Here is a 54,904-nt window from a genome sequence, read left to right as displayed (position 1 = left end):
GCAGCAGTTGGTACAAGGGCCGCCTCGATGGGCGCAACATTGCCGACGTGCTCAAGGGCTGGGGTTTTGCGCCTACGGTGACCAGCGAAGACTTTCATCTGGACGTGGATGGCCGCTGGCCGGGGTCGCCGGCCTGGGTCGGGCCCAAGCGGTTTTCCGGCAGTCTGGATGCCGCGTTCCGTAAAGGTCAGTTCGTCGAAGTGGAGGGCGGTGCCCAGGCATTGCGAGTGTTTGGCCTGCTTAACTTCAACTCCATTGGCCGGCGTTTGCGTTTGGACTTTTCCGACTTGTTCGGCAAGGGCTTGAGCTACGACCGGGTCAAAGGCTTGTTGGCCGCCAGTAATGGCGTGTTCGTGACCCGCGAGCCCATCACCATGACCGGGCCTTCCACCAACCTGGAGCTTAACGGCGCCCTGGATCTGGTGGCCGATCGCGTCGACGCCAAATTGCTGGTCACCTTGCCTGTGACCAACAACCTGCCGATTGCGGCGCTGATTGTCGGTGCGCCGGCCATTGGTGGTGCGCTGTTTTTGATCGACAAGCTGATCGGTGACCGGGTTTCGCGCTTCGCCAGTGTGCAATACAAGGTGCAAGGCCCCTGGAAGGATCCAAAAATCACCTTCGACAAGCCATTTGAAAAGCCAAACTGAGAGCCTGTGGAGTAGCATGGCCCCATGCCCTGTCTGGAGTGTCGGCCCATGTCCTTTGCGGTAATTCAAATGGTCAGCCAGAGTGACGTGCTGGCCAACCTCGCCCAGGCGCGTCGCCTGCTGGAGCAGGCGGCGGCCGATGGTGCGAAACTCGCGGTGCTGCCAGAGAATTTCGCCGCCATGGGCCGCCGCGACTTGGCCGACATTGGCCGCGCCGAGGCGTTGGGCCAAGGGCCTGTGCTGCCCTGGTTGAAACAGGCCGCCCGCGACCTCACCTTATGGATAGTGGCCGGCACATTGCCGCTGCCGCCCAAGGACCAGCCCCACGCCAAACCCAATGCTTGCTCGCTGCTGATCAATGATCAGGGTGAAATCGTCGCTCGCTACGACAAACTCCATCTGTTTGATGTGGACGTGGCGGATGCTCGCGGTCGTTATCGCGAATCTGACGACTATGCTTTCGGTAACCATGTGGTGGTGGCGGATACGCCGGTGGGCCGTGTGGGGTTGACGGTGTGTTACGACCTGCGTTTCCCCGAGCTGTACAGCGAGTTACGTGCGGCGGGGGCTGAACTGATTACCGCGCCCTCGGCCTTCACGGCGGTGACCGGGGCTGCACACTGGGATGTGCTGATTCGCGCACGTGCCATCGAAACCCAGTGCTACCTGCTGGCAGCCGCCCAGGGCGGTGTGCACCCAGGCCCACGGGAAACGTTTGGCCATGCGGCGATTGTCGACCCTTGGGGCCGAGTGCTGGCGCAACAGGATCAAGGCGAAGCGGTGTTACTGGCCGAACGCGATAGCAGTGAACAGGCGTCGATACGGACGCGCATGCCGGTGGCCAATCACCGGCGCTTTTTCTCGCAGGGCGCGCAGCGGCCTGCTTCAGAACGATGAATTTAAGGCCAAACCTATGAGCGAGTTGTTGTCCTCAGTCAGTGATCACCTCCTGGCACCCGGTGGCGTGACCATCGAAAGCCTGCAAGCCGTGCTCGGCGATCTGGCCGGGCCGGGTATCGATGCGGCTGACCTGTATTTCCAGGGGCAGATTTCCGAGTCCTGGGCGTTGGAAGATGGGATCGTCAAGGAAGGCAGTTTCAACCTTGACCAGGGCGTAGGCGTCCGCGCGCAATCGGGTGAGAAGACCGGCTTTGCCTACAGTAATGCGATCACCCTGGAGGCCCTGGGCCTGGCGGCGCGTGCCGCCCGTTCGATCTCCCGTGCCGGGCAGAATGGCACGGTGCAGGCGTTCAGTACCCAGGACGTGGCGCAGTTGTATGCGCCGGATAACCCCTTGGAAGTGATCAGTCGTGCGGAAAAGGTAGAGCTGCTCAAGCGTATCGACGCTGCTACCCGTGCCTTGGACCCGCGTATCCAGCAAGTGACCGTGAGCATGGCTGGCGTGTGGGAGCGCATCCTCGTGGCGTCCACCGACGGTGGGCTGGCGGCGGATGTACGGCCGCTGGTGCGTTTCAATGTGAGTGTGATCGTCGAACAGAACGGGCGCCGCGAGCGCGGTGGTCATGGCGGCGGCGGACGCACCGACTACCGTTATTTCCTTGCTGACGACCGTGCCATGGGCTATGCCCGTGAGGCGCTGCGCCAGGCATTGGTCAACCTGGAAGCGATTCCCGCGCCGGCCGGCACCTTGCCGGTGGTGCTGGGTTCGGGTTGGTCTGGCGTGTTGCTCCACGAAGCCGTGGGCCATGGCCTGGAAGGCGATTTCAACCGCAAGGGCAGTTCCGCCTACAGCGGGCGCATGGGCGAAATGGTTGCGTCCAAGCTGTGCACCATTGTCGATGACGGCACCCTGGCCGGCCGCCGTGGTTCGCTGAGCGTCGATGACGAAGGCACGCCGACCGAATGCACCACCCTGATCGAGAACGGCGTGCTCAAGGGCTACATGCAAGACAAGCTCAACGCCCGCCTGATGGGCGTGGCGCGCACCGGTAACGGCCGTCGTGAGTCCTATGCGCATCTACCGATGCCGCGCATGACCAACACCTACATGCTCGGTGGTCAAAGCGATCCGGCAGAAATCATTGCCTCGGTAAAACGCGGTATCTACTGCGCCAACCTCGGCGGCGGCCAGGTGGATATCACCAGCGGCAAGTTCGTGTTCTCCACCAGCGAGGCGTACCTGATCGAAGACGGCAAGATTACCGCGCCGGTCAAAGGGGCGACGCTGATTGGTAACGGGCCGGAAGCCATGAGCAAGGTGTCGATGGTCGGTAACGACCTGTCGCTGGACAGCGGCGTGGGCACGTGCGGCAAGGATGGGCAGTCGGTGCCGGTAGGTGTCGGCCAGCCAACTTTGAAAATTGATGCGATTACCGTGGGTGGCACGGGATCGTAGGAGCCGGAGCTTCGGGTGGCGAAGACCGCCACCCGGGGAAGAGGATCAGCGCAGACCGCGTTGAGTCTCGTCCAGCTCACGGATGTACTTGAAGATTTTACGGCTGGTGGCCGGCGCCTTGTTATGCGCCAGCTCGTGCTGGGCCTGACGGATCAGGGAGCGCAATTGCTGGCGGTCCGCGTCCGGATAGTCCAGTACGAATTTCTCCAGCACCGCGTCATCGCCCGAGATCAGGCGGTCACGCCAACGTTCCAGGTTGTGGAAGCGTTCGTTGTACTGGCGAGTGGAGGCATCGGTTTGATCGAGCAAAGTCAGAATGGCGTCAATGTCTTGGTCGCGCATCAGTTTGCCGATAAACGAGATGTGCCGTTTACGCGCGATATTCGCGGTGTGCTTGGGCGCATCGGCCAGGGCCCGACGCATTTCGTCGGTCAGTGGCAGTTTGGCAACCAAATCCTTTTTGAGCGTTGTAAGGCGCTCGCCAAGGTCAACCAGAGCATGCAGCTCACGTTTGACCTGGGTTTTGCTTTTCTCCCCATCGAGGGAGTCGTCGTAAGAATCAACCATGGTGGCAGTCCGCAAAGAAACGCCGCCATGATAACCAGTCGGGGGCCGCTTGTCCGGCCCGGTCGCTCGATGGCCATTACCGAAAGCAGAATTTGAGTGGAGAAAACCATGAGTGCAGCCCAAAGCGTCGGTCCACAAGCGTTACCGGCACTGCAGGAACAAGTCGAGCAGATCCTTGCCGAAGCCAAGCGCCAGGGGGCCAGCGCCTGTGAAGTGGCGGTGTCGCTGGAGCAAGGGTTGTCGACTTCGGTGCGCCAGCGTGAAGTGGAAACGGTTGAATTCAATCGCGACCAAGGGTTTGGCATCACCTTGTATGCGGGCCAGCGCAAAGGCTCGGCCAGCACCTCGGCCAGTGGTCCGGAGGCGATTCGCGAGACCGTCGCCGCAGCACTGGCGATTGCCAAGCACACGTCCGAGGATGAAAGCTCGGGCCTGGCCGACAAGGCGCTGATGGCCAAGGATGTGCAGGATTTCGACCTGTTCCATGCCTGGGATATCACCCCTGAGCAAGCCATCGAGCTGGCGCTGACCTGCGAAGCGGCAGCCTTCGATGCCGATGCCCGCATCAAGAATGCGGATGGCACCACCTTGAGCACCCATCAGGGTTGCCGCGTCTACGGCAACAGCCATGGCTTTATCGGTGGTTATGCCTCCACGCGCCACAGCCTCAGTTGCGTGATGATTGCCGAAGCCAACGGGCAGATGCAGCGTGATTACTGGTACGACGTAAACCGCCAAGGCGATTTACTGGCCGACCCTGCAAGCATTGGCCAGCGTGCGGCGCAACGGGCTGCGAGCCGCCTGGGCGCGCGCCCGGTGCCGACTTGCGAAGTGCCTGTGCTGTTTTCCGCAGAACTGGCCGGTGGTTTATTCGGTAGCTTTCTGGGCGCGATTTCCGGTGGCAACCTGTATCGCAAGTCTTCGTTCCTTGAAGGCGCCATCGGCCAGAAGCTGTTCCCTGAGTGGCTGACCATCGACGAGCGCCCGCATCTGATGCGCGCGATGGGCAGTTCGTCGTTCGACGGCGATGGCCTGGCGACCTATGCCAAGCCGTTTGTCGAGAAGGGTGAGCTGGTGTCCTATGTGCTGGGTACTTATGCCGGCCGCAAGCTGGGCCTGCCAAGCACCGCTAACGCAGGCGGTGTGCATAACCTGTTCGTGACCCACGGTGATGAAGACCAGGCGGCGTTGTTGCGGCGGATGGGGCGCGGGTTGCTGGTGACTGAATTGATGGGCCATGGCCTGAACATGGTCACCGGTGACTACTCGCGGGGTGCGGCGGGCTTCTGGGTGGAGAATAGCGAGATTCAGTTCGCCGTCCAGGAAGTGACCATCGCCGGCAATATGCGCGATATGTTCAAGCAGATCGTTGCCGTGGGTAACGACCTGGAACTGCGCAGCAATATTCGCACGGGTTCGGTGCTTATCGAACGCATGACGGTCGCTGGCAGCTAATTCCTCCCGCACGTCCTGAAAGGCGCGCCATCGCGAAGATGGCGCGCCTTTTTTATTGCCTTGTCACGGCAGGATTAATAGGCTTCTCTTGTTTTGATTCTCAATATCATTTAATAATAAATATCATTACCGAATGAGTGTGTCTCATGAGTTCTGTCTTGCATGAGGATCCCTATCTGGAAAGCTGGCGTTGGATGAGCCGCCAGATTCGCTGTGGCCTGGATCCCAATGAACCCCGCCTGATTGAGCATTACCTGAACGAAGGTCGATACCTGGCGTGTTGCACCGCAACCCATCCGTGGACCATCGCTGAAACCTCATTTCGTTTGTTGATCGACACCGCCGCTGATGTCGCCTTGCCCTGGCATTGGCGCTCCCTGTGCCTGGACCAGGCCTGGCGACCACTGCGCGACCTGGAAAAACTCTCCCACTGTGCCTGCCGCCTCAAGCGCTGGCAGACCTTTGCCTGGCAATTGGCGAGCTGCGAATTACTGCCTTCGATTTCCGTTTCTGATTTGGTGCAAGGATCTAATGATGAGTAACACCCGTATCGAACGCGACAGCATGGGCGAACTGCATGTGCCGCAAGAAGCTTTGTATGGCGCACAAACACAGCGTGCGGTGAACAACTTTCCGATCAGTCATCAACCCATGCCGGCGCAATTCATCCGCGCGCTGATCCTGGCCAAGACAGCCGCGGCCAAGGTCAACGTCGACCTCAAGCAAATCAGCGAAGGGCAGGGCAAGGCTATTGTCGATGCTGCCCAAGGCTTGCTGGAAGGCGACTACATGCAGCACTTCCCCGTGGATATCTTCCAGACCGGCTCCGGCACCAGCTCCAACATGAACGCCAATGAAGTGATCGCGACCCTTGCCAGCCGTTTGCTGGGCGAGGCGGTCAACCCCAACGATCATGTGAATTGCGGCCAGAGCAGCAACGACATCATCCCCACCACCATTCACGTCAGTGCTGCGTTGGTGCTGCACGAGCAAACGTTGCCGGCCCTGCTGCATCTGGTGCAGGTCATCGAGCAAAAAGCCGAGGCGGTTCACCCGTTCATCAAGACCGGCCGCACGCATTTGATGGACGCCATGCCGGTGCGCATGAGTCAGGTGCTGAACGGCTGGGCGCAGCAGCTCAAGGCCAATATCGGCCACTTGCAGGACCTGCTTCCGGCGCTGCAAGCATTGGCTCAGGGCGGCACGGCGGTCGGTACCGGGATTAACGCACACCCCGAGTTTGCCGGGCGTTTCAGCCAGCAACTGAGCCTGTTGACCGGAGTGAAGTTCACACCCGGCAAGAACCTGTTTGCGCTGATTGGCTCCCAGGACACCGCCGTTGCAGTCTCTGGCCAGTTGAAAGCCTCGGCGGTGTCGCTGATGAAGATCGCCAATGACCTGCGCTGGATGAACTCCGGGCCATTGGCCGGCCTGGGTGAAATCGAACTGGAGGCGCTGCAGCCAGGCTCTTCGATCATGCCGGGCAAGGTCAACCCGGTCATTCCGGAAGCGACCGCCATGGTGGCCGCCCAGGTCATTGGCAATGACACAGTGATCACGGTGGCCGGCCAATCGGGCAACTTCGAGCTGAATGTGATGCTCCCGATCATTGCCCAAAACCTGCTCAGCAGCCTGGAGCTGCTGGCCAATGCCAGCCGGTTGCTGGCGGACAAGGCCATTGCCAGCTTCAAGGTCAACGAACCCAAGCTCAAGGAAGCGCTGTCGCGCAATCCGATCCTGGTCACCGCACTTAACCCGATCATCGGCTACCAGAAAGCCGCTGAAATCGCCAAGAAGGCGTATCAGCAAGGCCGCCCGGTGATCGATGTCGCCCTCGAACACACCGACCTGCCTCGCAGCCAACTGGAAGTCCTGCTGGACCCGGAAAAGCTCACCGCCGGCGGCGTGTAATCAACGACCCTGCTTTGGAGGCTCACCATGGAGCACTGGAAACGCACGATCGAACGGGCCAATCGCTGCTTTATGGCAGGCGAGTTGGTTGACGCTCGCGAGGCCTATCTGCAAGCCCTGGCCCTGGCCCAAGTGTTGTTCGAACGCTGGGCGGATGCTGACGAAGCAGTGGCGGCCTGTGTCATTTCCCATCACAACCTGGCGGACCTGCACTTGCGCCTGAACCAGCCTGAGGAAAGCGCCGAATATCTCTGCGCTATCCATCAGCGCCTCTTGCAGACCATGCAGGACCCACGCCTCAGCCCGTCACTGCGCGAGGCCGCGTTGCGCCAGAGCAGCAAGACCTACGTCGAGCTGCTGAATTTCATCAGCGATCACGGCGAATACCCACGCACTCATCGGCTGCTGGGAAGTGCTGCGACGCCACCGTCCACGTCCCATTATGGAGCACATTGATATGACCTATACCTTGCCGGCCTTGCCTTACGCCTACGATGCCCTCGAGCCGCATATCGACGCGCAAACCATGGAAATTCACTACACCAAACACCACCAGACCTACATCAATAACCTCAATGCCGCGGTCGAGGGCACTGAGTTCGCCGGCTGGCCCGTGGAGAAGCTGGTGTCCAGCGTCGAAACATTGCCGGAGAAATTACGCGCTGCCGTGGTCAACCAAGGAGGCGGGCATGCGAACCACTCGTTGTTCTGGGCGGTCATGTCACCGACAGGGGGCGGCAAACCCGAGGGCGCGCTGGGCAAGGCTATCGACGAGCAATTGGGTGGTTTCGACAGCTTCAAGGAGGCCTTCACCAAGGCGGCGTTGACGCGTTTCGGTAGCGGCTGGGCCTGGTTGAGTGTCACGCCACAGAAAACGCTGGTGGTGGAAAGCAGCGGCAACCAGGACAGCCCGCTGATGAGCGGCAATACACCGGTCCTGGGCCTGGACGTTTGGGAGCACGCCTACTACTTGCAATATCAAAACCGACGACCTGAGTACATCAATGCATTTTACAGCGTCATCAACTGGCCCAGAGTGTGTAAAAACGCCCCGGTAAACCTTTGCTATGATTTCGGAGAATCTCACCGCAAGGGGCGCCCATGAAACGGTTTATCCAAGGTGAACATCGAGGCCAAAGCACCTTACTTCCCGAAAGCCTCGACGATTACGTCAGCGATACCAATCCGGTTCGGGTGGTTGACGTTTTCGTCGATGAACTCGATTTGGCCAAGCTAGGTTTTGATGGCGTCATTCCAGCCGAAACCGGCAGACCTGCCTACCACCCGGCGATCCTGCTGAAGATCTACATCTACGGTTACCTAAACCGCATTCAATCGAGCCGACGTCTTGAGCGAGAAGCCCAGCGCAACGTCGAACTCATGTGGCTAACCGGGCGTTTGATGCCCGACTTCAAGACCATCGCCAACTTCCGAAAAGACAACAGCAAGGCCATTCGCGGCGCCTGCCGACAGTTCGTTTTGCTCTGCCAGCAGTTGGGGTTGTTTGGCGAAAACTTGGTTGCCATCGACGGCAGCAAATTCAAGGCAGTGAACAACCGTGACCGCAATTTCACTAGCGCCAAACTGAAGCGGCGCATGGAAGAAATCGAGGCGAGCATCAGCCGTTATTTGGCTGCGCTCGATGCGGCTGATCGACAGATTCCTAGCGCCTCCGCGCCAGACACGGCCAGCCTGGAAGATAAAATCGCCAAGCTCAAAGCGCAGATGAAAGAGCTTCAGGGGATCGAAACTCAGCTCAACAATTCCCCTGACAAACAGGTTTCGCTGACCGACCCGGATGCCCGTTCGATGATGACGCGCGGCAGCGGTATCGTCGGCTACAACGTGCAGACGGCTGTCGATACGCAGCACCATTTAATAGTTGCTCACGAGGTCACCAACAGCGGTTCCGACCGTGACCAACTCAGTTCAATGGCGAAGCAGGCTCGTGAAGCCATCGGCGAAGAAACGCTGTCCGTGGTGGCTGACCGAGGCTACTTCAAGGGTGAAGAAATCCTTGCCTGTCACGACGCAAACATCATGGCCTACGTGCCTAAGCCAATGACTTCAAGCGCCAAGGCTGATGGCCGATTCAACAAAGATGCCTTCGTGTATGACCCGACGAAAAACGAATACACCTGTCCGGCGGGAGAGGCACTGATCTGGCGATTCTCCAGCGTTGAGAAAGGCATGAATATGCACTGCTACTGGAGTTCAAAGTGCCAGAGCTGCACGCTGAAAACCCAGTGCACGCCAAGCACAAATCGTCGAGTACGGCGCTGGGAACATGAAGCTGTGCTGGAGGAAATGCAACGCCGGCTGAACCAAGCACCGGAGATGATGCGGGTTCGAAAGCGGACTGTTGAGCATCCCTTCGGGACGCTCAAACAATGGATGGGGGCAATGCACTTCCTGACTCGAAAACTGAACGGGGTGAGTGCAGAAATGAGCTTGAATGTGCTCGCCTATAACTTGAAGCGGGTGATGAAAATCATCGGCACCGAAGGCTTGTTGAAGGCGATGACGGCGTAAAAGCCCCTTTTTTTGCTGCTCCAGGAGGTGCCGCAGCGCTTCATACGCGCTCTGAGGCGTTACCAGCGCTGATCGTGGTAAGTAATCGGGAAATCACCACGCCCAAGAGCAATGGGCTGAGGCACACACGATAAGAAAGTGTTTTTACACACTCTGGGCCGGAAGTTGCCGCGCGGTATCAGGCGGCCTTGGCCTGACACTCACTCCATAACAAGATCTAAGGCCGACTATGGGCACTCAAACACTGGCGATCGGTAGCGTACGAATGTTTCGTTATGCGTTTGGCACGCTGCTGCTATTGGCAGGTACTGCGTTATTGGTGGCCCATGGGCTGGACTGGTTGAACCTGGAGGCGCGCATCCTGCGCGCTTTGCAGGGTGGAGCGATCTGCGCGCTGGGCACGGCGCTGGGCGCGGTGCCGGTGTTGGTGATTCGGCGCATGCCGATGGCGCTGAGCGATACCCTGCTGGGCTTTGGTGCCGGTGTGATGCTGGCGGCGACCGCTTTTTCCCTGGTCGTGCCGGGTATCGCCGCCGCTGAAAGCCTGGGGCTTTCACCTTGGGGTGCCGGTGGCTTGATCAGCTTCGGCATCATGCTCGGGGCGTTCGGCCTGTACCTCGTAGACCGCAAGGTTTCTGGCGCCAGCCCGGAAATGCTGGTGGGTACACCGGATAAACCGGTTATCCCGCCGCGTATTTGGTTATTCGTGTTTGCCATCATTGCGCACAACATCCCGGAAGGCATGGCTGTAGGTGTTTCTGCGGGCGGAGGCATGGCGGATGCCGACAGCCTCGCCATGGGCATTGCCTTGCAGGATGTACCTGAAGGGCTAGTGATTGCGTTGGTATTGGCTGGGGCGGGAATGTCGCGGATCAAAGCCTTCCTGATTGGCGCTGCATCGGGCTTGGTTGAACCGGTATTTGCGGTGCTCTGCGCATGGCTGGTGAGCCTTGCCGAAGTGTTGTTGCCGCTGGGTTTGGCGCTGGCCGCCGGGGCAATGTTGCTGGTAGTGACTCATGAAGTCATCCCCGAGTCGCGCCGCAATGGCCATGAAAAGCTCGCCAGCCTTGGGCTGTGCATCGGGTTTTGCCTAATGATGGTGATGGATACGGCGTTGGGTTGAGGGGGGCTGTAGGAGCGAGCTTGCTCGCGAAAAACCTGAGAACACTGCGTTAAACCAGGATGCCCGCGTTATCGTTGACGTTTCGCCAGCAAGCTCGCTCCTACATAAGGGGGTTATTCGCCTTCGTCGAAGTAGTTGTTGATCAACTCGACCAGTGCGGCCATTGCTTCGTCTTCTTGCTCGCCCTCGGTGCTCAGATGAATTTTTGTGCCTTTGCCGGCCGCCAACATCATCATCGCCATGATGCTTTTGCCATCGACCATGGACTCTGGCGTACGCCCAGCCCGGATCTGGCAGGGGAACTGCCCGGCCACGCCGACGAATTTAGCCGACGCCCGTGCGTGCAGGCCCAGCTTGTTGATGATTTCAATTTCCAGAGCAGGCATCGCGCAGGTGTTCCTATCAACTCAGGTCGCGGTGGCGAACCTGGACGTTCTTGAGGGTTTGTTGCAGCACCTGGCCCAGCCGTTCAGTCAAATAGACCGAGCGGTGGTGGCCGCCGGTGCAGCCAATGGCAATGGTGACATAGGCTCGATTGCTGGCGGCAAAGCGCGGCAACCATTTGAGCAGGTAGCTGGAGATATCCAGGAACATCTCTTCCACATCCGGTTGTGCGGCCAGGTAGTCGATCACAGGCTGATCCAGCCCGGACTGATCGCGCAACTCCGGTTTCCAGTAAGGGTTGGGCAGGCAGCGCACATCGAACACAAGGTCGGCATCTACCGGCATGCCGCGCTTGAAGCCAAATGACTCGACCAGAAACGCCGTCCCCGGCTCAGGCTGGTTCAGCAGGCGCAGCTTGATCGCGTCGCGCAACTGATACAGGTTCAGATTGGTGGTGTTGATCTTCAGGTCGGCCAGGTCAATGATCGGCCCGAGCAGCTTGGTCTCGTCCTCGATGGCTTCGGCCAGGGAGCGGTTGGCGCTGCTGAGGGGGTGGCGTCGACGGGTTTCGGAGAACCGCTTGAGCAAGGTCTCTTCGTCGGCATCCAGGTACAGCACATCGCAATGAATGTGCTTGGCACGCACTTCTTCCAACAGTTCCGGGAACCGCGAGAGGTGGCTAGGCAGGTTGCGCGCATCAATCGAGACCGCTACCAGCGGCTGCGCCAATTCGGTATGGATCAGTGCGCGTTCCGCCAGCTCTGGCAGCAGGCCGGCGGGCAGGTTGTCGATGCAATAGAAGCCGTTGTCCTCAAGCACATTGAGGGCGGTGCTCTTACCCGAGCCGGAGCGACCGCTGACGATGATCAAACGCATGATTACTGCCCGTTTTGTTCATCCAGGACAACTTGGTACAACGCTTCATTGCTGGAGGCGCTGCGCAGTTTGTCGCGTACATCCTTGCGGTCCAGCATGCTGGCGATCTGCCGTAGCAGTTCCAGGTGCGCATCGGTGGCGGCTTCCGGGACCAGCAGCACAAACAGCAGGTCGACCGGGGCGCCGTCGATGGCGTCGAAATCAATCGGAGCGTCCAGGTGCATCAGCGCGCTCACAGGTTTATCACAACCTTTGAGGCGGCAGTGAGGGATCGCGATGCCGTTGCCAAAACCGGTGGAGCCGAGTTTTTCACGGGCAATCAGAGCTTCGAAGACATCTTGCATCTCCAGATCCGGAATTTCCCGGGCGATCAGGTTGGCAATTTGTTCGAGGGCGCGCTTTTTACTGCCGCCCGGCACGTTCACGAGGGAACGGCCGGGGGTCAGGATGTTTTCAAGTCGGATCATGGGGGGAGAGTTAACGACCTGTACCTTGCATCAGGTGCAGATTCTTTTCCTTATGCTTTATGAGTTGGCGGTCGAGCTTGTCGTAGAGCGAGTCAATTGCCGCATACATGTCTTCATGTTCTGCATTGGCAACGAGCTTGGCATTCGGTACGTGCAGGGTGGCCTCGATTTTCTGCTTGAGCTTATCGACCTCCATGATGACCTGCACGTTTGTGATCTTGTCAAAATGCCCCGCAAGCTTGTTCAGTTTGCTCTCGGTGTATTCACGCAGGGGCTTGGTGACTTCCAGCTGGTGTCCACTGATGTTGACTTGCATACAGCTTCTCCTTCGTTGCCAGTGCATAAAGCGGTGGGCAGGAATACCCACCACTGGAACGCTGTGGCCCGCCCGTCACATCAAACGCTTACGCTCGCTGGAAGGCGCGATCCCTAGGGACTCGCGGTACTTGGCGACGGTTCGACGGGCGACCTGAATGCCTTGTGCCTCCAGTAAACCAGCGATCTTGCTGTCACTCAACGGCTTTTTCTGATTTTCAGCGGCAACCAGTTTTTTGATGATCGCGCGGATCGCCGTGGACGAGCATTCACCGCCTTCAGAGGTGCTGACGTGGCTGGAGAAAAAGTATTTCAGCTCATAAATACCCCGTGGGGTATGCATGAATTTCTGCGTGGTAACTCGGGAAATCGTCGATTCATGCATGCCGACGGCTTCGGCGATGTCGTGCAGCACCAGAGGCTTCATGGCCTCGTCGCCGTACTCCAGGAAACCGCGCTGGTGTTCGACGATCTGGGTTGCGACTTTCATCAGGGTTTCGTTGCGGCTTTGCAGGCTCTTGATGAACCACCGCGCTTCCTGCAACTGGTTGCGCATGAAGGTGTTATCGGCGCTGGTGTCGGCGCGGCGCACAAAACCTGCGTATTGCGGGTTGACCCGCAGGCGCGGTACTGACTCCTGGTTCAGCTCCACCAGCCAGCGTTCGTTGTCCTTGCGCACAATGACGTCGGGCACCACATATTCGGCTTCGCTGGATTCGATCTGCGAGCCTGGACGCGGGTTGAGGCTTTGCACCAGCTCGATGACCTGGCGCAAGTCATCTTCCTTGAGCTTCATACGGCGCATCAGTTGGCTGTAGTCGCGACTGCCCAACAGGTCGATGTAGTCACTGACCAAGCGTTGCGCTTCGGTGAGCCATGGCGTCTTGGCCGGTAATTGGCGCAGTTGCAGTAACAGGCACTCGCTGAGTGTGCGTGCGCCGATGCCTGCGGGCTCGAATTGCTGGATGCGGTGCAGGACGGCTTCGATTTCGTCCAGTTCGATATCCAGTTCCGGGTCGAAGGCCTCGAGGATCTCGTCGAGGGTTTCGTCCAGGTAACCCTGGTTATTGATGCAATCGATCAGGGTGACCGCGATCAGGCGATCGGTATCGGACATCGGCGCCAGGTTCAGTTGCCACAGCAAGTGGCTCTGAAGGCTCTCGCCCGCCGACGTGCGGGTAGTGAAGTCCCACTCGTCATCATCGCTGCTTGGCAGGCTGCTGGCGCTGGTCTGGTACACGTCTTCCCAGGCGGTGTCCACGGGAAGCTCGTTGGGAATGCGTTCGTTCCAGTCGCCTTCCTCCAGGTTGTCCACCGTCGGGGCGGTTTCCTGATAGGAGGGTTCCTGCACGTCGGAATTGGGTTTTTGCTCGATGTTATCGGCCAGAGGATCTGCGTTATCGAAGTCGTCGCCTTCTTCCTGGCGTTCGAGCATCGGATTGGACTCCAGGGCCTCCTGGATCTCCTGTTGCAGGTCCAGGGTCGACAATTGGAGCAGGCGGATGGCCTGTTGCAGCTGCGGTGTCATCGTCAGCTGCTGGCCCATTCTCAGGACTAGCGATGGTTTCATGGCAGGGGCTTAACACCTTATTCGCCGGCGCAATGCGCCATCCACGACAGGGCGCGTGAGCGCCAAACATAAGCAAATTATATGCCTGATCTCGGGGCCTTTGCCTAGAGCGCGGTAACAATAAAAAAACCGAGGTTTCCATTGACTCCCGCACGCTCCAGGTAAGAGCGCGATACCCCTGTGTTTACAGGCGGAACTCGTGACCCAGGTACACTTCCTTCACCAGCTCGTTGGCCAGGATGGTTTCGGCATCGCCTTCGGCAATCAGCTGACCATCGTTGACGATATACGCGGTTTCGCAGATATCGAGGGTTTCGCGCACGTTGTGATCGGTGATCAGCACGCCAATGCCCTTGGCCTTGAGGTGATGGATGATCTGCTTGATGTCGCCCACCGAAATCGGGTCGACACCTGCGAAGGGCTCATCCAGCAGGATGAATTTCGGCGCGGTCGCCAGGGCGCGGGCGATTTCCACGCGACGACGTTCACCACCGGACAAGCTCATGCCGAGGTTGTCGCGAATATGGTTGATGTGGAATTCCTGCAGCAGGCTTTCCAGCTCCTGGCGGCGGCCATCGCGATCGAGTTCCTTGCGGGTCTCGAGGATCGCCATGATGTTGTCGGCTACCGACAGTTTACGGAAGATCGACGCCTCCTGCGGAAGATAGCCGATACCTGCCCGTGCACGACCGTGCATGGGTTGGTGGCTGACGTCCAGGTCATCGATCAATACGCGACCCTGGTCCGCCTGGACCAGCCCGACGATCATATAGAAGCAAGTGGTTTTGCCGGCACCGTTAGGGCCGAGCAGGCCGACGATCTGGCCGCTGTCGATCGACAGGCTGACGTCGCGTACCACCTGGCGGCTTTTATAGGCCTTGGCCAGATGCTGGGCTTTCAGGGTTGCCATTACTCGGCCTTCTTCTTCGGCTGGATAACCATGTCGATGCGTGGGCGGGGTGCGGTGACCTTGTTGCCGTTGGCGCGACCGGCGTTAGCGATCTGCTTCACGGTGTCATAGGTGATTTTTTCACCTTCCGTGGAGTTGCCGTCCGGGCTCAGCACCTTGGCCTGGTCAATCAGTACGATGCGGTTCTGCTGGGCGTGATACTGGATAGTCTTGCCGTAGCCTTTCATGGGGCCTGTATCGGTAGCGGACTGCTTCTGCTCGAAATAAGCCAGGTTGCCGACCGAAGTCACCACATCGATATCGCCGGTCTTGGTACGAGTCAGGGTCACCGTGTTGCCGGTGATCTTCATCGAGCCTTGGGTGATGATCACGCCGCCGGTGTAGGTGGCGACACCTTGCTTGTCATCGAGCTGCGCATCGTCAGCCGAGATGTGGATCGGTTGCTGGCTATCGTTCGGCAGAGCCCAGGCGCTCACGCTTCCCAGTGCTGCGCCCAGACCGAGCAAAATAGGGAGAGTTTTAACGAGCCTCATACTGTCCTCTTACGTTCGATAGCAGGTGTATCCTGCTTTCTTTCAAATACGCTTTCATTCCCTTGCCAGTCGATACACCGCCAGCGCCGTCGATTCTAACGTCTTGCTCGGTCTGCGCATATTGCTTCTGTGGGAATACGGTCATGCGACTGCTGGTAATGATGGTGTCGCGGTTCTGCGCGTCTGTACGTGCGACGCGAACCGAGTCGATCAGTTCAACTTCGGTGCCGTCAGGGTTGACTTCGCCACGCTTGCTGGTCACGTGCCAGGGAAATTCGGTGCCGCGATACAGGTTCAGGTCCGGATTGGTCAGCAGGCTGACTTCGGAAGCCTTCAAGTGCTCGACCTTGTCCGATGTCATCTCATACTGCACCTTGCCGTCGGGCAGATACTGAATGCTGTAGGCATTGGTGGCGTAATAGTCGATAAGGCCTTCGTCAACCTGTGCAACAGGCTTGTCGAGAAAGCGCTCCGGGCTGATATTCCAGTAGCCCACCGCCAGGAGCAGCGCGGCGATGACCCCGAATAACAGGAAGTTGCGAATCTTTTTACTCAGCATATAACGCTCTATAGGTAGGCGGCGTGGGCCGCTTCAAGACTGCCCTGGGCACGCAGGATCAACTCGCAGAACTCGCGGGCGGCACCTTCGCCGCCACGGGCGGTGGTTATGCCATGGGCGTGTTCGCGGACAAACGCCGCGGCATTTGCGACGGCCATGCCCAGGCCCACCCGGCGAATCACCGGCAGGTCTGGCAGGTCGTCGCCCAGATAGGCGACTTGTTCATAGCTTAGGTTGAGTTGGCCAAGAAGCTCGTCCAGCACCACCAGTTTATCCTCGCGGCCCTGATACAGGTGAGGAATACCGAGGTTTTGTGCACGGCGTTCCACAACCGGTGTTTTTCGACCGCTGATAATTGCGGTTTGCACGCCCGCTGCCATCAGCATCTTGATGCCTTGGCCGTCGAGGGTGTTGAAGGTCTTGAATTCGCTGCCGTCTTCGAGGAAGTACAGGCGGCCATCGGTCAGCACGCCGTCAACGTCGAAAATCGCCAGCTTGATTTCTTTACCGCGTTGCAACAGGTCGCTGTTCATTTACATCACTCCTGCGCGCAGCAAGTCGCCAAGGTTAAGGGCCCCGATCGGCCGGTCATCGTCGTCGACCACGATAAGAGCACCTATGCGGTGATCTTCCATGATTTTCAACGCTTCGGCCGCAAGCATTTCGGCGCGCGCGGTCTTGCCGTGAGGGGTCATCACTGCGTCGATGGTCGCGGTATGGATATCAATGGTGCGGTCAAGGGTGCGACGCAGGTCACCGTCGGTGAATATCCCTGCCAGTCGGCCATCGGTTTCGACGATGGCAGTCATGCCCAAGCCCTTGCGGGTCATTTCCATCAGCGCATCCCTGAGCAGGGTGCCGCGTGGAACGCTCGGCAGCTCGGCGCCGCGATGCATGACATTTTCCACTTTCAGTAGCAGGCGACGGCCCAGTGCGCCACCCGGATGGGAAAATGCGAAGTCCTCGGCCGTAAACCCGCGGGCCTCCAGCAGTGCCACCGCCAGGGCATCGCCCATTACCAGCGCGGCGGTAGTGGAGGAGGTGGGCGCCAGGTTCAGCGGGCAGGCCTCATGGGCTACGTGCACGTTCAGATTGACATCGGCGGCCTTGGCCAGCGTTGACTCAGGGTTGCCAGTGAGGCTGATCATCTGGATGCCCAGGCGCTTGATCAGCGGCAGCAGGGTCACGATTTCGTTGGTAGTACCGGAGTTGGACAGGGCGAGGATCACGTCGTCCTTGGTGATCATGCCCATGTCGCCGTGGCTGGCTTCGGCCGGGTGCACGAAAAACGCGGTGGTCCCAGTGCTCGCCAGGGTCGCTGCGATCTTGTTGCCAATGTGGCCGGACTTGCCCATGCCGACCACCACCACGCGGCCCTTGCTGGCCAGAATCATCTCGCAGGCGCGCACGAAATCCGCGTCGATATGCGCCAGCAAGCCCTCTACGGCTTCAAGCTCAAGGCGTATGGTGCGTTGTGCGGATTGAATAAGGTCGCTGGATTGGCTCATGTCTGAAATCGTATAGCCTGACGAAAAGTCGGCGATTATAGCGGTAATGATCAATTCCCTCACGCAAGTTCGTCAGGCTTTGTGCGCGGAATAACTGAAAACCATCGTCGGTAACATAGCAAGCAACGTTTTTTCCCTGTCTCAAATCTGAACCAGCGCTGTTCCGGCCTTGGGGGCTCTGTACCAGCAGTGATATAGTTCGCCGCCAGTTCGGTCCGCCCAACCCATGTGCTCAACTATTGCGCATCTGTTGAAAACCAAAGTCGCACACATGGTGTCTGAGTGAAAGGCTGCATCCCAAGGAGATTAGATGAGTGCCGATAACGCCTACGCGGTCGAGCTGAAGGGTCTTACCTTCAAGCGCGGTACGCGCAGCATCTTCAATAACGTCGATATTCGCATTCCTCGCGGCAAGGTCACGGGCATCATGGGGCCTTCCGGTTGCGGCAAGACCACCCTGTTGCGCCTGATGGGCATGCAATTGCGCCCCAGTGCCGGGGAAGTGTGGGTCAACGGCCAGAACCTGCCAACGCTGTCGCGTAGCGATCTGTTCGATGCGCGCAAGCATATGGGCGTGCTATTTCAGAGCGGCGCGCTGTTCACCGACCTCGATGTGTTCGAAAACGTAGCCTTTCCGCTGCGGGTGCACACCCAGCTGTCCGATGAAATGATTCGTGACATCGTGTTGTTGAAACTGCAGGCCGTAGGGCTTCGCGGCGCCATCGACCTGATGCCGGACGAATTGTCCGGCGGCATGAAGCGCCGTGTTGCCTTGGCGCGGGCGATTGCCCTCGACCCACAGATCCTCATGTATGACGAGCCATTCGTAGGTCAGGATCCGATCGCCATGGGCGTGTTGGTGCGCCTGATCCGCCTGCTCAACGATGCATTGGGGATCACCAGTATCGTGGTGTCCCACGACCTGGCCGAAACCGCGAGCATCGCCGACTACCTGTATGTAGTGGGTGATGGTCAGGTGCTGGGGCAGGGTACGCCTGAAGAGTTGATGAACGCCGATAACCCGCGCATTCGCCAATTCATGACCGGCAACCCCGATGGCCCGGTGCCTTTTCACTTTCCGGCAGCGGACTACCGCTCAGATCTTCTGGGGAAGCGCTGATGCGCAAGACATCTCTTATCGAGAAGGTTCGCCTTTTCGGTCGCTCGGGCATCGACATCGTCGAAGTGCTGGGGCGTTCGACCATTTTCCTGTTTCACGCCTTGCTGGGGCGCGGCGGTATCGGCGGCGGCTTTGGCCTGCTGGTCAAGCAGCTGCACTCGGTGGGGGTGATGTCCCTGGTGATCATCGTGGTCTCCGGCGTATTCATCGGCATGGTGCTGGCGCTGCAGGGTTTCAATATCCTGTCCAGCTACGGCTCGGAGCAGGCGGTAGGGCAGATGGTGGCCCTGACCCTGTTGCGTGAGCTTGGCCCGGTGGTTACCGCCTTGTTGTTCGCGGGGCGTGCAGGTTCGGCGCTGACCGCTGAAATCGGCAATATGAAATCCACTGAGCAGCTGTCCAGCCTGGAAATGATCGGCGTGGACCCGCTCAAGTACATTGTTGCCCCGCGCCTGTGGGCCGGCTTCATTTCCCTGCCACTGCTGGCAATGATCTTCAGCGTGGTGGGTATCTGGGGTGGTTCGTGGGTGGCGGTTGACTGGCTGGGGGTCTACGACGGCTCCTACTGGGCCAACATGCAAAACAGCGTGACCTTCACCGGTGACGTGCTCAACGGCATCATAAAGAGCATTGTCTTTGCCTTTGTGGTGACCTGGATTGCCGTATTCCAAGGCTATGACTGTGAGCCCACTTCAGAGGGGATCAGCCGTGCCACTACCAAGACCGTTGTATACGCTTCGTTGGCGGTACTGGGCCTTGACTTCATTTTGACCGCCTTGATGTTTGGAGATTTCTGATGCAAAACCGCACTGTGGAAATCGGTGTCGGCCTTTTCTTGCTGGCTGGCATCCTGGCTTTACTGTTGCTGGCCCTGCGAGTCAGTGGCCTTTCGGCCAGCCCTACCGCCGATACCTATAAACTTTACGCGTACTTCGACAATATCGCCGGTTTGACGGTCAGATCCAAAGTGACCATGGCCGGTGTCACCATCGGCAAGGTCACGGCAATCGATCTGGATCGCGACAGCTTTACCGGTCGGGTGACGATGCAACTGGACAAGAAGGTAGATAATCTGCCAACTGACTCCACGGCATCTATCCTCACTGCGGGTTTGCTGGGCGAGAAGTACATCGGGGTCAGCGTGGGGGGGGAAACAGCCCTGCTCAAGGATGGTTCGACCATCCACGACACACAGTCGTCGCTGGTGCTTGAAGACCTGATCGGGAAATTTTTGCTCAATACGGTCAATAAAGACGCTAAATGAGGAATCTGTTCATGATCTCTACCTTGCGACGTGGCCTGCTGGTACTGCTTGCAGCATTGCCGATGATGGCCAACGCGGCAGGTTCTGCCCACGATTTGGTGCAGGACACCACCAGCAAAATGCTGGCTGACCTCAAGGCTAATAAAGAACAGTACAAGCAAGACCCTTCCAAGTTCTATAACGCGCTCAACACGATCGTTGGCCCTGTGGTCGATGCTGAAGGCATCTCCAAAAGCATCATGACGGTCAAATATTCGCGCAAAGCTACGCCTGCGCAAATGCAGACGTTCCAGGAAAACTTCAAGAAGGGGCTGTTCCAGTTCTACGGTAACGCTCTGCTGGAATACAACAACCAGGGCATTATCGTTGATGCGCCCAAGGACGAGTCGGGCGACCGTGCCGAAGTCGGAATGAAAGTCTCCGGCAGCAATGGCGCCGTGTACCCTGTGTCCTACACCCTGACGAAGATCAACGGTGAGTGGAAACTGCGTAACGTGATCATCAACGGTATCAACATCGGCAAGCTGTTCCGTGATCAGTTCGCCGACGCGATGCAGCGCAATGGCAACGATCTGGACAAGACCATCAATGGTTGGGCCGGTGAAGTGGCCAAGGCCAAGGAAGAAACCGATAAAGCTGCCGGGAAGCCTGCGCAATGACCGAGTCGGCTGTTCGTATCGGCGACGCCGGCGAGCTGTTCCTCAGCGGCGTGCTGGATTACCGCACCGGGCCTGACCTGCGCAAGCAGGGCCAGGCGCTGATCAAGGCCAGCAAGGCGCCAGAGCTGGTGCTTGATTGCTCGGCGGTGACCAAGTCCAGCAGCGTCGGCCTGTCGTTGTTGCTGTGCTTCATGCGTGATGCCGAGGCGGCGAAAAAGCCGGTAAGCATCCGTGCGTTACCAGAAGACATGCGCGAAATTGCCGAAGTTTCCGGTTTGACCGAGCTGCTGGCGCATCCCTGATACACATTATTAAAGAAGCCCCCCGTCAGAGTCCTGCTATGCGGGGTTCGCAGGCGCGGGGCTTTTTTGTATGATGTGCGACCCGTGCGCACTGGGCGCCGATAGAGGTTGAGCATGCAGGCCCTAGAAGTTAAGAGCTTCCTTGAAGGAAAGCTGCCTGAAACGACTGTAGAAGTCGAAGGCGAAGGCTGCAATTTCCAGCTGAACGTGATTAGCGATGAACTGGCGGCATTGAGCCCGGTCAAGCGTCAGCAGCAGATCTATGCCCATTTGAACCCATGGATCACCGATGGCAGCATCCATGCGGTCACTATGAAATTTTTCAGCCGCGCGGCCTGGGCCGAGCGCACCTGAGCCCCCAAGGCGTCGAGATTCTTATGGATAAATTGATTATTACCGGCGGTGCCCGCCTTGACGGCGAGATTCGCATTTCCGGTGCGAAAAACTCCGCCTTGCCGATCCTGGCAGCGACCCTGCTGTGCGATGGCCCGGTGACTGTGGCCAACCTGCCGCACCTGCACGACATCACCACCATGATCGAGTTGTTCGGTCGCATGGGCATTGAGCCGGTGATCGACGAGAAGCTGGCCGTCGAAATCGACCCACGCACCATCAAGACCCTGGTCGCTCCGTACGAACTGGTGAAAACCATGCGTGCGTCGATCCTGGTGCTGGGCCCTATGGTTGCCCGTTTCGGCGAAGCCGAAGTAGCCTTGCCTGGCGGTTGCGCCATTGGTTCGCGTCCGGTCGACCTGCACATCCGTGGCCTTGAGGCCATGGGCGCAGTCATCGACGTCGAAGGCGGCTACATCAAGGCCAAGGCGCCGGAAGGCGGCCTGCGCGGCGCGAACTTCTTCTTTGATACCGTCAGCGTCACCGGTACCGAGAACATCATGATGGCCGCTGCTCTGGCCAACGGTCGCAGCGTGTTGCAGAACGCCGCACGCGAGCCGGAAGTGGTCGACCTGGCCAACTTCCTCAACGCCATGGGCGCGAAGGTTTCCGGTGCTGGCACCGACACCATCACTATTGATGGTGTAGAGCGTCTGCACACCGCCACCTACAAAGTCATGCCTGACCGCATCGAGACCGGTACCTACCTGGTTGCCGCTGCCGTGACCGGTGGCCGTGTGAAGGTCAAGGACACCGATCCGACCATCCTGGAAGCTGTCCTGGAAAAACTCAAGGAAGCCGGCGCAGAGATCACCACCGGCGAAGACTGGATCGAGCTGAACATGCACGGCAAGCGGCCAAAAGCCGTCAACGTGCGTACCGCTCCGTACCCGGCGTTCCCGACCGACATGCAAGCGCAGTTCATCTCCTTGAACGCGATTGCCGAAGGCACCGGTGCCGTGATCGAGACCATCTTCGAAAACCGCTTCATGCACGTGTATGAACTGCACCGCATGGGCGCCAAGATCCAGGTCGAAGGCAACACCGCCATCGTCACCGGGATCGACAAGCTCAAGGGCGCGCCAGTAATGGCAACCGACCTGCGTGCCTCGGCCAGCCTGGTAATCTCGGCACTGTGCGCCGAAGGTGACACCCTGATCGACCGCATCTACCACATAGACCGTGGTTACGAGTGCATCGAAGAGAAACTGCAGATGCTCGGCGCGAAGATTCGCCGCGTACCGGGCTAGTCCCTGCTTGTGGCGAGGGAGCTTGCTCCCGCTGGACTGCGTAGCAGTCCCGCTCTTCGAGGGCCGCTTCGCGTCTCAGCGGGAGCAAGCTCCCTCGCCACAGTTTGTTGTTGACTGGTTTGTTTCAAATCGAGGCTGTCATGGCCTCGATCTGTGTCTGGCGCCGTTTGCGACCGGACAGCAATAGCCTGATGAAGGACTGACATTTCCCATGTTGACCATCGCACTGTCCAAGGGCCGCATCCTTGACGACACGTTGCCGCTTCTGGCTGAAGCGGGCATCGTGCCGACCGAGAATCCGGACAAGAGCCGCAAGCTGATCATCCCCACGACCCAGGACGACGTGCGCCTGCTGATCGTGCGGGCTACCGACGTGCCGACCTACGTTGAACATGGCGCCGCCGACCTGGGTGTTGCCGGCAAGGACGTGCTGATGGAATACGGCGGCCAGGGCCTGTACGAGCCCCTGGACCTGCGCATCGCACTGTGCAAGCTGATGACCGCCGGCCGCGTCGGTGATGTCGAACCCAAGGGCCGCCTGCGGGTCGCCACCAAGTTCGTCAACGTTGCCAAGCGCTATTACGCCGAACAGGGCCGTCAGGTCGATATCATCAAGCTCTACGGCTCCATGGAGCTGGCACCGCTGATCGGCCTGGCGGACAAGATCATCGACGTGGTCGACACCGGCAACACCCTGCGCGCCAACGGTTTGGAGCCCCAGGATTTTATCGCTGACATCAGCTCCCGCCTGATCGTCAACAAAGCATCGATGAAGATGCAGCACGCCCGTATCCAGGCGTTGATCGACACCCTGCGCAAGGCAGTGGAGTCTCGACACCGCGGTTGACTCACCCGCGTAGCTGAAGAGCTACGCCCGTCTATCCGCCTCATAGCCAGAATTCTCAGGTGCCCAAGCGGAAACGACTGCTAGTTTAGGGCGCCTGAGTTTTTGCCAATTCTATTGAGGCCCTCGCTATGACCACGTCCACTGCAATTGCCCGACTCAACGCTGCCGACCCGGATTTCGCCCATCATCTGGATCATCTGCTGAGCTGGGAAAGCGTGTCTGACGACTCGGTCAACCAGCGGGTGCTCGACATCATCAAGGCCGTGCGTGAGCGCGGTGATGCAGCGCTGGTGGACTTCACCCGCCAGTTCGACGGCCTGGACGTGCAGTCCATGGCTGACCTGATCCTGCCGCGTGAACGCCTGGAGCTGGCGCTGACGCGCATCACCGCACCGCAGCGCGAAGCCCTCGAAGTCGCTGCGGCGCGGGTACGCAGCTATCACGAAAAGCAGAAGCAGGACTCCTGGAGCTACACCGAGGCCGACGGCACTGTGCTGGGCCAGAAGGTCACGCCACTGGACCGCGCCGGTCTGTACGTGCCGGGCGGTAAGGCGTCGTATCCATCCTCGGTGTTGATGAATGCGATCCCGGCCAAAGTCGCAGGTGTGACCGAAGTGGTCATGGTGGTGCCGACCCCGCGAGGCGAAATCAACGAGTTGGTGCTGGCTGCCGCCTGCATCGCCGGTGTGGACCGTGTGTTCACCATCGGTGGCGCCCAAGCCGTTGCAGCGCTGGCCTATGGCACCGAAAGCGTGCCGAAGGTCGACAAAGTGGTCGGCCCCGGCAATATCTACGTCGCCACCGCCAAACGCCATGTGTTCGGCCAGGTCGGTATCGACATGATTGCCGGTCCTTCCGAAATCCTCGTGGTGTGTGACGGCCAGACCGACCCGGACTGGATCGCCATGGACCTGTTCTCCCAGGCGGAGCACGATGAAGACGCCCAGGCGATCCTGGTCAGCCCCGATGCCGAGTTCCTCGACAAGGTCGCCGCCAGCATCAATAAGCTGCTGCCGACCATGGAGCGTGCCGAGATCATCGAGAAGTCGATCAACGGCCGTGGTGCGCTGATTCTGGTGAGTGACATGGAGCAGGCCATTGAAGTGGCCAATCGCATCGCACCGGAGCACCTTGAGCTGTCCGTAGCGGACCCACAGGCCTGGTTGCCATCGATCCGTCACGCTGGGGCGATCTTCATGGGCCGTCACACCAGCGAAGCCCTGGGTGACTATTGCGCCGGCCCCAATCACGTGTTGCCAACCTCCGGTACTGCGCGTTTCTCGTCGCCGCTGGGGGTGTACGACTTCCAGAAGCGCTCGTCGATTATCTTCTGCTCGCCACAAGGCGCTTCCGAACTGGGCAAGACCGCCTCGGTGCTGGCCCGTGGTGAATCCCTCAGCGCGCACGCACGCAGCGCTGAATACCGCATCGTCAAGGGAGAGTAAGGCATGAGCAAATTCTGGAGCCCTTTCGTCAAAGACCTGGTGCCTTACGTACCCGGTGAGCAACCGAAGCTGACCAAGCTGGTCAAGCTCAACACCAACGAAAACCCCTACGGCCCATCGCCCAAGGCGCTGGCGGCAATGCAGGCCGAGTTGAACGACAACTTGCGCCTGTACCCGGACCCCAACAGCGACCTGCTCAAGCAGGCCGTGGCCAGGTATTACGGGATCGATGCCGGCAAGGTGTTCCTCGGCAACGGTTCCGACGAAGTCTTGGCGCACATCTTCCATGGTCTGTTCCAGCACGATCTGCCGCTGCTGTTCCCGGACATCAGCTACAGCTTCTACCCGGTGTACTGCGGCCTGTACGGCATTACGTTCGACTCGGTGCCACTGGACGAACAGTTCCAGATTCGGGCCACTGACTATGCCAGGCCCAACGGCGGGATCATCTTCCCCAACCCTAACGCGCCCACCGGGTGCGTACTGGGGCTGGACGCGGTGGAGCAGATCCTCAAGGCCAGCCCGGATTCGGTGGTGGTGGTCGATGAAGCCTATATCGACTTCGGTGGCGAAACTGCCATCAGCCTGGTCGACCGTTACCCGAACCTGCTGGTGACACAGACCCTGTCCAAATCACGCTCACTGGCCGGTTTGCGTGTGGGCCTGGCCGTGGGTCACCCAGACCTGATCGAAGCGCTGGAGCGGGTCAAGAACAGCTTCAACTCCTACCCGTTGGATCGGTTGGCGATTGTTGGCGCGGCGGCCGCGTTTGACGACCGTGAATACTTCGAGAAGACCTGCCAGTGGGTGATCGACAGCCGCAACCAGGTCGTCGCGCAATTGCAGGGCAAGGGGTTTGAGGTATTGCCGTCGGCAGCGAACTTCATCTTTGCGCGTCACCCGCGGCATGACGCTGCAGGGCTGGCCGCCAAGTTGCGTGAGCAAGGGGTGATCGTGCGGCACTTCAAGCAGGAGCGGATTGCTCAGTTCCTGCGCATCAGCATCGGGACACCGGAGCAGAACCAGGCGCTGATCGATGGGCTCGGCGAGCTCTGACAGACGCTGAAAATCAAATGTGGGAGCTGGCTTGCCTGCGATGACGGTGTAACAGTCGACCTATCTGTCGTTTGATACACCGTCATCGCAGGCAAGCCAGCTCCCACACTGATTTGCGTTTAGTCAGTTACAGCAGCGGCTCATCCGGCTTCTTGTTCTTCCAGCCATCATTGCCCGGCAGCAACAAATTCAAACCAATCGCCACCACCGCACACAGGGCGATGCCCTTGAGGCCGAAATCATCCGGGCCGGTGCCGGTACCGACCAGCACACCGCCAATCCCGAACACCAGCGTTACCGACACAATCACCAGGTTGCGCGCCTCGCCCAGGTCGATCTTGTGGCGAATCAGCGTGTTCATCCCCACCGCGGCAATCGAGCCGAACAGCAGGCACAGAATCCCGCCCATCACCGGCACCGGGATACTCTGCAGCAGTGCGCCGAACTTGCCGATGAATGCCAGGCTGATGGCAAACACTGCCGCCCAGGTCATGATTTTCGGGTTGTAGTTCTTGGTCAGCATCACGGCGCCGGTCACTTCGGCGTAGGTGGTGTTTGGCGGGCCGCCAAACATGCCGGCAGCCGTGGTGGCGATACCGTCACCCAGCAGCGTGCGATGCAGGCCAGGCTTTTTCAGGTAATCGCGGCCGGTCACGCTGCCTACCGCAATCACACCACCGATATGCTCGATCGCCGGGGCCAGTGCTACCGGGACGATAAACAGGATGGCCTGCCAGTTGAACTCCGGCGCGGTGAAGTGGGGCAGGGCGAACCACGGCGCAGCGGCGATTTTCGCCGTGTCGACCACACCAAAGTAGAACGACATGGCAAAACCCACCAGCACGCCGGAAATGATCGGCACCAGGCGGAAAATGCCCTTGCCGAACACTGCCACGATCAAGGTGGTGAGCAGCGCTGGCATCGAAATCAGCATCGCCGTCTGGTAGTGGATCAGCTCTGCACCGTCGCCGGACTTGCCCATGGCCATGTTGGCGGCAATCGGCGCCATGGCCAGGCCGATCGAGATGATCACCGGGCCGATCACCACGGGCGGCAGCAGCCGGTCGATAAAACCGGTGCCCTTGACCTTCACGGCCAGGCCCAGGAACGTATAGACGAAACCTGCTGCCATCACCCCGCCCATGGTCGCTGCGAGGCCGAACTGGCCCTTGGCGAGAATGATCGGGGTGATGAACGCGAAGCTCGATGCCAAAAATACCGGCACCTGCCGCCCTGTCACCACCTGGAATAGCAACGTGCCAAGGCCTGCGGTAAACAGCGCGACGTTTGGATCAAGACCTGTGATCAGCGGCATCAACACCAACGCGCCAAATGCTACGAAGAGCATTTGTGCGCCAGACAGGATCTGGCGCCAAAGCGGGTCGTTGAATTCATCCTGCATGTTCACGCGTCCTTCTGCTTGGTGCCGAAGATCTTGTCACCGGCATCGCCCAGGCCCGGGATAATGTAGCCGTGTTCATTCAGGCGCTCATCGATGGATGCGGTGTAGATCTGTACATCCGGATGGGCCTTCTCGACGGCGGCGATGCCTTCGGGCGCGGCCACCAGCACCATGGCACGGATGTCCCGGCAACCGGCTTTTTTCAGCAGGTCGATGGTGGCTACCATGGAGCTGCCGGTGGCGAGCATCGGGTCGATGATCATGGCCAGGCGCTCGTTGATTTCCGGGACGAGTTTTTCCAGGTAGGTGTGGGCCTGCAGCGTTTCTTCATTGCGGGCCACGCCCACGGCGCTGACCTTGGCGCCCGGAATCAGGCTGAGCACACCTTCAAGCATGCCGATACCGGCGCGCAGGATCGGTACCACGGTAATTTTCTTACCGGCGATTTTCTCCACTTGTACGGGACCGGCCCAACCGGGGATCTCGTAGGTTTCCAGGGGCAAATCCTTGGTGGCTTCGTAAGTGAGCAACGCTCCGACTTCCTGAGCAAGCTCACGGAAGTTCTTCGTGCTAATGTCGGCACGGCGCATAAGGCCGAGTTTGTGTCGGATCAGCGGGTGGCGGATCTCGCGAGTGGGCATAGGAAAGGCTCCGGCGGCGGGCAAAAAAACCGGCCTAGATTAATCTATCCGAGGGTGTTGTCCTATAGACATCAAGTACGTTAGTCCATAAAGGCTTGATTGGAGCGCACGAGAAGCGTACCTTCGCCCGCTTTTCTTGCCACAGCACCCCCTTGGAGAGCGCCATGTCTGCTGATCTCGAGCATATCCGTCAAATCATGCACGAGGCTGACTGCCTGTACACCGAAGCGCAAGTCGAAGCAGCGATCGCCAAGGTCGGCGCGCACATCACTCGCGAAATGGCCGACACCAACCCGGTGGTCTTCTGCGTGATGAACGGTGGCCTGATCTTCGCCGGCAAATTGCTGACTCACCTGCAGTTCCCATTGGAAGCCTCTTACCTGCATGCCACCCGCTATCGCAATGAAACCAGCGGCGGCGACTTGTTCTGGAAGGCCAAGCCGGAAGTGTCTTTCATCGACCGTGATGTGCTGATCATCGATGACATTCTCGATGAGGGTCACACCCTGGGTGCGATCATCGACTTCTGCAAACATGCCGGCGCACGCAAAGTGCATACCGCCGTACTGATCGACAAAGACCACGACCGCAAGGCTCGTCCTGAGCTCAAAGCCGATTTCGTCGGATTGCCGTGCGTTGACCGTTATATCTTCGGGTATGGCATGGACTACAAGGGCTACTGGCGTAACGCCAATGGCATCTACGCCGTTAAAGGGATGTAATCGATGGCCCGCTTTCTTGATCAGACCTTATTTGCAGAGTTGGCCGAGAAAGCGGGCGATAGCCCCCGTGGCCGATACCACCATAATTTCCACCAGATGGAGGAGCCGTGTCATCGCCTCGCGGTGGCGCTGCAGCCGAGTACCTATGTGCCGCCTCATCGGCACTTGAGCGCCGACAAGGCCGAGACTTTGCTGGTGCTTCAGGGGCGCCTCGGTCTGCTGATATTCACCGATGCGGGTGAAGTGATCGCCAAACGCGTGATGCAGGCGGGTGGCGAGTGCGCAGGCGTCGATCTGCCACCGGGAGTGTTTCATGGCCTGGTGGTGCTGGAGCCAGACACGGTGATGTTCGAATGCAAGGCCGGGCCTTATCGACCGGTGGGTGAGGGCGAACTGGCTGATTGGGCACCGCGAGAAGGTGATGCAGGTGTGGCTGACTACCAGCGCTGGATGCTTGCTCAGTTCGACTGAACACTGACATCCAAATGTGGGCGTCTGTAGGAGCGAGCTTGCTCGCGAAAAACGTCAACCATAACGCGTGCTTCCTGAATAAACGCGGCGCCTTTGAGCTATTCGCTCGCTCCTACAGGTATTAGGGCGAGCCCCCTCCCACATCCGGCGTCGCGCAGGTAGACTTCAAACCCCGTGTAAATGTCTGCAGGCTGGAGTCGGTAATGCGTAAAGATAAGAAACAGGTGATTGGCGACGAAATCGGTGACGACCAGATCAAGTTGTTCCTGGACTTCGAGCCGGTTGATGCGACATCGCCGTCCCTGCACAAACTGATCAAGGCCTATCGCGGCCTGCGTATCGACGACTTCGAGCGTTTCTTGGGCTTTTTCAAAGAAGCAGGCCTGGACCTGGACGGCAAGGACGAGCATGGCCAGACCTTCGTCGACCTGATCAAGGACCAGCGCAACGCCGCCGAGTACATCGAACTGATCGACAACGCCCGCGGCTGATTGTCCGAGCAAAAAAAACGCCCCGGCTTCAGAGTCCGGGGCGTTTTGCTTTTAACGGTAGGAGCGAGCTTGCTCGCGAAGAACCTGAGAGCGGCGCCTTAATCCACTTGCGCCGCGTTATCGTTGACGTTTTTCGCGAGCGAGCTCGCTCCTACAGGTTCCACCAGCTCCAGGCTGATGTTGTTCTGCGTGTTGATCTTGCGATACAGCTCGGCGTCCGTCTCCAGCACTTTCTCGCGCGCCGGGAAGATCTCGTGCAGCTTGGTGGCCCATTCACCGGCGGCTTTCTGCGGGAAGCAGCGCTCGATCAGCTCCAGCATGATCGAGACGGTGACCGAAGCACCAGGAGACGCGCCCAGCAGCGCCGCAAGCGAACCGTCCTTGGCTGCAACCAGTTCGGTGCCGAACTGCAGCACGCCGCCTTTCTTCGGATCTTTCTTGATGATTTGCACGCGCTGGCCGGCCACTTCCAGGCGCCAGTCTTCGGCTTTCGCCTCGGGGTAGAAGCGACGCAGGGATTCCAGGCGCTGTTCCATGGACTGGCGCACTTCGCTGACCAGGTACTTGGTCAGGTCCATGTTGTCGCGGGCCACGGCCAGCATCGGGCCGATGTTGCCGGCGCGAATCGACATCGGCAGGTCAAGGAACGAGCCGTGTTTGAGGAACTTGGTGGTGAAACCGGCGTATGGCCCGAACAGCAGGGATTTCTTGCCATCCACTACGCGGGTGTCCAGGTGCGGCACGGACATCGGCGGCGAGCCCACGGCAGCCTGGCTGTAGACCTTGGCCTGGTGCTGCTTGACCACTTCCGGGTTGTCGCAACGCAGCCACTGGCCGCTCACCGGGAAGCCGCCGAAGCCTTTGCTCTCTTCGATGCCCGAGGCCTGCAGCAACGGCAGCGCCGCACCGCCAGCGCCGAGGAATACGAACTTGGCATCGACGTCGCGGCTGTTACCGCTGTTCACGTCCTTGATGCTCACGGTCCAGCCCGCGCCGTTGCGCTTGAGGCCGGTCACGCGTTTGCAGTACTTGACCTGGGCGTCCGGCGAGCTGGTCAGGTGGCTGAGCAACTGATTGGTCAGGGCGCCAAAGTTGACGTCTGTGCCGTTCATCACAAGGGTGGCGGCGATTTTTTCATCGAGCGGGCGGCCCGGCATCATCAGCGGCATCCACTCGGCCATTTCGCTGCGGTCTTCGGTGTAGTGCATGTCCGAAAACGCGTGGTGCTGGCTGAGGGTCTCAAAGCGCTTCTTGAGGAAGGACACGCCTTTGTCGCCCTGCACGAAGCTCAGGTGCGGCACCGGGCTGATGAACGACCTGGACGAGCCAAAGGTGCCCTTCTTGGTCAGGTAAGCCCAGAACTGCTTCGACACCTCGAACTGGGTGTTGATGTGCACGGCTTTCTTGATGTCGATGGAGCCATCGGCGGCCTGCGGCGTGTAGTTCAGCTCACACAGCCCGGCGTGGCCGGTACCGGCGTTGTTCCACGGGTTGGAACTCTCCGCGGCACCCGAATCCATCAGCTCAACGACTTCCAGCGTGAGGCCGGGGTCGAGCTCTTTGAGCAGTACGGCCAGGGTGGCACTCATGATGCCGGCCCCTACCAGTACTACGTCGACTGCTTCGTTATGCGCCATTTAACGCGTCTCCAAAATCTGCAGCACCAAATTGACGGCATGGCTGCCAGGAGTGATGGGGCGGTTCACGTGTTGCCCCAGGTTACCCATGGCCAGGATCGCCATGTCCGATTCGCAATTCTTTGCAACTTCAGCACACGCTTCCTGCCGGGCTAATCTGCCTATGAACGCATTCATGGGCGCCTGTGGCAATTCGACTTATGGTCAAAGCGTGCGATTCGTGCAACCAATCCGTAGCGGACAGGCTCAAGCTCCGGTTTTTGAGGAAGGCTCGATCCTGTGTAATTGGGCTGACCCAGACGCTGATGGTGCTTGTACAAACGCCAAACTATTCATTTGCTCGCCACACTCTTGTGAAGTTGTGAAAACCCGTTTTTTCACGCTCTTTTGAAGACGTGAACCTCAAAAAAGGGCTGCCCCAGCCTGGCACCTGGCCCGTAAACCTCTGCCGACACGCGGCGAAACGGGCAAACAACTCAAGTGGCCGAGCGCAATGGCAGCTCTGGCAGATTCGATAAAAGACGGGGTGGTTTGCAAAGGAAACAGCAAGCACGCCAGCTTCACTCGATCTGTGTGGGCGGCTCTCTGTGGGCGATTTTGGGGCTAATGCCTGGGCATTAACGATGCTGCGAGGCCCGATCAGGAGACGTCCTTATAATCGGGGGGAGATTGTAGCGAAGAACGTCAGTGAAATGGGCGTGTTTTATGACTTTTATTAGGGGCCTGGTCAGGAGGCCAACGCTTGTCGGTGTCGTGGGCGAAAAACCTTTGGGCTGACCCGGGCGCTGGCCGGCAGTGGGCGGTGCATCCAGCCCAGGTGAGTCTCGGTCACTTCCACCCAGCCTTCACCGACGGGCGGCAGGCTGCACTGCTTGAAGGCCAGGCAATGTCCGTGGGCATCAAGCAGGGCAAAGTGGCGATGACGAGCGTGGGACATGAACAGGGTCTTGAGAAGGCGCATGGCTGTGTACCTGGTGTGTTACATGCTTGAAGGTTGCCAGTGTGGCATGACACTGGGGTGACGAATTTATGCGAATTTGTAATTTGCGCAGGGGCTTCAGCCACCGTTCAGGATCGCTGGTGAGTGGTGCGCGTGCACCGTTATACTGGCGTCCTGTCTGCACCTAGTCCTGGAGAAATGCGTATGTTGCAACGCCTGTTGTTCGGTTTGATCACTGTGACCAGTTTGACCCTTGTCGGCTGCGCCAACAGCCCGCAACAACTCAGCCCGCAACCTAAAGTCACCGCGCAGTTGGCGGCGGTAGGCCACGGCCAGCCGGTTTCGGTACGCGTGGTTGACGGTCGCCCGTCGCCAACCCTGGGTTCGCGTGGCGGCCTGTATCCTGAGACCGCGTTGATTTCGGTGAACGGCCAGGATGTGCTGCCCAAGTTGCAGGCCCAGGCTGAAGCCGCTGTGCGTTTGCTGGGCTTTACGCCGACCAACTCGCCAGGCGTGCCGCAACTGACCGTGACCCTGGCCGAGCTGAAATACCAGTCGCCCAAAGACGGCCTGTATGTGACCGAGGCTTCCATCGGCGCTACCTTCAAGTCTGACGTCAGTGCCGGTACCCGCCGCTACAGTGGCCGCTACGCAGCCTCGCTCAACCAGCGGTTCGGCATGTCGCCCAACCAGGAAACCAACACCAAGCTGGTCAGCGACGTGCTCAGTGATGCCTTGACCCGCCTGTTCAAGGACCCAAGCATCGGTCAACTGCTCAGCGCGCAATAAGCCGCTCACAAAAAACCGGGCTCATCGCTGAGCCCGGTTTTTTTGTGCCCGTGGTTTTTGTCATGCGGCCGTATCGACATAAAAGTCCAGCATGCTCACACCGGTGAGCAGATCCAGCTCCGGCAGATCGGCATGCTGGTGCCCGCCGAGGGCGCAATACACCAGCCAATGGCGGTCCTGAACGTTGAACGCGAGACTGCCGATCAGCGCCTCCTGTTCCTCGCTCTGGGCGATCAAATACAGCCGATCCTGGTTTTGCGCATGCAACATGACAAGCTCCTCAAGCGTCGAAGGGCAACAGAGTGGCTTGTTAAGGTGACGTTCAGGTGACGGCGTAAATTACTGGATACATTAGCCGTCAATGGGGAAGGAGCATTAAATGCGCAGGAGGCGACTGTCGTTCAGGTGTGTACCTGGACTGATACCCGAAGACTGATTTACCGAGGTTTGCGATGGCGCTGCCCGCACTGCTCATTAATATTGTTGCCCTGTTGGTTGCCTGCTCGGGCGCCTGGGTGTTGTTCATCACCCGTCTGCATGCACAGCGTGCGATAGCTGACCTGGCCCTGCGCAGCGAAGAGCGCGCTATCGACCAACCGATGCTGTTTCTGGATACACGCACCGAGCGGGCGCATCGCCTGGCGTACCGCGTCGGGTTCGCCTGCCTTGGCTTGGCCCTGGCCATCTCCTGGCTCAGCACCCGCTTATAATTCCACTGCGAAACCAAATGTGGGAGCGGGCTTGCCCGCGAAGGCGGTGTATCAGCCACTGAATCTTTAACTGAACCAACGCTATCGCAGGCAAGCCAGCTCCCACACTGGCCATGTACTGCCCGCTGAGTCAGCGCCTGCCACATATCCCCTGTGGGCTCACTATTACAGTGGGATACCGGCCTTGACTCGGTATTGGTTGCGTACCGGCGTCGCATACTGCACCACCAGATAAGGCCGGTGCTCCGCCGGGCACTCGTTCAAGCGCCGCTCCCATTCCGCCTTCGCCTTGGCCAGCTCATCGGCCGGGAACACGTCCGCCGCCTTGGGCACCTGCAATTGCGGGTCGGCATCACTCCACTGCGCGTACGCCAGGTAGTGCACCGGAAACAAGCGGTAGCCACCGAGGATCTGCCGGTCCATTTCCGCGGCCAGCAGCTTGGTGTCTTCGAAACGCTCGGTGATCGGCGGCGCAAAGTTCACGTGCACTCGGCCTTTATAGCCGGTAATGCCCAAGGCAATGCTCACATCATCCTCTCCCGGTGCCTTGGTGTAGGTGCCGGTGGTGGCGCGGATATACAGCTCGCGGGCCTTGGCGGCATCGCAGGGGTCGTACTCGTAGCTGATGGACACCGGCGTCAGGTTCAACGACTGGATGACCTCGGCAAATGGCTCGTCCTTGCGGCTGACGTGGAACATCTTGAGGATCGCCGATTCGGTACGGTCATCGCCATCCTTGGCCCGGCCTTCAGCCTGGGCAATCCAGATCGACTGGCAGTCGTTGCGGATCGAATGGTTGATGTAGGCCGACAGCAGGTGGTAGGCCGCCATCTTCTCCTTTCGCCCGGTAATCGAACGGTGCACGATGAAGCTCTTGTTCAGGCGCATCAGGTCGCTGACAAACGGCTTTTGCAGCAGGTTGTCGCCGATGGCGATGCGCGGCGTCGGCAGGCCGGCGTGGTACACGGCGTAGTTGACGAAGGCCGGGTCCATCACGATGTCGCGGTGGTTGGCCAGAAACAGATAGGCGGTGCCGGATTTCAGTTGCTCGACGCCGGTATAGGTCACGCCGTCGGTCGCCCGGTCAATGGTGTGGTCAACGTAGTACTCGACCTTGTCCTGCAGCGTGGCCACGGTGGTGACGCCAGCGAACTCGCGGCGCAGTTTGCGCGCAATCATTGGCTTGAGCAGCCAGCCCAGGGCGCCTGCAAAGCGCGGGAAGCGAAAGTGGGTCAGGATGTCCAGAAAGGCCTTGTCACTGAACAGGCGCGCCAGCACTGCCGGGACTTCGCTGTCGTTGTAAGGTCGGATGGTATCGAATTCGCCCATCATGCTCTCTTGTTAGAAACGGCTAGGGTAAGTAAAAGGAAATGTCAGGGTGCGGTCCGAATAAGGGGCCGGCCAAGAATAGCCCTGTAAATAGACCGGCGATTATACGCACAAGTCACCTAGGAGACTGCGATGCTCGAAACTGCGCTGTACGATTGTCCTTATTGTGGCGAAGCGGTCGAGACGACGGTGGATTTGTCTGGCGGGGACCAGACCTATATAGAAGACTGCCAAGTGTGTTGCCGGCCGATCACGTTCGACCTGCAAGTTCATGGTGAAGAGTGGATGCTTGAAACCCGCAGCGAAAATGAATAATGCGCAGCGAGAACGAATAAAAAGGTACGCCCATGCAGCGAATCTACGAACCGGAAAATCTGATGGAGGGCGAGTTGTTGCAGCAGATGCTTGCCAGTGAAGGTATCGAGGCGCACCTGGTGGGGCGCCATTTGCTCGGCGGCACGGGCGAGTTGCCGATATTCGGCTTGCTGGGGCTGGAGGTCGACAACGACCAGGCCGCCTGCGCCCGTGAGCTGATCACCGCCTATATCGGCGCCCAACCCTTGCCCGGCGACGAACCCGACAGCTTCCCTGACGTGTTGGTCTGTTAGGCTGTCGGTCGGTTTACCCAAGAGTCGTGTTGCCCCATGTGTGGACGTTATGCCCTGTTTCGCTGGAACCCTGCCTTTGCTGCCTTGCCCGGCTTCCCCGCCGACCAGCAGGCCCAGTGGAACATCTCCCCGAATGATTCGGTGCTGATCCAGCGCCTGAGCGAGGGCCAACTCACCCTGGCGCGTGCCCGTTGGGGCCTCACACCGCCCTGGCTGACAGACCTGTCGCGCACCCCGGCCCACGCTCGCGCAGAAACCCTGGCCGAACAACCGATGTTTCGTGAAGCCTTCCGCTTGCGCCGTTGCCTGCTGCCCGCCAATGGCTTTTATGAGTGGCGCGGCACCCAGCGCAAGCGCCCGTACTGGCTCACGCCGGGGGAGGGCTCCACGTTGTTCTTTGCCGCAGTGTGGGAAGCGTATCCGGTGCAGGAGCAGGTGTGGCTGAGCACGGCGGTGGTTACCCAAGCGGCGCAAAGTCAGCGGCGGCCATTGATCCTGGACGCGGCAGGGCAGGCCGCCTGGCTCGATCCCGAGACTCCGCTGCAGGTGCTACAGGGCCTGCTGGCGGCTGAGCCTGCCGTGCTGCGCGAGCGGGTGCTGGCCAATATGGTCAACGATCCGAAGCTCAATGGGCCGGAATGCCTGACCCCAGCATGAGCTTTGCCCGTCGGGCCGCGTTCGGATGTATCTTAAATTCAGCGGTTAAACGTCCAGGGTATCTGGCGCAGATACAAATGACCGCCTACGATACGCGCCATGTTTTCAGGGAGCGTGTTCATGAAGAAGTCATTGGTGGTAAGTGGTTTGGTTGCAGCAATGCTGCTGGCGGGTTGCCAGTCGGTCAATACCACCAGCGGCGGCGCCGTTGGGGTAGAGCGCAAGCAGTACATGTTCAGCATGCTGTCGAGTCAGGAAGTCGACCAGATGTATGCCCAGTCTTATCAGCAGACCCTGGGTGAAGCCAGCAGCAAAGGGGTGCTGGACAAGACCAGCGCCAACGCCAAGCGCGTGCAGGCCATTGCCAAGCGCCTGATCGCCCAGGCTCCGACTTTCCGCGCGGATGCGGCCCAGTGGAACTGGGACGTGAACCTGATCAAAAGCGATGAGATGAACGCCAACTGCGGGCCTGGCGGCAAGATCCTGGTGTACAGCGGCTTGATCGACAACCTCAAGCTCACCGATGACGAGCTGGCTGCCGTGATGGGTCATGAAATCGCCCACGCCCTGCGTGAACACGGCCGCGAAGCCATGTCCAAGGCCTACGGTATCCAGATGGCCAAGCAGGGCGCCGGGGCAATATTCGGTCTCGGCCAGGACAGCCTGGCACTGGCCGATACCGTCGCCAACTACGGCATGACCTTGCCCAACAGCCGCAGCAACGAAAACGAAGCCGACCTGATCGGCCTGGAGCTGGCCGCCCGCGCTGGCTACAACCCGAACGCGGCCATCACGTTGTGGAACAAGATGGCCAAGGCTTCGGAAGGCGCACCGCCGGAATTCATGAGCACGCACCCGGCTTCGGACAGCCGCATCGCGTCCTTGCAGGCGGCGATTCCGAAGGTGATGCCGCTCTACCAGCAGGCCAAGAAGTCCTGACCCTGTAGGAGCGAGCTTGCTCGCGAAAAACTCACCGGCACCGCGTTTATTCAGGCAGCACGCGTTATCGTTGACGTTTTTCGCGAGCAGTGATCGGTTTACAGCCAGCCGCTGCTTTGCATGGCCTTGTACACCGCAATAATCGCCAGCACGAAGAACGCCGTAGCCGCCAAGCGACGAATCAAGGTCAGCGGCAGTTTCTCCGCGGCAAAATTCCCCGCCAGCACCACCGGCACGTTGGCAATCAACATGCCCAGGGTGGTACCGATAATCACCAGCCACAGTTCCGGGTATTGCGCCGCCAGCATCACCGTGGCGATCTGGGTCTTGTCACCGATTTCGGCGAGGAAGAACGCAATCAAGGTGGTCAGGAAGGGCCCGAACTTACGGGTGGTACTGGCTTCGTCATCATCGAGTTTGTCCGGCACCAGGGTCCACAGCGCCGTGGCGCAGAAGCTCGCGGCGAGGATCCAGTGCAGCACCGCATCCGAGAAGAAACTCCCGAACCAGGCGCCCACGGCACCGGCCGCCGCATGGTTGGCCAGGGTCGCGGCAACGATGCCGGCGATGATCGGCCAGGGCTTGCGAAAGCGAGCAGCAAGGATGAGTGCGAGCAGTTGCGTCTTGTCGCCGATTTCGGCCAAGGCAACGATTGCGGTAGGAACGAGTAGTGAATCCAGCATCAGGTAGTTTCCAGGGGCGGGTCGACACGGCTATGACACGTACAGCCTTCCCGCCCCGGGTAAGGTGTGCGTGTCATAGGTCTTGTCAAACCCCGGTCCGTCTGTGCGGACTCCTGGGTCGCATACGCCATGGTCTGCTGACCAAGTATGTTGACGTATGCCGGACGAGCATGGGCTCGTGGGAGACTACTCCCCTAGGACGCTGCGGATTCTGCCTAGGCAAAACCCATTCGGCAAGCGTTCTTTTTCAAACGTCCGTCAGGGGCGCTTGGCGCGGTAAATGCGAAAACCATTGCCTTCGGCCTTGATTGCGCAGATGCCCAAATGCTCTTCGATCAGTGGCTGGTACTTCAGGAAGCTATTGGCAACCAGGCGAAGTTCGCCACCTTTTGCCAGGTGTTTCGCTGCTTTTCGCAGCAGGTTCTCCGTGGCGAAATAATCGGTGTGCACGCCGACATGGAACGGTGGGTTGCTCAAAATCGCGTTCAAACCCATGGGCGCCGCGTCGATTCCGTCGCCGGTCAACACGTCGGCTTCCAGGCCGTTCGCTGCCAGTGTCAGGCGACTGCTGGCAGCGGCGAAGGCATCCACATCCAGCATCGTCACGGTGTTATGCGGGTAGCGGCGTTTGACCGCAGCCCCCAGTACGCCAGCGCCGCAACCGAAATCGAGCAGGTTGCCGCTGGGCAGCTTGTCCAAGTGCTCCAGCAACAACTCGGTGCCGCGGTCCAGGCGGCCATGGCTGAACACCCCTGGCAAGCTCACCACCTTCAGCGGACCTTCGGCCAGAGGTACGTCGAAGACCTGCGCCAGGCTCTCAAGCTCCACGGCTTGCGGCGCGTTAGCGACAGTGACCTGCCATAGTTGGCAATGCCGTGCGCTATCGAGCTTGCGCGGTTTGCCGAACGGAACCATCTGCTTGGCGGCACTTTCGATACCCCCCTTTTTCTCGCCCACCAGAAACAGCTCGGCGCCAGGCAGGCGCGCGGCCACGGCGTTGAGCAGGTAGTCGGTGAGGTCTTTGGACTTGGGCAGGAAAATCACCGCCGCATCAAAGGCGCGCTCGGGCACTGTCACGCCAAACTGGCTGCGTTCGGCGAAGCGCGCATCGAGCGCCGCCTGGTCACCGGCATGCCAGCACCAGCCGTGGGCATTGGGCAGGCGCCCAAGCAAATCGTCGGCAGGCAAACCTACGAGCAGCAGGTTGCCTTGAAAAAGTTCGGCCTGTCGAAGCAGTACTTCACTGCGCGGATCCATAGTCTGCTCCTTGAAAAGGGGCGCAGTTTATCAACTGACGACGCGCAGCGGGGCGCCGTTGAAAAAGCCCTGGGCGTTTTCCGTGAGCTGGCCAACGATACGCTGCCGTGCTTCGCGACTGCCCCAGGCGTTGTGGGGCGTGACGATCAAGCGTGGAATGTCTCCCGCCAGCAGCGGGTTGCCATTGACTGGCGGCTCGACACTCAGCACATCAGTCGCTGCGCCGCCAAGGTGACCACTTCGCAGCGCGTCGGCCAGGGCCTGTTCATTGATCAAACCACCGCGCGCAGTATTGACCACAAATGCGCCGGGCTTGAGCAAGGCCAGTTCACGGGCGCCGATAAAGTCGCGGGTGTGTTCATTGAGTGGGCAATGCAGGGTCAGCGCATCGACCTGGGTCAGCAATTCGTCCAGCGGCACACGGTCGGCGCGGGCAGGGCGCCCAGGTATCGCGCCGAGCATCACGCGCATGCCGAACGCTTCGGCCAGGCGTGCCACGGCACTGCCCAATTCACCATGGCCGAGCAGGCCGAGGGTTTTGCCTTCCAGTTCGACGATCGGATGGTCCAGCAGGCAAAACTGTTTGGCATGCTGCCATTTGCCAGCGGCCACATCCTGTTGGTAATCCTTCAAGCGCGTGGCGAGGTTGAGCAACAGCATGATCGTATGTTGCGCCACCGACGGCGTGCCGTAACCCTGGCAGTTGCTCACGGTAATCCCCTTGGCGCGGGCCGCTTCAAGGTCGATATTGTTGGTGCCGGTGGCCGACACCAGGATCAGCTTGAGCTCGGGGCAGGCCGCCAGGGTTTGGGCTGTGAGCGGGATTTTGTTGCTGATGGCGACTTGGGCGCCCTGCAAGCGCTCCAGCACATTCTCGGGCGTGGTCTGTTCAAACAACTGCAACTGGCTGAAGCAGCCATGCAAACCGCTGAGGTCGAGGTCGCCCAAGTCCAGCGAAGGGTGGTCGAGGAAGACGGCGCGGCGATTGTTCATGATCAACTGTACCTTTTGCGACGAGGTTCGAAGGCGTAATCTGCCGAGCCTATCAGATGAAATAATCAGTTACTTAATGGAGTGAGCATGTACGTCGCCGAGTTTTTGACCGTAGCCTTGATTCACTTGTTGGCAGTGGCGAGCCCCGGCCCGGATTTCGCCGTGGTGGTGCGTGAAAGCGTGACCCACGGCCGCCGTGCTGGCACATGGACGGCCTTGGGCGTCGGTTCGGCGATTTTCCTGCATGTGGGTTACTCGTTGCTGGGTATCGGCTTGATCGTGTCCCAGTCCATTGTGTTGTTCAATGCGTTGAAGTGGGCCGCAGCCGCGTACCTGCTTTACATTGGCTTCAAGGCCCTGCGCGCCCAGCCGGCCAAGCCTGCGGCCGAGGGCGAGTTGCACCGTGAAGCGGGCGAGCGCACCCCACGCGGCGCGTTTACCGCAGGTTTTGTGACCAATGGCTTGAACCCCAAGGCCACGCTGTTCTTTCTGTCGCTGTTCACCGTAGTGATCAACCCGCACACGCCGCTGGCAGTGCAGGCCGGTTATGGGGTGTACCTGGCGGTGGCTACTGCGTTGTGGTTTTGCCTGGTGGCCATGTTGTTCAGCCAGCAGCGCGTGCGCGCCGGGTTTGCAAAGATGGGTCATTGGTTTGATCGGACGATGGGCGCGGTGTTGATTGCCATCGGGGTGAAACTGGCCTTTACCAGCATGAAATAATCATTTTTCTCAAGTGAGCACAATCCAGATGTGGGAGCGGGCTTGCTCGCGAATGCGGTGCTTCAGTCAAAGATATACCGGCTGACACTCCGCATTCCCGAGCAAGCCCGCTCCCACATTGGGTTTCATTAGGTCCTTGGTAATGGCGTAACGCTAGCATTTACTGGCCCCTGCAAATCATTCCTTTGGCTGATTTGGCTGAAACATAAGCGCTCTACAGTGCAGGTCTTCAAGCCAAGACCGTGCAGTCATTAAAGGGATTCTTATGTTGCAGACCCGTGTTATCCCGCCCGCCGAAGGTGCGTACCAATACCCGCTGTTGATCAAACGCCTGTTGATGTCCGGGACTCGCTACGAGAAAACCCGGGAAATTATCTATCGCGACAAGCTGCGCTACAGCTACCCGACGCTGATCGAGCGCGTCGCTCGCCTGGCCAATGTGCTGACCGAAGCCGGGGTCAAGGCCGGTGACACGGTGGCGGTGATGGACTGGGACAGCCACCGTTACCTGGAGTGTATGTTCGCCATCCCGATGATCGGCGCGGTGATTCACACTATCAACGTGCGCCTGTCGCCAGAACAGATTCTGTACACCATGAACCACGCCGAAGACCGCTTTGTGCTGGTCAACAGTGAGTTCGTGGGGCTCTACCAGGCGATTGCCGGGCAGCTCACTACCGTCGACAAGACCTTATTGATTACCGATGGTGACACCCACACCGCCGAGCTGCCCAACCTGGTAGGTGAGTACGAAACCCTGCTGGCCGCCGCCAGCCCCACCTATGACTTCAAGGACTTCGACGAAAACTCGGTCGCCACCACCTTCTACACCACCGGCACCACCGGCAACCCCAAGGGCGTGTACTTCACCCATCGGCAACTGGTGCTGCACACCATTGGCGTAGCGACCATCATGGGCAGCGTCGACAGCGTGCGGCTGCTGGGCACCAACGACGTGTACATGCCGATCACGCCGATGTTCCACGTACACGCCTGGGGCTTGCCGTATGTGGCGACCATGCTTGGGCTCAAACAGGTGTACCCCGGCCGCTACGACCCGGAATACCTGGTGGAACTGTGGCGCAAGGAGAAGGTGACGTTCTCCCACTGTGTGCCGACCATCCTGCAAATGGTGCTCAACGCCAAGGCTGCGCAGAACGTGGATTTCGGCGGTTGGAAAATCGTCATCGGCGGCAGCGCCCTGAACCGTTCGCTGTACGAAGCCGCCAAGGCCCGAGGCATTCAACTGACCGCTGCATATGGCATGTCCGAGACCGGGCCGCTGGTATCCTGCGCTCACCTCAATGATGAGTTGATGGCTGGCAGCGAAGATGAGCGCACCACCTACCGCATCAAGGCCGGTGTGCCGGGGCCGTTGGTCGAAGCGGCAATCATGGACACCGACGGTCGTTTTCTGCCCGCCGATGGCGAAACCCAGGGCGAACTGGTGCTGCGCGCGCCGTGGCTGACCGAGGGTTACTACAACGAGCCGCACAAGGGCGCCGAGCTATGGTCCGGTGGCTGGTTGCACACCGGTGATGTGGCTACGCTGGATGCCTTTGGCGTGATTGATATTCGTGACCGCATCAAGGATGTGATCAAGACCGGCGGCGAATGGATCTCCTCCCTGGCCCTCGAAGACCTGGTCAGCCGTCACCCCGCCGTACGGGAAGTGGCGGTGGTAGGCATCGCCGATCCGCAATGGGGCGAGCGCCCCTTCGCTTTGTTGGTGGTGCGTGAAGGGCATGTGATCGATGCGCGAGAGCTCAAGGAACACCTCAAGCCTTTTGTCGAACTGGGCCATTTGAGCAAGTGGGCGATCCCGAGCCAGATCGCCGTTGTTACTGAAATTCCCAAGACCAGTGTCGGCAAGCTCGACAAGAAACGTATCCGTGTCGACATCATCGAATGGCAGGCCAACAACAGCACGTTCCTGTCCACGCTTTAAACCCTCTCGCCGCGCCCGTTCGGGCGCGGCAATGCTCTATATCAAGCCTTTACTTGTGATTTGCCGAATTTCAGCCATCCTTCCCGCGTCGACCTTCGTCGGCGTGGCGAAAGGGTTGTGGCAGACAGGTTGGTGATGCAAATCACACTTTAGAGGGATCAAGCACTACCCCCCTCTGGCTATAGTCCCTTTCAGAGTTTTTCGCGGATGTTGCGCTTCGAGCCATGGAGGCTCGGTGGCGATGCGGCATTGGAATCGTTGTATCCCGGCCGTTACATCTGAAGAAAGGGCTCACTGCCATAACAATAAAATATGCACATGGAGTAGCGTCGATGACCTCAGTAAACCAGTTCTGGCGCCGGGCAAGACTGCCCCTGGCCGTCAGCCTCGCTTCTACGCTCGCCGGGCCGGCATTCGGCGTCAGTTTCAACATTGGTGAAATCGAAGGGAGCTTTGACTCGTCGCTTTCCGTGGGGGCGAGCTGGTCCACGGCCAAGCCCAATCGTGACCTGATCGGTGCCAACAACGGCGGCAAGGGCCTGTCCCAGACCTCCGATGACGGGCACTTGAACTTCAAGCGCGGCGAAACGTTCTCGAAGATCTTCAAGGGCATCCACGACCTGGAACTGAAGTACGGCGACACCGGTGTGTTTGTGCGGGGCAAGTACTGGTACGACTTCGAACTCAAGGACGAAAGCCGTCCGTTCAAGGACATCAGCGACAACAACCGCAAGGAAGGCGCCAAGTCTTCGGGCGGGCAGATTCTCGATGCATTCGTCTACCACAACTACTCGATTGCCGATGCGCCGGGTTCCGTGCGTTTTGGTAAGCAGGTCGTGAGCTGGGGCGAAAGTACCTTCATCGGCGGCGGCATCAACTCCATCAACCCGATCGACGTGTCGGCGTTTCGTCGTCCGGGGGCCGAGATCAAGGAAGGCTTGATCCCGGTGAACATGTTCTACGTGTCCCAGTCGCTCACCGACAACCTGTCGGCCGAGGCGTTTTACCAACTGGAGTGGGACCAGACCGTGACCGATAACTGCGGCACGTTCTTCTCGCAGCCGGACGTGATCTCCGATGGTTGCAGCAACAACCTGCGGGTACTGAACAAGCGTTCCACCATTCCTGCTGCCGCCCTGCCGACCCTGGGTGCCTTGGGTGTGGACGTGAACAGCGAAGGCGTACTGGTGCGTCGTGGTCCGGACCGTGATGCACGCGACAGCGGCCAGTTCGGCGTCGCTATGCGCTACAACTTCGAACCGCTGGATACCGAATTCGGCGCCTACTTCATGAACTACCACAGCCGTGCGCCGATCTTCAGCGCGCAGGGCGCGCCATCGGCGGCCTACACGCGTCCGCTGGGGCCACTGGGGGCCTTGCGGCCGTTGATCGTGGCGGGTAGTTCGAACTACTTCGTCGAGTACCCGGAAGATATTCGCCTCTACGGCCTGAGCTTCTCCACCACCTTGCCTACCGGCACCGCCTGGAGCGGTGAGTTGAGCTACCGTCCGAATGCGCCGGTGCAGTTGAGCACCACTGACATTCTGTTCGCCGGCGTCACGCCGATCCCCGGCTTTGGCAATGCGTCCGTGCTCAAGGGCACGCCAGGCCAGGACCTGCACGGCTACAACCGCAAGGAAGTCACCCAGTTCCAGACCACTTTCACGCACTTCTTCGACCAGGTCATGGGCGCCAGCCGCCTCACCACCGTCGGTGAAATCGGCGTGACCCACGTGGGTGGCCTGGAAAGCAAATCCCAGGCTCGTTACGGCCGCGATCCGGTGTTCGGCCCAGGCACGCTGCCAGGTGGGTTCTGCAACGCCCTCAACAACTCCACCGCCAACGGCGCCGGCTTGCCCAACGCTGCTGGCCTGAACACCAATTGCAATAACGACGGCTATACCACCGCAACGTCATGGGGCTACCGCGCCCGTGCCATCTGGGAATACCCGGACGTGTTCGCGGGCGTGAACCTCAAGCCCAACGTGGCCTGGTCCCATGACGTCAAGGGTTACTCGCCAGGCCCTGGCGGCAACTTTGAAGAAGGTCGCAAGGCGGTCAGCCTGGGCCTGGATGCCGAATACCAGAACACCTACACCGCGAGCCTGGCGTACACCAACTTCTTTGGTGGCAAGTTCAGCACCGTGGATGACCGCGACTTTGTCGCCTTGAGCTTCGGCGCCAACTTCTAAGCACACTCTTTCCAAGTGGCATGTATTCAGGAAGACCAGAGCATGAAAATAACAAAAAGTCTGTTGCACGTGGGTGTGCTTGGGCTGTCGATCCTGGCGAGTAACGTCATGGCGGCAGTCTCGGCAGATGAAGCCGCCAAGCTCGGCACGACCCTGACCCCGATGGGCGCCGAGATGGCCGGTAACGCGGCCGGCACCATTCCTAAATGGTCGCCATTGCCGACCAATGCCGGCGCGGTGGACGCCCGTGGTTTCCTCGCCAACCCGTATGCCAGCGAGCAACCGCAGTTCACCATCACCGCGCAGAACGTCGAGCAGTACAAAGACAAGCTGGCCCCCGGGCAATATGCGATGTTCAAGCGTTACCCGGACAGCTTCAAGATGCCGGTGTACCCGACCCATCGCGGCGCCACCGTGCCGGCGGAGGTGTTTGCCTCGATCAAGAAAAACGCCACCACCACCAACCTGGTGTCCGGCGGTAACGGCCTGGAAAACTTCGAAACCGCCGTCCCGTTCCCGATTCCCAAGAGCGGCGTCGAGGTTATCTGGAACCACATCACCCGTTACCGCGGCGGCAGCGTGACCCGCCTGGTTACCCAGGCCACCCCGCAAACCAACGGTTCCTATAGCCTGGTGTACTTCCGCGACCAGTTCGTGTTCCGCGACAAGATGAAGGACTTCGATCCGAAGAACCCAGGCAACGTGCTGTTCTACTTCAAGCAGCAAGTGACTGCGCCAGCGCGCCTGGCCGGTGGTGTACTGCTGGTGCACGAAACCCTGGACCAGGTCAAAGAGCCGCGTTCGGCCTGGGTCTACAACGCCGGGCAGCGCCGTGTGCGTCGGGCGCCGCAAGTGTCCTATGACGGGCCGGGTACTGCCGCCGATGGCCTGCGCACCTCCGATAACCTCGACATGTACAACGGTGCGCCGGACCGCTACGACTGGAAGCTGGAAGGCAAGAAAGAGATGTACATCGCCTCCAACAGCTACAAGGTCGACGATCCCAAGCTCAAGTACGCCGACATCATCAAGGCTGGCCACATCAACCAGGACCTGGCTCGCTACGAGCTGCGCCGGGTCTGGCACGTGGTCGCCACCTTGAAGGAAGGCCAGCGCCACATCTACGCCAAGCGTGACTTCTACATCGACGAAGACACCTGGCAAGCAGCGGTGATCGACCACTACGACGGTCGCGGCCAACTGTGGCGCGTTGCCGAAGCACATGCCGAGAACTACTACGACAAGCAAGTGCCGTGGTACGCCCTGGAAACCCTCTACGACCTGCAGTCCGGCCGCTACCTGGCCCTGGGCATGAAGAACGAAGAGAAGCAGGCCTATGACTTCGGCTTCACCGCCAGCACCAGCGACTTCACCCCAGCGGCCCTGCGCCAGGACGGCGTTCGCTAACTGATCGCTCCCACGCTCTGCGTGGGAGCGCTTCCCGTGACGCTCTGCGTCACGCCTCAAAAGTCGACGCGCAGCGTCGAAGTCTGTATTCCTACGCAGAGCGTGGGAACGATCATTCCTGGATGGGCGCGTTGTTTTTGAGCGCTTCGCGAGCAAGCTCGCTCCTACTTCTTTCCAGGAGGCTGGACGGGATATTTCTTGTCGCAGTTCTTTTTCAGCCATTTGTTGCAAAGATCTACAATCCCGCCGCTTTTACCGCTAGTCTGCGGACATCTGCAATGCCGACAACAGCCTTCTACAAGAGCCCGGCGATGACTGATCTGTCCCGAACCCATGGGCCTGCCAGTGTGGTGATGCCGACCCTGGAAGGCCGCTTCTACCGGCCCCCGCTGCCTGACGGCTACGTGCTGCGCCCGCGCCTGTGCGAACGGCTGAATGCGGGCCTTGATGGGCGACTGCTGCTGGTCAGCGCGCCCGCGGGGTTTGGCAAGAGTTCGTTGGCGGTGGAGTTCTGCCAGGGCTTGCCTGCCCAGTGGCAAAGCCTGTGGTTGGGCCTGAGCCCTCGGGACAGCGACCCCGGCCGTTTCCTGGAGCGGCTGCTCGACGGCTTGCAACAGTATTTCCCGCAACTCGGCGCCCAATCCCTGGGGTTGCTGAAAATGCGCCAGCGTCACCAACCCTTTGCCTTCGAAGAATGGCTCGATGGCCTGCTCGACGAACTGGCAGTGCACCTGTCTGCACGTTCGCCGTTATTGCTGGTGCTGGATGACTATCACCTGGCCCAAGGCCCGGTGCTGGATCGCTGCCTGCAGTTTTTTCTCAATCATTTGCCTGATGGCCTGGTGGTGCTGGTCACCAGCCGGCAGCGTCCGGACTGGCACCTGGCACGCCTGCGCCTGTCGCGGCACCTGTTGGAACTGCATGAGCAAGATCTGCGCCTGACCCATGACGAGTCCCTGGCGGTGCTGGATGGACACGGCAATGCATTGCGCGGCGAGGCGTTGGAAAACCTGATCCGCCGTAGCGAGGGCTGGGTCGCCGGCCTGCGCTTTTGGCTGTTGGCGGCCTCCGAAGCCGGCAGTGAGAGCGCCTTGCCGCAAAGCCTGCACGGTGGCGAGGGTCTGATTCGCGATTACCTGCTCGAAGAAGTCATCGACTGCCTGCCTGCGGAGGTACAAGCGTTCCTGTACGACACCGCACCTCAGGAGCGCTTTTGCAGCGAACTATGCGACGCCGTCCGCGAGGCCCATGACAGCGCAGAAATCCTGCGCTATTTGCAGGCTCATCAAGTGTTCCTGGTGCCGTTGGATGAGCAAGGCCATTGGTACCGCTACCACCACTTGTTCTCCGACCTGCTGCGCACCCGCCGCGAGAAAAGCGCCACCTTGCCGCCGGCCAGTTTGCACTTGCGCGCCTGTCGCTGGTTTAACGCCCAGGGCTTGATCGACGAGGCGGTGGAGCAGGCGCTGCGGGCCGGGCATCTGGATGTGGCGGCGAACCTGGTGCAGAACCTGTCCGAAGAGCAACTGCTGGCAGAGCAGAATGTGGGCATGCTGTTGCGTTGGAAGATGGATTTGCCCGACAGCCTGCTGATCAGCACGCCACGTTTGATCGTGCTGTATAGCTGGGCGTTGGGGCTGGCGTGCCAATTGGATGCGGCACAGGAGCTGTCCAGTTACCTCAGCCGCTTCCTGCCTGCCCCGTCGGCCACCGCGCAAAAATCCATGTTGGCCCAGTGGTTGGCGCTGAGTGGGATTATTGCCCGTGGGCGTGGGGACCGTGAGCTGACCCAGCGCTATTGCCAAGAGGCGTTGGAAAGCCTGCCGCAAAAGCGTTACGGCCAGCGCCTGATGTGCCTTTCGACCCTGTCCAACCTGGCGATCGTCGATGCCGACCTGTGGCGCGCCCGTGGCCTGAACCGCGAATCGTTGGAACTGGCGCAGCGCGTCGGTAACCCCTTGTTTGAAGCCTTGGCCCATTACGACCGGGCCCGGGTACTGCAGGCGCGGGGGGAGATCCTGCGTTCCCTGGATGAAGTCCGTCAGGGCCTGGAGCGCTTGCATGGGCTCGCCTCCCAACGCCTATATGCCGTGCGCGCGCGCCTGTCGCTGTACGAAGGCTACCTGCTGCTGGTGCGTTACCAGCCCGAGGCCGGCCTGGCGCGTTTGCGCGCCGGCCTGGCCGAGGCCCGTGCCTGCCGCGATATCAGCGTGCTGATCGGGCACTGCGTCATCGCCAGCTTCGAAGGGCGGCGTAGGGAGTTTGCCAATGCTTTTGCCGAACTGGCCGAGGCCGAGCGCTTGATGCACATCTGGGATGTGCCGCCGATCTATTACCTGGCGATGATCACCCTGATCAAATGCGAGTTGTGGCTGGCCCAGGGGCGCACTGACCTGGCCGACGCCTGGCTGGCGCGCCTGGGGCAGACCTACAACGGCGAGCACGCCGCGGCGGCCCCCGAGTTTCATCCGCACCTGCCGCAACATATCGAGCTGCAACAAGCTGCGCTCGATGCCACGCGCCATCAGCCCGACAGCGCGCTGCAACGCCTGGAAGCGTTGGCCCAACAGGCCCATGACAGTGGGCGCCAGATGATTGCCCTGATGGCGCTGGTCCAGCAGGTGCAGTTACTTCTGGATAATAGCCTGGAAGCCAAGGCCCGGCCGGTATTCGCCCGTGCCCTGGAAGCCGGTTCGGGCGGTGCGTTGCAGCCGTTTCAACGGTTGTTGGAGGGTTATCCGCAGTGGATGCGCGATCAGTTGGGCAAGGATTCCCATGGGCTGCTCAATCAGAGCTTGCTGGCGTTGCTGCCCCAAGCCAGCGCAGTTGAAGCCACACCTCAACAGGAAACCCTCAGCACCCGAGAGCTGGCGGTGCTGCAACTGATTGCCCAAGGCTGTTCAAACCAGGAAATCAGCAACCAGCTGTTCATCTCCCTGCACACGGTGAAGACCCACGCCAGCCATATCAACAGCAAGCTCGGCGTGGAGCGTCGTACCCAGGCGGTGGCGCGGGCCAAGGCCATGGGGTTGTTGGCCTGAGCCCTGGGTTCATGGCGTGGTCGGGCAGCCTTTGAGTGAGGTGTCGACGGTCTGATTGATCAGCGCCGCGAAACGCTTGAGGTTGTTCTGATGCGCCACCACCAACTCGTCGATGCTCGGCCCGGCAGGTGATTGCAAGGTGGTGCGGCAGGTCAAGGCCGGGCGATCGCCATTGACTTGCCTCACGCGCCAGCGCACATCGAGCAATGCGTACTGCCCCGGTACCGAGTCAAACCGCTGCACGTCTACGCGCAAAGCCACGGCTTGCCGGGCTTTGCTGTTGGCTAATTGATCCACCAAGGCGCTCCTCAGTTCATCGGCGAGGGTGGCGGCCCACCACTGGGTTTCAAGAATCGCCAGGCCGCTGTCGCCCTGGCGGATAACGATCTGCGCGCGGTCGACCTGAGGCGGCACGCTGATGCTCTCAATGCGCACACCGCCGGCCTCTGCTCGCGTACTCGGGCTCAAGTGCGCCGGGGTCAGGGTATGAAAAGCGATGGGTTCACTGCGGCAGGCACCGAGCAGCAGCAGGGTGCTCAGCAACGTGATCTTCAACGGCAATGTCATGGCGGCTCCAATGGTCATTTGCGGGGTGGCCCTTGCAGGTCCGTCGGTGCGGCGTTATCGGGGCGGCCGCGAATCAGCGACTCCGGATGCCGGCCCAGGTAATCCGAAAGCTCGCGCAGGGAGCGCGACATGCGCCCCAACTCGTCGAGGGTCTGGGTCAGTTGTTCACGCTGCGGCGAGTCTTCGGCCAGGGTTGAACTGGCCGATTGCAGGGTCTTGCTCACGTCGGCCAAGGTCGTCTGCACACCCGGCAGCGTCTTGGCGTTGAATTGCGCCAGGCCCTTGCGCAGTTCGACCAGGCTGGCGTCGAGGTTGCCGGCAATGCGCTCGACAGGCAGTTGGCTGATCTTGTTGACGATGCCTTCGAACTTCTCTTGCAGTTGTTCCAGGTTGCCCGGGATCGTGGGGATGCCCACGGGGCGCTGGTTCGGGTCGAACGCGACTTTCTCGGCCTTGGGGTAGAAGTCCAGGGCGATGTACAGCTGGCCGGTCAGCAAGTTACCGCTGCGGGCCTGGGCGCGCAGGCCGTTTTCGATGAAGGTGCCGATCAGGCGTACGCCGGCTGCCTCATCGTCAGGGTTATTGTTCATGGCCTTGAGCAACTTGGTGTGGGCCTCGCCGAGCAGTTGCGGGTAGATCACGATGCCGACATTGACCGGGAAGGTGCGTTTCTTCGCATCGAAATCCAGGTTGATCGATACAACCCTGCCGAACTCGACGCCGAGGAACTCCACCGGCGCGTCGACTTTCAGCCCACGCAGGGCCTGATCGAAGCGCAGGACCATGTATTGCCCCTTGCCGTTGGGCGGGGCGAGGGCGCTTTGCTGGTCTTCGAACAATTCAAAGCTGCGACTTTCTTCGGCCGGTTTGTCATTGGGGTTGTAGGGCGGCGCCTGGAAGGCGATCCCGCCCATCAACATGGAGGACAAGGATTCGGTTTTCAGCGCGAAGCCATTGGCACCGACGCTCAAGTCGACGCCGCTGGCATTCCAGAACCGCGTGTTCTCGGTGATGTACACATCATTGGGCGCATGCACGAAGATTTCGACATTCACGCCCTTGCCCTCGTTGTCCAGCTCATAGCCCACCACCTGGCCCACCGGGATCTTGCGGTAATAGACGGGGGAGCCGATGTCCAGGGAACCCAGGGCCTGGGTGTGCAGGGTGAAGCGCTTGCCCGGCTCGCCGTAGGTGATGGGCGGCGGGTTTTCCAAGCCGGTGAAGTGCTTGGCGCGGGTCTCGGATTGACCGATGTCCGCGCCGATATAGTCGCCGGACAACAACGTGTCGATGCCCGACACGCCGCCTGCGCCAATGCGCGGGCGCACCACCCAGAATTTCGAATCTTCGCGGGTGAAGCTTTCGGCCTGTTTGACCAGCTCGACGGTGGCATTGACGCTTTTCTGGTCATCACTCAGAGCTACGGCGGTTACTTGGCCGATCACCACGTTGCGGTATTTGACCTCGGTTTTGTTGGCAACCAGCCCGCTGCCGGTCTTGAAGTTGAGGACGATGGTCGGCCCTTGTTGCATGACGCTGTGAATCACCAGCGAGATCCCCACCAGTACGGCGACAATCGGCACGATCCAGACCAGCGAGACACTGAAACGACGCGTCTTGATCACGGGTTGCCCCGCAGGGGTGTCAGCCTTGGATGAGCTCATCCGAGGTCTCCTCGTTATGTGGGTTTTCCCAGATTAGCCGGGGATCAAAACTCATGGCCGCCAGCATCGTAAACACGACCACCAGGCCAAAAAACAGAATGCCCAGGCGCGGTTCGATCGTGCCCAGGGCTTGAAACTTCACCAGCGCGGCCACCAGGGCAACCACGATGACATCGAGCATCGACCAGTAGCCGATCAGTTCGATAAACCGAAACAGCTTTGAACGCTCCTTGCGCGCCCACTGGCTATTGCGCTGCACGGTGACCAGCAGCAGCCCCAGCGACAGGAACTTGATACCCGGCACGGCAATGCTGGCGATGAAAATGATCAGCGCAATGTCCCAGGCGCCATGCTGCCAGAACTCCAGCACGCCACTCATGATGGTGCTGTCTGCGCCCGAGCCGAGCATGGTGGTGTTCATCACCGGCAGTAAGTTGGCCGGGACATAAAAGGCGAGGGCGGTGAGCATGTAGGCCCAGGTTCGGGTCAGGGACTGCACCTTGCGCCGATGCAGTGCGGCGCCACAGCGATCGCACTCGGTGGGCTCAAGGCGCATGTCGCAGGGCTGGCCGCAGGTATGGCACAGGCACAGGTTCAGCTCGCGGGCGGTGGGCGGTGAATTCATACGGTGTCCCACAGGTCGCGTACATCGCGCCCGGCAATGCGGATCAGCAACAGGCTCAGGGCGGCCAAGGCGAACAGGCCGGTGCCAGGGATCACATCCAGCATGCCGGCCAGCTTGAAGACCGCGACCATCGCGCCCAGCAGGCACACCTCCAGCATGCTCCAGGGCCGGAGTGCTTCGAGCCAGCGCATGCACAGCTTGAATGCCGGCGAGCGCTTACCGGCCAACGCGAAACTCAGCACCCAGATCAGCAACAGCAGCTGAAACACCGGCGCGATAATGATGGAAATCGCCGCGACCAAAGCAATGAACGTAATCGGCCCCAGGCTCAATGCAACGACTGAATCCCAGAGCGTCGCGCTGTTTTTCAAGCCCTGCAGGCTGATGCTCATCACCGGATAAAAGTTCGCAAAGGTCCACAGCACTGCGGCGGTCACCGTCAGGGCGAGGCGTTGCTGCACCGACAGGCCGTTATAGCGCTGCAGCACGCCAAAACAACGCACACACAGGGCTTTTTGATGTTTGGCGAGCGTGACTTTCTCGTACACGCAGTCGCAGTGTTCGCAGATGATCTGTTGATTCGCCATGGGTGTTGCTCCAAATGCGACTGACTGCAGCAGGGGATTTCAATGGCGCTTGCGTAGCTTAGCAGCGGATGGACCGCGTAATCGACTCCTTCCAGAGCAGGGCCAAGCTACACCATACTGCACTTGGAACGCGCCAGAGAGCTTGCAGGACACTCATGACTATTGAAAAACAACCGTTGATTCGCGAAACCTTTCCCGTCGGCCCGTTGCAGTGCAACTGCACCATCATTGGCGACCCGATCACTAAAAAAGCCATCGTAGTCGACCCCGGTGGCAATCACGAGTTGATCCTGGCGCGCCTTGATGCGCTGGGACTGAAGGTGGTGAGCATTATCCACACCCATGCTCACCTCGATCATTTCCTCGCCTCCGGTCAATTGAAAGAAAAGACCGGCGCCACGCTGCATCTGCACAAAGATGATCAATTTCTATGGGACAACCTGGAAATGCAATGCCAGATGTTTCGCGTGCCCTACGTCCCGGTACCGTCGCCGGATCGCTGGCTGGAGCATGACGAAGAACTGGCCTGCGGCTGTGGCGTAGCCTTGCACACCCCAGGGCATACGCCGGGCTCGATGAGTTTCTGGTTCGCCGACGCCAAGCTGTTGATCGCCGGCGATACCTTGTTTCGTCGCGGCGTAGGGCGCACGGACTTATGGGGTGGCGACCAGGCGACGATCGTGCGGTCGATCAAGCAGCGCTTGTATACGCTGGACGAGGGCGCGACGGTGGTCACTGGGCATGGGCCGGATACGTTGCTGGGCGATGAGATGCGGGAGAATCCTTTCGTGCGTGCGTGATGGGTTGTCGGCTCTGATACAAGCCGGTACAGACACACAGACACAGGCCCGAGCCAAAGACAGCTATGCTTTACGCACCCCTCCACGGAATTTTTGCCGTTTGTCGCGTTCCAAACTCGGCACAGGTCCATTGCCAATGTCCTCTGCATCACAGAATGCAAAAGTAGGAGCTTCCTTCATGTTCACTCCGCGTCGTCTGCTTGTTGTCGCTACCGCCGTAGCCCTGTTGTCTGGCTGCGCCTCACCTAACCCTTATGACGGCAGCCAGGGACAGGCCAGCAATGGTTCCGAAAGCGGCATGAGCAAAACCGCCAAGTACGGCGGCCTCGGTGCGCTGGCTGGTGCATTGGCCGGTGCGGCCATCGACCATAACAACCGTGGCAAGGGCGCGCTGATTGGCGCAGTGGTTGCGGGTGCCGGTGCGGCGGGCTATGGCTACTACGCCGACCAGCAAGAGAAAAAGCTGCGTGAAAGCATGGCGAACACCGGCGTCGAGGTGCAGCGCCAGGGTGACCAGATCAAGCTGATCATGCCGGGCAACATTACCTTCGCCACCAACTCGGACGCGATCTCCAGCAGCTTCTACCAGCCGCTGAACAACCTGGCCAACTCTCTCAAGCAGTTCAACCAGAACACCATCCAGATCGTTGGCTACACCGACAGCACCGGTAGCCGCCAACTGAATATGGACCTGTCCCAGCGCCGTGCGCAGAGCGTGGCCAACTACCTGACCTCCCAAGGCGTCAACGGGGCCAACCTGAGCGCACGCGGTGCCGGCCCGGATAACCCGATTGCCAGCAACGCCGACGTGAATGGCCGTGCCCAGAACCGTCGCGTCGAAGTCAACCTCGGCCCGATCCCTGGCCAGCAATACGGCCAGCCTGGCCAGCAGCAGGCGCCACAGCAGAACAACCAGTTCCAGGGCAACCCGTACCAGCAATACCAGTAAACCCTGGGCACTAAAAAGGGCGCCGTGCAGTCAATGCACGGCGCCCTTTTTTGATCGTTCCCACGCTCTGCCTGGGAATGCCC

General features: G+C 59.9%; 60 protein-coding genes and 1 riboswitch (1 of these 61 cut by a window edge). Of the genes, 36 read left to right on the top strand and 24 right to left on the bottom strand.

Features of this window, described 5'->3' with window-relative positions; all coding sequences use genetic code 11:
* The 3 genes in view from HBO10_RS05065 to tldD are tightly spaced (at most 48 nt apart) and all read left to right on the top strand, a layout consistent with a single transcriptional unit that may run on beyond the window.
* Positions 1–650, top strand: partial view of a YhdP family protein gene (locus HBO10_RS05065; RefSeq protein WP_169921942.1) — the 3' portion only. 3,166 nt of this gene lie to the left of the window's left edge; only the last 650 of its 3,816 coding nucleotides appear in the window; the start codon falls outside the window, past its left edge; its stop codon occupies positions 648–650.
* Positions 651–698: 48 nt separating this feature from the next.
* Positions 699–1,547, top strand: coding sequence for a carbon-nitrogen hydrolase family protein (locus tag HBO10_RS05060; RefSeq protein WP_034126303.1), 849 nt, complete (start codon positions 699–701; stop codon positions 1,545–1,547).
* Between the two features lie 16 nt (positions 1,548–1,563).
* Entirely contained in the window at positions 1,564–3,006 is a 1,443-nt protein-coding gene (gene tldD / locus HBO10_RS05055) for a metalloprotease TldD (protein ID WP_034126304.1), read from the top strand.
* Between the two features lie 45 nt (positions 3,007–3,051).
* Here tldD and yjgA read toward each other — a convergent pair whose 3' ends face one another.
* A complete protein-coding gene (gene yjgA, locus HBO10_RS05050) occupies positions 3,052–3,573 on the bottom strand; it encodes a ribosome biogenesis factor YjgA (protein ID WP_003188568.1) in 522 nt (173 codons plus the stop codon).
* Positions 3,574–3,681: 108 nt separating this feature from the next.
* On the opposite strand from yjgA, the gene pmbA reads away from it, so the two are divergent.
* The 7 genes from pmbA to HBO10_RS05015 all read left to right on the top strand — a co-directional run bounded on the left by pmbA (position 3,682) and on the right by HBO10_RS05015 (position 10,594).
* Positions 3,682–5,028 carry a metalloprotease PmbA gene (pmbA, locus tag HBO10_RS05045; protein ID WP_169921941.1) on the top strand — a complete coding sequence of 449 codons (1,347 nt, stop codon included), beginning with the start codon at positions 3,682–3,684 and terminating at the stop codon, positions 5,026–5,028.
* A 146-nt stretch (positions 5,029–5,174) separates the two neighbouring features.
* On the top strand, positions 5,175–5,570 hold the full coding sequence (locus tag HBO10_RS05040) for a hypothetical protein (protein WP_003188570.1): 396 nt from the start codon (positions 5,175–5,177) through the stop codon (positions 5,568–5,570).
* Positions 5,563–6,939 carry a class II fumarate hydratase gene (locus tag HBO10_RS05035; protein ID WP_034126306.1) on the top strand — a complete coding sequence of 459 codons (1,377 nt, stop codon included), beginning with the start codon at positions 5,563–5,565 and terminating at the stop codon, positions 6,937–6,939. Before HBO10_RS05040 ends, HBO10_RS05035 begins: the two co-directional genes overlap by 8 nt.
* A 27-nt stretch (positions 6,940–6,966) precedes the next feature.
* Positions 6,967–7,395, top strand: coding sequence for a hypothetical protein (locus HBO10_RS05030; protein WP_034126307.1), 429 nt, complete (start codon positions 6,967–6,969; stop codon positions 7,393–7,395).
* Between the two features lies 1 nt (position 7,396).
* Positions 7,397–8,044 carry a superoxide dismutase gene (locus tag HBO10_RS05025; RefSeq protein WP_262378097.1) on the top strand — a complete coding sequence of 216 codons (648 nt, stop codon included), beginning with the start codon at positions 7,397–7,399 and terminating at the stop codon, positions 8,042–8,044.
* Positions 8,041–9,471 carry an IS1182 family transposase gene (locus tag HBO10_RS05020; protein ID WP_040137976.1) on the top strand — a complete coding sequence of 477 codons (1,431 nt, stop codon included), beginning with the start codon at positions 8,041–8,043 and terminating at the stop codon, positions 9,469–9,471. Before HBO10_RS05025 ends, HBO10_RS05020 begins: the two co-directional genes overlap by 4 nt.
* Positions 9,472–9,700: 229 nt before the next feature.
* A complete protein-coding gene (locus HBO10_RS05015) occupies positions 9,701–10,594 on the top strand; it encodes a ZIP family metal transporter (RefSeq protein WP_034126309.1) in 894 nt (297 codons plus the stop codon).
* 113 nt (positions 10,595–10,707) lie between these two features.
* Here the strand turns inward: HBO10_RS05015 and HBO10_RS05010 are convergent, their stop codons facing one another.
* The 10 genes from HBO10_RS05010 to HBO10_RS04965 all read right to left on the bottom strand — a co-directional run bounded on the left by HBO10_RS05010 (position 10,708) and on the right by HBO10_RS04965 (position 17,716).
* Positions 10,708–10,980, bottom strand: a complete 273-nt coding sequence (locus tag HBO10_RS05010) for an HPr family phosphocarrier protein (RefSeq protein ID WP_003188577.1) — start codon at positions 10,978–10,980, stop codon at positions 10,708–10,710.
* Positions 10,981–10,996: 16 nt separating this feature from the next.
* The gene (gene rapZ, locus HBO10_RS05005) at positions 10,997–11,854 is read right to left on the bottom strand and encodes an RNase adapter RapZ (protein ID WP_034126310.1); all 858 of its coding nucleotides are present in this window, start codon (positions 11,852–11,854) and stop codon (positions 10,997–10,999) included.
* Positions 11,855–11,856: 2 nt separating this feature from the next.
* The gene (gene ptsN / locus HBO10_RS05000; RefSeq protein ID WP_034126311.1) at positions 11,857–12,321 is read right to left on the bottom strand and encodes a PTS IIA-like nitrogen regulatory protein PtsN; all 465 of its coding nucleotides are present in this window, start codon (positions 12,319–12,321) and stop codon (positions 11,857–11,859) included.
* Positions 12,322–12,331: 10 nt separating this feature from the next.
* The gene (gene raiA / locus HBO10_RS04995; protein WP_003171804.1) at positions 12,332–12,637 is read right to left on the bottom strand and encodes a ribosome-associated translation inhibitor RaiA; all 306 of its coding nucleotides are present in this window, start codon (positions 12,635–12,637) and stop codon (positions 12,332–12,334) included.
* 75 nt (positions 12,638–12,712) lie between these two features.
* Positions 12,713–14,206 (bottom strand): RNA polymerase factor sigma-54, encoded by a 1,494-nt coding sequence (locus tag HBO10_RS04990; protein ID WP_034126312.1) that lies wholly within the window; start codon positions 14,204–14,206, stop codon positions 12,713–12,715.
* A 184-nt stretch (positions 14,207–14,390) separates the two neighbouring features.
* Positions 14,391–15,116, bottom strand: coding sequence for an LPS export ABC transporter ATP-binding protein (gene lptB / locus HBO10_RS04985; RefSeq protein ID WP_003188582.1), 726 nt, complete (start codon positions 15,114–15,116; stop codon positions 14,391–14,393).
* Positions 15,116–15,649, bottom strand: a complete 534-nt coding sequence (gene lptA, locus HBO10_RS04980) for a lipopolysaccharide transport periplasmic protein LptA (protein ID WP_032893554.1) — start codon at positions 15,647–15,649, stop codon at positions 15,116–15,118. The genes lptB and lptA overlap by 1 nt, the downstream gene beginning before the upstream one ends.
* The gene (gene lptC, locus HBO10_RS04975) at positions 15,636–16,208 is read right to left on the bottom strand and encodes an LPS export ABC transporter periplasmic protein LptC (RefSeq protein WP_014716937.1); all 573 of its coding nucleotides are present in this window, start codon (positions 16,206–16,208) and stop codon (positions 15,636–15,638) included. Before lptC ends, lptA begins: the two co-directional genes overlap by 14 nt.
* Positions 16,209–16,216: 8 nt before the next feature.
* Positions 16,217–16,741 carry an HAD family hydrolase gene (locus HBO10_RS04970; protein ID WP_034126313.1) on the bottom strand — a complete coding sequence of 175 codons (525 nt, stop codon included), beginning with the start codon at positions 16,739–16,741 and terminating at the stop codon, positions 16,217–16,219.
* Positions 16,742–17,716 (bottom strand): KpsF/GutQ family sugar-phosphate isomerase, encoded by a 975-nt coding sequence (locus HBO10_RS04965; RefSeq protein WP_034126314.1) that lies wholly within the window; start codon positions 17,714–17,716, stop codon positions 16,742–16,744.
* A gap of 310 nt (positions 17,717–18,026) precedes the next feature.
* On the opposite strand from HBO10_RS04965, the gene HBO10_RS04960 reads away from it, so the two are divergent.
* The 10 genes from HBO10_RS04960 to hisC all read left to right on the top strand — a co-directional run bounded on the left by HBO10_RS04960 (position 18,027) and on the right by hisC (position 26,052).
* A complete protein-coding gene (locus HBO10_RS04960; RefSeq protein WP_003188590.1) occupies positions 18,027–18,836 on the top strand; it encodes an ATP-binding cassette domain-containing protein in 810 nt (269 codons plus the stop codon).
* Positions 18,836–19,633 carry a lipid asymmetry maintenance ABC transporter permease subunit MlaE gene (gene mlaE / locus HBO10_RS04955; RefSeq protein WP_003188592.1) on the top strand — a complete coding sequence of 266 codons (798 nt, stop codon included), beginning with the start codon at positions 18,836–18,838 and terminating at the stop codon, positions 19,631–19,633. Before HBO10_RS04960 ends, mlaE begins: the two co-directional genes overlap by 1 nt.
* A complete protein-coding gene (gene mlaD, locus HBO10_RS04950) occupies positions 19,633–20,100 on the top strand; it encodes an outer membrane lipid asymmetry maintenance protein MlaD (RefSeq protein ID WP_003188593.1) in 468 nt (155 codons plus the stop codon). The genes mlaE and mlaD overlap by 1 nt, the downstream gene beginning before the upstream one ends.
* Positions 20,101–20,111: 11 nt before the next feature.
* Positions 20,112–20,759, top strand: coding sequence for an ABC transporter substrate-binding protein (locus HBO10_RS04945; RefSeq protein ID WP_014716940.1), 648 nt, complete (start codon positions 20,112–20,114; stop codon positions 20,757–20,759).
* The gene (locus HBO10_RS04940; protein ID WP_003188596.1) at positions 20,756–21,061 is read left to right on the top strand and encodes an STAS domain-containing protein; all 306 of its coding nucleotides are present in this window, start codon (positions 20,756–20,758) and stop codon (positions 21,059–21,061) included. Before HBO10_RS04945 ends, HBO10_RS04940 begins: the two co-directional genes overlap by 4 nt.
* Before the next feature lie 114 nt (positions 21,062–21,175).
* The gene (locus HBO10_RS04935; RefSeq protein ID WP_003188597.1) at positions 21,176–21,415 is read left to right on the top strand and encodes a BolA family protein; all 240 of its coding nucleotides are present in this window, start codon (positions 21,176–21,178) and stop codon (positions 21,413–21,415) included.
* A 23-nt stretch (positions 21,416–21,438) separates the two neighbouring features.
* Entirely contained in the window at positions 21,439–22,704 is a 1,266-nt protein-coding gene (gene murA, locus HBO10_RS04930; RefSeq protein ID WP_034126315.1) for a UDP-N-acetylglucosamine 1-carboxyvinyltransferase, read from the top strand.
* A gap of 211 nt (positions 22,705–22,915) precedes the next feature.
* Positions 22,916–23,551, top strand: coding sequence for an ATP phosphoribosyltransferase (gene hisG, locus HBO10_RS04925; protein WP_003188599.1), 636 nt, complete (start codon positions 22,916–22,918; stop codon positions 23,549–23,551).
* A 128-nt stretch (positions 23,552–23,679) separates the two neighbouring features.
* The gene (gene hisD, locus HBO10_RS04920) at positions 23,680–24,996 is read left to right on the top strand and encodes a histidinol dehydrogenase (RefSeq protein WP_034126316.1); all 1,317 of its coding nucleotides are present in this window, start codon (positions 23,680–23,682) and stop codon (positions 24,994–24,996) included.
* A 3-nt stretch (positions 24,997–24,999) separates the two neighbouring features.
* On the top strand, positions 25,000–26,052 hold the full coding sequence (gene hisC, locus HBO10_RS04915; protein ID WP_034126317.1) for a histidinol-phosphate transaminase: 1,053 nt from the start codon (positions 25,000–25,002) through the stop codon (positions 26,050–26,052).
* Positions 26,053–26,179: 127 nt separating this feature from the next.
* On the opposite strand, the gene HBO10_RS04910 is transcribed toward hisC, so the two are convergent.
* On the bottom strand, positions 26,180–27,454 hold the full coding sequence (locus HBO10_RS04910) for a uracil-xanthine permease family protein (protein ID WP_003188606.1): 1,275 nt from the start codon (positions 27,452–27,454) through the stop codon (positions 26,180–26,182).
* A 2-nt stretch (positions 27,455–27,456) separates the two neighbouring features.
* Positions 27,457–28,095 carry a uracil phosphoribosyltransferase gene (upp, locus tag HBO10_RS04905; protein ID WP_003188608.1) on the bottom strand — a complete coding sequence of 213 codons (639 nt, stop codon included), beginning with the start codon at positions 28,093–28,095 and terminating at the stop codon, positions 27,457–27,459.
* A gap of 164 nt (positions 28,096–28,259) precedes the next feature.
* Between upp and HBO10_RS04900 the strand changes: the two genes are divergently transcribed.
* From HBO10_RS04900 to HBO10_RS04890, 3 genes are all read left to right on the top strand, one after another.
* Entirely contained in the window at positions 28,260–28,817 is a 558-nt protein-coding gene (locus HBO10_RS04900) for a hypoxanthine-guanine phosphoribosyltransferase (RefSeq protein WP_003188610.1), read from the top strand.
* 3 nt (positions 28,818–28,820) lie between these two features.
* Complete coding sequence (locus tag HBO10_RS04895) at positions 28,821–29,288, top strand: WbuC family cupin fold metalloprotein (RefSeq protein ID WP_034126318.1); 468 nt, start codon at positions 28,821–28,823, stop codon at positions 29,286–29,288.
* Between the two features lie 203 nt (positions 29,289–29,491).
* A complete protein-coding gene (locus HBO10_RS04890) occupies positions 29,492–29,779 on the top strand; it encodes a PA4642 family protein (protein ID WP_003188614.1) in 288 nt (95 codons plus the stop codon).
* Between the two features lie 98 nt (positions 29,780–29,877).
* Here HBO10_RS04890 and mqo read toward each other — a convergent pair whose 3' ends face one another.
* Entirely contained in the window at positions 29,878–31,416 is a 1,539-nt protein-coding gene (gene mqo / locus HBO10_RS04885; RefSeq protein ID WP_169921940.1) for a malate dehydrogenase (quinone), read from the bottom strand.
* A gap of 727 nt (positions 31,417–32,143) precedes the next feature.
* Complete coding sequence (locus HBO10_RS04880; protein ID WP_034126320.1) at positions 32,144–32,377, bottom strand: hypothetical protein; 234 nt, start codon at positions 32,375–32,377, stop codon at positions 32,144–32,146.
* A 183-nt stretch (positions 32,378–32,560) separates the two neighbouring features.
* Here HBO10_RS04880 and HBO10_RS04875 point away from each other — a divergent pair, with 183 nt between their 5' ends.
* Positions 32,561–33,145 (top strand): YajG family lipoprotein, encoded by a 585-nt coding sequence (locus tag HBO10_RS04875; RefSeq protein WP_034126321.1) that lies wholly within the window; start codon positions 32,561–32,563, stop codon positions 33,143–33,145.
* Positions 33,146–33,205: 60 nt separating this feature from the next.
* On the opposite strand, the gene HBO10_RS04870 is transcribed toward HBO10_RS04875, so the two are convergent.
* Positions 33,206–33,415, bottom strand: coding sequence for a hypothetical protein (locus HBO10_RS04870; protein ID WP_003188620.1), 210 nt, complete (start codon positions 33,413–33,415; stop codon positions 33,206–33,208).
* Positions 33,416–33,597: 182 nt separating this feature from the next.
* Between HBO10_RS04870 and HBO10_RS04865 the strand changes: the two genes are divergently transcribed.
* Complete coding sequence (locus HBO10_RS04865; protein WP_034126322.1) at positions 33,598–33,855, top strand: hypothetical protein; 258 nt, start codon at positions 33,598–33,600, stop codon at positions 33,853–33,855.
* Positions 33,856–34,020: 165 nt separating this feature from the next.
* Here HBO10_RS04865 and HBO10_RS04860 read toward each other — a convergent pair whose 3' ends face one another.
* Positions 34,021–35,184: a 1-acyl-sn-glycerol-3-phosphate acyltransferase gene (locus HBO10_RS04860; RefSeq protein ID WP_169921939.1), complete on the bottom strand. Its 1,164-nt coding sequence runs from the start codon at positions 35,182–35,184 to the stop codon at positions 34,021–34,023.
* 132 nt (positions 35,185–35,316) lie between these two features.
* On the opposite strand from HBO10_RS04860, the gene HBO10_RS04855 reads away from it, so the two are divergent.
* The 4 genes from HBO10_RS04855 (at position 35,317) to HBO10_RS04840 (ending at position 37,388) form a co-directional block, all read left to right on the top strand.
* Positions 35,317–35,499, top strand: a complete 183-nt coding sequence (locus HBO10_RS04855) for a CPXCG motif-containing cysteine-rich protein (protein ID WP_034126324.1) — start codon at positions 35,317–35,319, stop codon at positions 35,497–35,499.
* Positions 35,500–35,531: 32 nt separating this feature from the next.
* A complete protein-coding gene (locus HBO10_RS04850) occupies positions 35,532–35,792 on the top strand; it encodes a DUF2007 domain-containing protein (protein ID WP_032893538.1) in 261 nt (86 codons plus the stop codon).
* A gap of 36 nt (positions 35,793–35,828) precedes the next feature.
* A complete protein-coding gene (locus HBO10_RS04845) occupies positions 35,829–36,449 on the top strand; it encodes an SOS response-associated peptidase (protein ID WP_034126325.1) in 621 nt (206 codons plus the stop codon).
* Positions 36,450–36,569: 120 nt separating this feature from the next.
* Positions 36,570–37,388, top strand: coding sequence for a M48 family metallopeptidase (locus HBO10_RS04840; protein ID WP_014716953.1), 819 nt, complete (start codon positions 36,570–36,572; stop codon positions 37,386–37,388).
* Positions 37,389–37,486: 98 nt separating this feature from the next.
* On the opposite strand, the gene HBO10_RS04835 is transcribed toward HBO10_RS04840, so the two are convergent.
* From HBO10_RS04835 to HBO10_RS04825, 3 genes are all read right to left on the bottom strand, one after another.
* A complete protein-coding gene (locus HBO10_RS04835; RefSeq protein ID WP_014716954.1) occupies positions 37,487–38,071 on the bottom strand; it encodes a TMEM165/GDT1 family protein in 585 nt (194 codons plus the stop codon).
* An 88-nt stretch (positions 38,072–38,159) separates the two neighbouring features.
* A riboswitch (yybP-ykoY riboswitch) is annotated at positions 38,160–38,278 on the bottom strand.
* 51 nt (positions 38,279–38,329) lie between these two features.
* Entirely contained in the window at positions 38,330–39,328 is a 999-nt protein-coding gene (locus HBO10_RS04830) for a class I SAM-dependent methyltransferase (protein WP_034126326.1), read from the bottom strand.
* A 30-nt stretch (positions 39,329–39,358) separates the two neighbouring features.
* Positions 39,359–40,324 (bottom strand): 2-hydroxyacid dehydrogenase, encoded by a 966-nt coding sequence (locus HBO10_RS04825; RefSeq protein ID WP_034126386.1) that lies wholly within the window; start codon positions 40,322–40,324, stop codon positions 39,359–39,361.
* Positions 40,325–40,408: 84 nt separating this feature from the next.
* On the opposite strand from HBO10_RS04825, the gene HBO10_RS04820 reads away from it, so the two are divergent.
* The 5 genes from HBO10_RS04820 (at position 40,409) to HBO10_RS04800 (ending at position 49,629) form a co-directional block, all read left to right on the top strand.
* Positions 40,409–41,041 (top strand): LysE family transporter, encoded by a 633-nt coding sequence (locus HBO10_RS04820; RefSeq protein ID WP_014716957.1) that lies wholly within the window; start codon positions 40,409–40,411, stop codon positions 41,039–41,041.
* Positions 41,042–41,306: 265 nt separating this feature from the next.
* Entirely contained in the window at positions 41,307–42,989 is a 1,683-nt protein-coding gene (locus tag HBO10_RS04815) for a fatty acid--CoA ligase (protein ID WP_034126327.1), read from the top strand.
* A 332-nt stretch (positions 42,990–43,321) separates the two neighbouring features.
* The gene (locus tag HBO10_RS04810) at positions 43,322–45,181 is read left to right on the top strand and encodes a DUF1302 domain-containing protein (protein ID WP_003188640.1); all 1,860 of its coding nucleotides are present in this window, start codon (positions 43,322–43,324) and stop codon (positions 45,179–45,181) included.
* 42 nt (positions 45,182–45,223) lie between these two features.
* A complete protein-coding gene (locus HBO10_RS04805; RefSeq protein ID WP_034126328.1) occupies positions 45,224–46,588 on the top strand; it encodes a DUF1329 domain-containing protein in 1,365 nt (454 codons plus the stop codon).
* A 311-nt stretch (positions 46,589–46,899) separates the two neighbouring features.
* Complete coding sequence (locus HBO10_RS04800; RefSeq protein WP_169921952.1) at positions 46,900–49,629, top strand: LuxR C-terminal-related transcriptional regulator; 2,730 nt, start codon at positions 46,900–46,902, stop codon at positions 49,627–49,629.
* A gap of 9 nt (positions 49,630–49,638) precedes the next feature.
* On the opposite strand, the gene HBO10_RS04795 is transcribed toward HBO10_RS04800, so the two are convergent.
* From HBO10_RS04795 to HBO10_RS04780, 4 genes are read right to left on the bottom strand one after another with little or no spacing between them, the layout of a single operon-like run.
* On the bottom strand, positions 49,639–50,196 hold the full coding sequence (locus HBO10_RS04795; RefSeq protein ID WP_034126330.1) for a PqiC family protein: 558 nt from the start codon (positions 50,194–50,196) through the stop codon (positions 49,639–49,641).
* Positions 50,197–50,210: 14 nt separating this feature from the next.
* Entirely contained in the window at positions 50,211–51,860 is a 1,650-nt protein-coding gene (locus HBO10_RS04790) for an MlaD family protein (RefSeq protein ID WP_034126331.1), read from the bottom strand.
* Entirely contained in the window at positions 51,841–52,485 is a 645-nt protein-coding gene (locus HBO10_RS04785) for a paraquat-inducible protein A (protein WP_014716963.1), read from the bottom strand. Before HBO10_RS04785 ends, HBO10_RS04790 begins: the two co-directional genes overlap by 20 nt.
* Entirely contained in the window at positions 52,482–53,072 is a 591-nt protein-coding gene (locus tag HBO10_RS04780) for a paraquat-inducible protein A (RefSeq protein WP_034126332.1), read from the bottom strand. The genes HBO10_RS04785 and HBO10_RS04780 overlap by 4 nt, the downstream gene beginning before the upstream one ends.
* A 155-nt stretch (positions 53,073–53,227) precedes the next feature.
* Here HBO10_RS04780 and HBO10_RS04775 point away from each other — a divergent pair, with 155 nt between their 5' ends.
* Together HBO10_RS04775 and HBO10_RS04770 are read left to right on the top strand one after the other, a co-directional pair.
* A complete protein-coding gene (locus tag HBO10_RS04775; protein WP_034126333.1) occupies positions 53,228–53,872 on the top strand; it encodes an MBL fold metallo-hydrolase in 645 nt (214 codons plus the stop codon).
* 178 nt (positions 53,873–54,050) lie between these two features.
* Positions 54,051–54,821: an OmpA family lipoprotein gene (locus HBO10_RS04770; protein ID WP_019816951.1), complete on the top strand. Its 771-nt coding sequence runs from the start codon at positions 54,051–54,053 to the stop codon at positions 54,819–54,821.
* Positions 54,822–54,904 lie beyond the last annotated feature (83 nt).

Origin of the sequence: Pseudomonas sp. WS 5503 (assembly GCF_012985385.1) — a bacterium.
Taxonomy (GTDB): domain Bacteria; phylum Pseudomonadota; class Gammaproteobacteria; order Pseudomonadales; family Pseudomonadaceae; genus Aquipseudomonas; species Aquipseudomonas paracarnis.
This window is presented reverse-complemented; position numbering and strand designations above follow the sequence as displayed.

Bases quoted from the DNA above. Each gene is read 5' to 3' on its own strand.
- HBO10_RS05060 (WP_034126303.1), top strand. From the start codon at position 699: ATGTCCTTTGCGGTAATTCAAATGGTCAGCCAGAGTGACGTGCTGGCC.
- tldD (WP_034126304.1), top strand. From the start codon at position 1,564: ATGAGCGAGTTGTTGTCCTCAGTCAGTGATCACCTCCTGGCACCCGGT.
- yjgA (WP_003188568.1), bottom strand. From the start codon at position 3,573: ATGGTTGATTCTTACGACGACTCCCTCGATGGGGAGAAAAGCAAAACC.
- pmbA (WP_169921941.1), top strand. From the start codon at position 3,682: ATGAGTGCAGCCCAAAGCGTCGGTCCACAAGCGTTACCGGCACTGCAG.
- HBO10_RS05040 (WP_003188570.1), top strand. From the start codon at position 5,175: ATGAGTTCTGTCTTGCATGAGGATCCCTATCTGGAAAGCTGGCGTTGG.
- HBO10_RS05035 (WP_034126306.1), top strand. From the start codon at position 5,563: ATGAGTAACACCCGTATCGAACGCGACAGCATGGGCGAACTGCATGTG.
- HBO10_RS05030 (WP_034126307.1), top strand. From the start codon at position 6,967: ATGGAGCACTGGAAACGCACGATCGAACGGGCCAATCGCTGCTTTATG.
- HBO10_RS05025 (WP_262378097.1), top strand. From the start codon at position 7,397: ATGACCTATACCTTGCCGGCCTTGCCTTACGCCTACGATGCCCTCGAG.
- HBO10_RS05020 (WP_040137976.1), top strand. From the start codon at position 8,041: ATGAAACGGTTTATCCAAGGTGAACATCGAGGCCAAAGCACCTTACTT.
- HBO10_RS05015 (WP_034126309.1), top strand. From the start codon at position 9,701: ATGGGCACTCAAACACTGGCGATCGGTAGCGTACGAATGTTTCGTTAT.
- HBO10_RS05010 (WP_003188577.1), bottom strand. From the start codon at position 10,980: ATGCCTGCTCTGGAAATTGAAATCATCAACAAGCTGGGCCTGCACGCA.
- rapZ (WP_034126310.1), bottom strand. From the start codon at position 11,854: ATGCGTTTGATCATCGTCAGCGGTCGCTCCGGCTCGGGTAAGAGCACC.
- ptsN (WP_034126311.1), bottom strand. From the start codon at position 12,321: ATGATCCGACTTGAAAACATCCTGACCCCCGGCCGTTCCCTCGTGAAC.
- raiA (WP_003171804.1), bottom strand. From the start codon at position 12,637: ATGCAAGTCAACATCAGTGGACACCAGCTGGAAGTCACCAAGCCCCTG.
- HBO10_RS04990 (WP_034126312.1), bottom strand. From the start codon at position 14,206: ATGAAACCATCGCTAGTCCTGAGAATGGGCCAGCAGCTGACGATGACA.
- lptB (WP_003188582.1), bottom strand. From the start codon at position 15,116: ATGGCAACCCTGAAAGCCCAGCATCTGGCCAAGGCCTATAAAAGCCGC.
- lptA (WP_032893554.1), bottom strand. From the start codon at position 15,649: ATGAGGCTCGTTAAAACTCTCCCTATTTTGCTCGGTCTGGGCGCAGCA.
- lptC (WP_014716937.1), bottom strand. From the start codon at position 16,208: ATGCTGAGTAAAAAGATTCGCAACTTCCTGTTATTCGGGGTCATCGCC.
- HBO10_RS04970 (WP_034126313.1), bottom strand. From the start codon at position 16,741: ATGAACAGCGACCTGTTGCAACGCGGTAAAGAAATCAAGCTGGCGATT.
- HBO10_RS04965 (WP_034126314.1), bottom strand. From the start codon at position 17,716: ATGAGCCAATCCAGCGACCTTATTCAATCCGCACAACGCACCATACGC.
- HBO10_RS04960 (WP_003188590.1), top strand. From the start codon at position 18,027: ATGAGTGCCGATAACGCCTACGCGGTCGAGCTGAAGGGTCTTACCTTC.
- mlaE (WP_003188592.1), top strand. From the start codon at position 18,836: ATGCGCAAGACATCTCTTATCGAGAAGGTTCGCCTTTTCGGTCGCTCG.
- mlaD (WP_003188593.1), top strand. From the start codon at position 19,633: ATGCAAAACCGCACTGTGGAAATCGGTGTCGGCCTTTTCTTGCTGGCT.
- HBO10_RS04945 (WP_014716940.1), top strand. From the start codon at position 20,112: ATGATCTCTACCTTGCGACGTGGCCTGCTGGTACTGCTTGCAGCATTG.
- HBO10_RS04940 (WP_003188596.1), top strand. From the start codon at position 20,756: ATGACCGAGTCGGCTGTTCGTATCGGCGACGCCGGCGAGCTGTTCCTC.
- HBO10_RS04935 (WP_003188597.1), top strand. From the start codon at position 21,176: ATGCAGGCCCTAGAAGTTAAGAGCTTCCTTGAAGGAAAGCTGCCTGAA.
- murA (WP_034126315.1), top strand. From the start codon at position 21,439: ATGGATAAATTGATTATTACCGGCGGTGCCCGCCTTGACGGCGAGATT.
- hisG (WP_003188599.1), top strand. From the start codon at position 22,916: ATGTTGACCATCGCACTGTCCAAGGGCCGCATCCTTGACGACACGTTG.
- hisD (WP_034126316.1), top strand. From the start codon at position 23,680: ATGACCACGTCCACTGCAATTGCCCGACTCAACGCTGCCGACCCGGAT.
- hisC (WP_034126317.1), top strand. From the start codon at position 25,000: ATGAGCAAATTCTGGAGCCCTTTCGTCAAAGACCTGGTGCCTTACGTA.
- HBO10_RS04910 (WP_003188606.1), bottom strand. From the start codon at position 27,454: ATGCAGGATGAATTCAACGACCCGCTTTGGCGCCAGATCCTGTCTGGC.
- upp (WP_003188608.1), bottom strand. From the start codon at position 28,095: ATGCCCACTCGCGAGATCCGCCACCCGCTGATCCGACACAAACTCGGC.
- HBO10_RS04900 (WP_003188610.1), top strand. From the start codon at position 28,260: ATGTCTGCTGATCTCGAGCATATCCGTCAAATCATGCACGAGGCTGAC.
- HBO10_RS04895 (WP_034126318.1), top strand. From the start codon at position 28,821: ATGGCCCGCTTTCTTGATCAGACCTTATTTGCAGAGTTGGCCGAGAAA.
- HBO10_RS04890 (WP_003188614.1), top strand. From the start codon at position 29,492: ATGCGTAAAGATAAGAAACAGGTGATTGGCGACGAAATCGGTGACGAC.
- mqo (WP_169921940.1), bottom strand. From the start codon at position 31,416: ATGGCGCATAACGAAGCAGTCGACGTAGTACTGGTAGGGGCCGGCATC.
- HBO10_RS04880 (WP_034126320.1), bottom strand. From the start codon at position 32,377: ATGCGCCTTCTCAAGACCCTGTTCATGTCCCACGCTCGTCATCGCCAC.
- HBO10_RS04875 (WP_034126321.1), top strand. From the start codon at position 32,561: ATGTTGCAACGCCTGTTGTTCGGTTTGATCACTGTGACCAGTTTGACC.
- HBO10_RS04870 (WP_003188620.1), bottom strand. From the start codon at position 33,415: ATGTTGCATGCGCAAAACCAGGATCGGCTGTATTTGATCGCCCAGAGC.
- HBO10_RS04865 (WP_034126322.1), top strand. From the start codon at position 33,598: ATGGCGCTGCCCGCACTGCTCATTAATATTGTTGCCCTGTTGGTTGCC.
- HBO10_RS04860 (WP_169921939.1), bottom strand. From the start codon at position 35,184: ATGGGCGAATTCGATACCATCCGACCTTACAACGACAGCGAAGTCCCG.
- HBO10_RS04855 (WP_034126324.1), top strand. From the start codon at position 35,317: ATGCTCGAAACTGCGCTGTACGATTGTCCTTATTGTGGCGAAGCGGTC.
- HBO10_RS04850 (WP_032893538.1), top strand. From the start codon at position 35,532: ATGCAGCGAATCTACGAACCGGAAAATCTGATGGAGGGCGAGTTGTTG.
- HBO10_RS04845 (WP_034126325.1), top strand. From the start codon at position 35,829: ATGTGTGGACGTTATGCCCTGTTTCGCTGGAACCCTGCCTTTGCTGCC.
- HBO10_RS04840 (WP_014716953.1), top strand. From the start codon at position 36,570: ATGAAGAAGTCATTGGTGGTAAGTGGTTTGGTTGCAGCAATGCTGCTG.
- HBO10_RS04835 (WP_014716954.1), bottom strand. From the start codon at position 38,071: ATGCTGGATTCACTACTCGTTCCTACCGCAATCGTTGCCTTGGCCGAA.
- HBO10_RS04830 (WP_034126326.1), bottom strand. From the start codon at position 39,328: ATGGATCCGCGCAGTGAAGTACTGCTTCGACAGGCCGAACTTTTTCAA.
- HBO10_RS04820 (WP_014716957.1), top strand. From the start codon at position 40,409: ATGTACGTCGCCGAGTTTTTGACCGTAGCCTTGATTCACTTGTTGGCA.
- HBO10_RS04815 (WP_034126327.1), top strand. From the start codon at position 41,307: ATGTTGCAGACCCGTGTTATCCCGCCCGCCGAAGGTGCGTACCAATAC.
- HBO10_RS04810 (WP_003188640.1), top strand. From the start codon at position 43,322: ATGACCTCAGTAAACCAGTTCTGGCGCCGGGCAAGACTGCCCCTGGCC.
- HBO10_RS04805 (WP_034126328.1), top strand. From the start codon at position 45,224: ATGAAAATAACAAAAAGTCTGTTGCACGTGGGTGTGCTTGGGCTGTCG.
- HBO10_RS04800 (WP_169921952.1), top strand. From the start codon at position 46,900: ATGACTGATCTGTCCCGAACCCATGGGCCTGCCAGTGTGGTGATGCCG.
- HBO10_RS04795 (WP_034126330.1), bottom strand. From the start codon at position 50,196: ATGACATTGCCGTTGAAGATCACGTTGCTGAGCACCCTGCTGCTGCTC.
- HBO10_RS04790 (WP_034126331.1), bottom strand. From the start codon at position 51,860: ATGAGCTCATCCAAGGCTGACACCCCTGCGGGGCAACCCGTGATCAAG.
- HBO10_RS04785 (WP_014716963.1), bottom strand. From the start codon at position 52,485: ATGAATTCACCGCCCACCGCCCGCGAGCTGAACCTGTGCCTGTGCCAT.
- HBO10_RS04780 (WP_034126332.1), bottom strand. From the start codon at position 53,072: ATGGCGAATCAACAGATCATCTGCGAACACTGCGACTGCGTGTACGAG.
- HBO10_RS04775 (WP_034126333.1), top strand. From the start codon at position 53,228: ATGACTATTGAAAAACAACCGTTGATTCGCGAAACCTTTCCCGTCGGC.
- HBO10_RS04770 (WP_019816951.1), top strand. From the start codon at position 54,051: ATGTTCACTCCGCGTCGTCTGCTTGTTGTCGCTACCGCCGTAGCCCTG.